This is a genomic window from Lagierella massiliensis (genome assembly GCF_001407835.1).
Classification (GTDB): Bacteria; Bacillota; Clostridia; order Tissierellales; family Peptoniphilaceae; genus Mediannikoviicoccus; species Mediannikoviicoccus massiliensis.
In genome coordinates, this window is the sequence record NZ_CYUO01000005.1 from 807,401 (window position 1) to 865,071 (window position 57,671).

A 57,671-nucleotide genomic window follows, 5' to 3' on the forward strand; every position below is an offset into this window, starting at 1 on the left:
TATTATAGGTATAGATAAACTAAAAGTAATTCATTTTAATGATACTTTAAAGGATTTAGGTTCAAAAAAGGATAGGCATGAAAAAATAGGTCAAGGGGTTTTAGGGATTGAGACTTTTAGAAAATTTGTTAATGATGAAAGGTTAAAGGATATTCCAGTTATCCTTGAAACACCAAATGACTTAGATGGATATAAGAAAGAGATAGAAATGATTAAGGAATTAAGAAATGAGTAAACATTTAACTATGGAAGTAATCAGTGATGTGTTAGATATATTAGAAAAGACATATCCAGATGCTAAGGCAGAATTAAATTATACAACTCCATATGAACTTTTAATTGCAACTATTTTATCTGCTCAATGTACAGATGTTAGAGTAAATAAGACGACTGAGGTGCTATTTCAAAATTATAATACTCCAGAAAAGATGGTTACCCTTTCAATAGATGAACTTGGAGATATTATAAAGAGTTGTGGTTTTTACAATTCAAAAAGTAAAAATATACTTTCAACAAGTCAAATATTAATTAACCAGTACAATTCAGAAGTTCCTAAATCAATGTTGGAATTGACAAAACTTCCAGGAGTTGGAAGGAAGACTGCAAATGTTGTGCTTTCAAATGCATTTGACATACCTTCTATTGCTGTAGATACCCATGTATTTAGAGTATCAAATAGAATTGGAATTGCAAATGCGATAAATGTAGAAGAAACTGAAAAACAATTAAGAAGAAGGATAGATAGAAATAGGTGGAGTAAAAGCCATCACATTTTAATATTTCATGGAAGAAGAATTTGTAAATCCAGAAGTCCAAGGTGTGATATTTGTCCTGTAAATTCCTATTGTTTACATTATAAGAAAGAGGCGAAAAATGTTTAATATAGTATTATTGGAGCCTGAAAAGCCAACAAATGTTGGTAATATTGGGAGGACATGCTTTCTTACTGAATCAAGGCTTCACCTTATAAGACCATTTAAGTTCAATATGGATGATAAAACTCTTAGGCGAACTGGTCTTGATTATTGGAAAGATGTTGATGTTACAATATATGATGATTATGATGATTTTCTCTTAAAAAACCCTGGCATTAATATTTTTTATGCCACAACTAAGGCGAATAACTGTTATTCTGAAGCAAAATTTAAAGATGGAGATTTTATTATGTTTGGAAAGGAATCAGCAGGAATCTCTGAAAGTATTTTAAATCAGAATAAAGATAAATGTATAAGAATACCTATGACAAAGAAATTAAAACGATCTTTAAATTTATCAAATTCTGTTGCTATAATACTCTATGAAGCGTTAAGACAGAATGATTTTAACTCTTTATTACAGTTTTGATAGTAAATTAAAAAAATATTATTTTGAGAGATTATTAGAAATTTGGGTATAAGATTTAGTGATGATTATAATGTTTAACATTATGATATATGTAAAAATTAAAAATGAAAATATGTAGGAGGTATTTATGAGAGTAGCTGTAAATGGTTTTGGTAGAATAGGAAGAGATGTTGTTAGACAAATTTTTGAAAGGAACGAAGCTGACTTAGAACTTGTAGCTATTAACTTTAGTTCAGATTTGCACACAATGGCACATCTTTTTAAATATGACTCACTTTATGGAAAGTTTGATGGAACTATAGAAGTTAAAGATGATTCTTTTGTAATCAATGATAAAGTTGTAAAAATAGTTAATGATAGAGACCCTGCAAACCTTCCATGGAAAGAATTAGGAGTAGAACTTGTAATTGACTCTACAGGAGCTTTTAAAGATGCAGAAAGTTTAGGAAAGCATATAGAAGCGGGAGCTAAAAAAGTTATTTTAACAGCTCCAGGAAAAGGAATTAAAACAATTGTAATGGGCGTAAACTGTGATACTTATAATCCTGATGAAGATCATATAATATCAAATGCTTCTTGTACTACAAACTGTTTAGCACCAGTAACAAAAGTCATTGATGAGAACTTTGGAATTAAACGTGGACTTATGACAACTATTCACGCTTACACAGGAGATCAAAATATTCATGATAATAAACATAGAGATTTAAGAAGAGCAAGAGCAGCTGCACTAAGCATGGTTCCTACAACAACAGGTGCTGCAAAAGCTGTAGCACTAGTACTTCCTCAAATGGAAGGTAAATTAAGTGGATATGCTGTAAGAGTTCCAGTTCCTACAGTATCTTTAGTAGATGTAACTTTTGAACTTGAAAAAAATGTTACTAAAGAAGAAGTTAATGAAGCAGTTAAAAAAGCTTCAGAAAATGAGCTAAAGGGAATTTTAGGATATTCAGATGAACCACTTGTTTCAATTGACTATCAAAAGGATCCAAGAGCATCAATATTTGATTCTGCATTAACAACTGTTATTGATGACAATTTTGTTAAAGTAGTTTCTTGGTATGATAATGAATGGGGATATTCACAAAGAGTAATTGACTTAGCTGAACTTGTAGCTAAAAACTATAAATAATATTTTTAGCCCGGTCATACCGGGCTAATTTAAGTAAAGGTGATAAAATGTTAAATAAAAAAACTTTAAAAGATCTTAATGTTGAAGGCAAAAAAGTACTTGTAAGGGTGGATTTTAATGTACCTATATCATCTGAAACTGGCGAAATTTCAGATGACACAAGAATAGTTGCTTCCCTTGATACAATAAAATATTTATTAGATAATCATGCAAAGGTTATACTAATGTCTCACTTGGGAAGACCAAAAAATGGACCAGAAAAGAAATTTTCATTAGAGCCTGTAGCTAAAAGGCTTTCTGAATTAATAGGAAAAGAAGTTAAATTTTTACAATCAGATAAAGTGGTTGATGATAAAGTTAAAGAAGCTTGTAATAATTTAGAAAAAGGCGACATTGCTCTTTTAGAAAACACGAGATTTAGAGCTGAAGAAACCAAAAATGGAGATGAATTTGCAAAGGAATTAGCTTCACTTGCAGATTTATATGTTAATGATGCATTTGGTACTTCTCACAGAGCTCATGCTTCAAATGTAGGTGTGTCTAAGCATCTTGAGTCAGCTCTTGGTTTTTTAGTTGAGAAAGAAGTAAATGTAATGGGAAAGGCTTTAGAAAATCCAGAAAGACCTTTTATAGCAATTCTTGGAGGAGCTAAAGTAAGTGACAAAATAGGAGTTATTGATAATTTACTTGAAAAAGTAGATGCTATTCTTATTGGTGGAGGAATGGCTTGGACATTTTTAAAAGCTGAGGGATATGAAGTTGGCGGATCTCTTGTTGAAAATGACAAGTTGGATTTAGCAAAAGAACTTCTTAAAAAAGCAACTGAAAAGGGAGTTAAAATCTTTTTACCAATGGATGCAATTGTAGCTGAAGAAATGACAGAAGACTCTCCATCAAAAACTATTTCTATAAATGGTTTTACACCAGATGATAAAGCTTTTGATATTGGACCAAGAACTGTTTCTGTATTTGTAGAAGAGATAAAAAAATCAAAAACAATTGTATGGAATGGTCCTATGGGTGTTTTTGAAATTAAACAATTTGCAAATGGAACTTTTGATATAGCAAAGGCTCTATCAGAAGTAGATGCTATTACAATAATAGGCGGAGGTGATTCTGCTTCAGCCATTGAAAAATCAGGATATAAAGATAAGGTAACTCATGTTTCTACTGGTGGAGGAGCTTCATTAGAATTTTTAGAAGGAAAGACTTTACCAGGAATTGAAGCCATATCAGATAAATAGGAGGTAAAATGCGTAAACCTATAATAGCGGGAAACTGGAAGATGAATAATACTCCATCTGATACAAAGGTATTTATAAGCTCCTTAAAACAAAAGGAGCTATCAGAAGATGTTGAAAAAATAATAGCAACTCCTTTTACTTCTCTTTATCTCGCTAATGAACTTTTAAATGATACAGATATAAAAATTGGTGCTCAAAATATGTATTTTGAAGACAGAGGAGCTTTTACAGGAGAAGTCTCAGGACAAATGCTAAAAGATTTAAATGTATCTTATGTAATTATTGGTCATTCAGAAAGAAGAGAGATTTTCAACGAATCTGATGAACTTCTAAACAAAAAAGTTAAGGCTGCTATTTCTAAAGAACTATCGCCAATCCTTTGTTGTGGTGAGACAATAGAAGAAAGAGAAGCTCAAAAGCACCAAGAAAAAATAAAAAATCAAATTACTAAGGATTTAGAAGGAATATCTGAAAAAGATTTAGACAAACTTGTTATAGCCTATGAACCAATTTGGGCAATCGGCACTGGTAAAACCGCTTCTCCTGAAGATGCTGAAGAAATGTGTAAATATATTAGAGAAATCTTGGAAGAGCTATATTCTAAAGATTTAGCAGACAATATAAGGATTTTATATGGTGGATCAGTAAAGCCTGAAAATGTTAAAGAAATTATGGCGAAAGAAAATGTTGACGGAGCTCTTGTCGGAGGAGCAAGTTTAAAGGTTGATAGTTTTACAAGTTTAATCAATTATTAATTGGAGGATGTTATGAGTAGAATAATAGATATATATGCAAGAGAGGTTCTTGATTCAAGGGGAAATCCAACTGTAGAAGTTGAAGTATTAACTGAAGAAGGAGGAGTTGGTAGAGCAATAGTTCCTTCAGGGGCGTCAACAGGAGCTCATGAAGCTGTTGAACTTAGAGATGGTGACAAGTCAAGATACCTTGGAAAAGGTGTTCAAAAAGCAGTAGACAATGTAAATGAAATCATTGCAGACGAAATAATTGGAGAAGAAGTTCTTGAGCAAGTTAGAATAGATAATCTTATGATAGAACTTGACGGAACTGAAAATAAGGGCAAATTAGGTGCCAATGCTATCCTTGGAGTTTCAATCGCAGTAGCTAAAGCGGCTGCAGATGAATTAGGACTTCATCTATATGAATACCTTGGCGGTGTTAACTCTAAAGTTATTCCTCTTCCTATGATGAATATATTAAATGGTGGAGAACATGCTGATAACAATGTTGATATTCAAGAATTTATGATAATGCCTGTTGGTGCAGAAACATTTAAAGAAGCTATTAGGATGGGTGCTGAAATTTTCCATTCACTTAAAAATGTATTAAAGGGCAGAGGCTTAAACACAGCAGTTGGTGATGAGGGAGGATTTGCTCCAAATCTTAACTCAAATGAAGAAGCACTTGAAACCATAGTAGAAGCTATTAAAGAAGCAGGATATAAACCAAAAGAAGATGTTGTTTTAGCTCTTGACGTTGCATCTACAGAAATGTACGAAGACGGAAAGTATAACTTTAAAGGTGAAGGAGTAGTTAGAACTACTGATGAGCTCATTTCATATTACGAAATGTTAGTTGAAAAATATCCAATTATATCAATCGAAGATGGACTTTCAGAAGATGACTGGGATGGTTGGGTTAAACTTACAGAAAGACTTGGAAAGAAAATTCAATTAGTTGGAGACGATTTATTCGTAACCAATGTTGAAAGACTTAAAAAGGGAATTGAAATGAATGTTTCAAATTCAATCCTTATTAAATTAAATCAAATAGGTACAATTACTGAAACATTAGATGCAATTGAACTTGCTAAAAGACATGGATTTACATGTATTATTTCTCACAGATCTGGAGAAACAGAAGATACTACAATTGCTGACCTTGCAGTAGCAGTTAATAGTGGACAAATAAAAACAGGTTCTGCATCAAGAACAGATAGAATAGCAAAGTACAATCAATTATTAAGAATTGAAGACTATCTTGAAGACGAAGCTATATTTGAAGGAATAAATGCTTTTTACAATTTAAAAAAATAACATTAATTGGCTCTATTATATAGGGCCAATTTTTTAATATTCTCCAAAATATTATATAATTGAATTGATATAATGATTTGGAGTAAAAAATGAAAAAATATAATTCTGTAATTATTCTTGCAATTGTTATTGCAACTATGTTTTTTGGATGTTTTTTTGAAATTAATAAATATTTTTACATATCAGCCTTTACAGTAAGTATAGGTCTATTTTTGTTTTCAAATAAAAACTTAATATATATTGCACTTGGTATAATGCTTGGAATTGTGTGTCTATACAGATATGATAACTTAAAAAGTAATTTTAATTATTCATTGGATAATAGATTCTTTTATATTGATGGCGTAGTTACAAAGGCAATTAAAAAAGAAGATTCTACAACCCTGTATATAAAGGATGTTTTATTAGATGGAAATAAAAATGGTCCTAATGTTTATGCGTATTATAATGGTGAAGAAATTTTTAAAATAGGGGACAAGGTAAAATTTAGTACAAAGTTATACATACCTAAAAACAAAAAGATACCGGGAAGATTTAATTTTTATAATTACATGATTTCCAAAGATTTATATTCCTATTGCTATGCTAATAAAATTTCAACAGAAGGAGTTTCTGAGAAACTATTATTGAAGTGGCAGAGAGGTTTTGATGATATTATAAAATCAAAAACTTCAAATTTCGAAGAAAATCTTTCTAACTTTTTATATTCCGCATCAACGGGAAGAAATATAATCAATATGGAGATAAAGGATGAATATAGAGATTTAGGGATCTCTCATATTCTTGCTATTAGCGGATTTCACATTATGATAGTCTATTCAAGTTTAATGTTTTGTTTAGGGCTTTTAAGTGTTGATATGAGGATAAGAAAAATAATATCTGTTGCATTTGTTGGTTTTTACTGCCTACTTATAGATTTTCCATTTTCATCATTTAGAGCATTTCTATTTTTGCTTATTAGTGTAATATCATATTTAACCATGATTCCAGAAGATAGAAAGAAAACAATAGCTATTTCAGCTTTAATAATATTGTTAATTTATCCTGCTTCAATTTTTGATATAGGATTTCAATTTTCATTTTTAGCAGTTACTGCAATGGAGATTATATATCCAATGTTAAAAAACAAAAGTGAAAAAGATAATTCACTTATTAATTTAATGTATTTAACTATTTCTGTGAATATATTGATATTTCCACTTCAGATGTATTATTTTAAAAGTTTTTCATACTTTGTTTTTTTAGGAAATTTATTTATAGTGCCTATCCTTACAATTGTTTTGTATTTGTTTATTCCATATATAGTTCTCGCAAAGATTCCTATATTAGGAAGTGGACTAAATAAATTGATTTCAATTACATTTAAAATTTCAGAATATGTTACAGAAGCAATTACCCCTAAAAATGGATTTAGTAAAATAGAATTAAATTTTAATCTAACTGATGTGGTACTATACTTTTCTATTGTAGCCATAGTTATTTTGATCTATTACAATAGATTTCAATATGAAAAGCTATTGAGACAGAATTCTAAAATTATTTTATTCCTATTTTCTACTACATTTGTCTTTAATATAATATTAAATGATGTAAGACCTATTGCAACACTTACAATGATTGATATAGGACAAGGTGATTGTTTTCTATTAAAATACAAAAGAGAGAGTTATTTAATCGATACTGGAGGAAAAATTAAAGAAGGAGACAACTCTAAAATAGTTTTTGATAATCTATCATACTTAAAAGTTAAAAAGTTGAATGGAATATTTTTATCTCATTTAGATAAAGATCATATTGGAAATATTGGCTTTATAATGAAAAACTATCCTAAAACTCCAGTCTACTCTCATATAGGTAGCACTGATTACTTGTATAGTGATTTTATTAATAATAAATTTAATTCCGTAGAATTAAAAAAGGGTGATATACTTAAATCTGATGATTTAAAAATAACTGTATTAAATTCGTCTAATGAAAATGAAGAAAATGATAACTCGTTAGTTCTTTTGGTAGAAATAAAAAATGCTAAAATTCTTTTTACAGGAGATATTACAAATGAACTTGAAGAAAGTTTACTTAATGAAAATATTGGTGTGGATATTTTAAAAATTGCACATCATGGATCTAAGTATTCATATTCAAAATCTTTTTTCAAAAAGACAAATCCAAAGATAGCACTTATTTCAGTTGGGGAATACAATTCCTACAATCATCCTGATATAGAAATAATAAAATATTTAAATGATAATAAAATTAAGACATTTAGAACAGATTTTTCAGGAAATTGCTATATGGAAATCTACGATAATTTTATAAAGAGTTATGACTCGAAAGAATATGTAAGAGAAATGATTTTAGCAGATGATAAAAAACTTAGTTTTATTTATTATATGATTATGTTTTGTTTTTGTAAGCGAATTTTATCAGTGAAGAGAGGTGTTTTAAATTAAAAATATAATACTAATACATGGTAGCGAAAGTTATTTAATAGAAAAAAATTCAAATGACATTATAGATAAATTGGTTGATAAAAATTTTTATGATTTTAATGTTTCAAAATTTGAATTTGAAGATTTAAATATTCAAAAACTTTATAATAGTATACAGACTTTGCCTCTTATGAGTGATAATAAAGCGGTAATAATTGAAAATATGCCCTTAGATAAAGGAGCAATTTCTAAATATAAAACAGTTTTTGAAGAATTAGGAAATATAATTACTAACATACCACCTTCAACATTCTTAATAATAAATTCATCTACTGAAAAATTATTTAACGGTAAGTTTTTGAAAAAATTTAAAGAAGTTGGAGATATAAAGGTAGTTAACAAACTAAATAGACCAGACTTAATGAAATATATATCGAACTATTTGGGCATTAAACAATCAGACAATATTAAACTGATTAATTATATTGTGGATAATAGTGGATACTTGATTGCTGAATTGAAGATGACATTGCTCGATTTAAACAACGAGTTAGATAAAATAAAAAATTTAGATTTAAATGCTTCCGATAAAGATATTATAGATAGTTTAACTAAGATTTCAGGTTATAACATTTTTAATTTAACCGATAGCATTTTAGAAAAATCACTAAAAAAGTCATTAACAATCTACAATACATTAATAGATGACAATGATGATGCTTTTAAAATATTTTATATGGTTGTAAGAATGATTAGAAATATTTTGATAATAAAAGAGTGTAGGCGTAGGGGAATGAATAATATGCAAATTACTAAAAGATACTCTATATCAAATTTCGAGCTTAAAAAATTAGAAAGATTTATAAATATATGGACATATAAGGATTTAAAAGATGCGATTAATAGTTCCTATGAATTGGAAGTAGGACTTAAATCAAAGCCAATTAAACCTGAAATACAGGTAGAAAATTATATTACTAATTTATGCTCCTAAAAAATCGCATTAAATAAGAGATAATGAATTCATTATCTCTTTCCTAAATGTATTATTTTGCAACATTTAATTTTTTTGCTAATTTACTTACATGTCTTGAAGCTGTATTTTTGTGTATGATATTTTTTGTAGTTGCTTTCTTCAATTTTTTATCAATCAATTTTAATAACTTTTCTGCTTCATCAAATTTTTCGTCAGTAATAGCTTGTTCAAACTTCTTAGTATAAGTTTTGATTTCTGACTTTCTAGCCTTGTTTTCAAGAGTTTGTCTCTTTGTAACGTCTATTCTTTTAATAGCTGATTTAATATTTGCCATTGTTTCACCTCCTGCACATAACATTGTTATTATAATATAGCAATGGGTAAAAATCAAGATAATTATTATGGAAAATTCATGATGTGATTAATATTTTTATTTTATTTACTACTTTTATCAAAATTTCATGTTTAATTCATATTGTTAAAACAAACTGAAGTTATTTTGAAATTGGTTATCCAACTTTAAATTATGTTATAATGTTCTTGATTTCAAAGATTAAGAAATAATATATAACAATTTGATAAAATTATCTCTAATAAAAATTTATTAAACAGATAATTCATATAGAGACGAGGTATTAACATGAATATAAAAAAATCTAATATCAGAAATTTTTGTATTATTGCACATATTGATCACGGAAAGTCAACTTTAGCAGATAGACTAATTGAAAATACAGGAACTCTTACAAAGAGAGAAATGGAAGAGCAAGTTTTAGATAGTATGGACCTTGAAAGAGAAAGAGGAATAACTATTAAACTAAAAGCTATCAAATTAAAATACAAAGCAAAAGATGGCGAAGAATATATTTTAAATTTGATAGATACTCCAGGACATGTAGACTTTTCATATGAAGTTTCAAGAAGCCTTGCAGCTTGTGAAGGAGCGGTTCTAATAGTTGATGCAAGTCAAGGAGTTGAAGCACAAACTCTTGCGAATGTATATCTTGCTTTAGACCAGGACTTAGAAATTCTTCCTGTAATCAATAAAATAGATTTACCTTCAGCAGATATTGACTTTGCCAAAAAGGAAATAGAAGATATTATTGGATTAGATACAGAAGATATTCCTCTAATATCTGCAAAAGAAGGTACAAATATTGATCAAGTTTTAGAAGATATAGTAAAAAATGTTCCTGCCCCAACTGGTAATGATGTAGATCCCTTAAAAGCACTTATATTTGATTCATATTATGACTCTTATAAAGGAGTAGTTTCTTATGTAAGAGTTTTTGACGGAGTGATTAAACCAGGTATGGACATCAAGATGATGTCTACTGGAAAAGTATTCGAAGTTACTGAAGTAGGATATACTGCAGGAGGACCAGTTTCTGTTAAGGAACTTAGAGCTGGTGACGTTGGTTTTGTAGTAGCTTCTATAAAAAATGTAAGAGATTCTAAAGTTGGGGACACAATTACATCTGCACAGTCGCCTACGAAAAATCCTTTACCTGGATATAAAGTAGTAACTCCAATGGTATACTGTGGAATTTATCCAGCGGAAGGCGAAGAGTATAATGATATAAGAGATGCTTTGGAAAAGTTACAGGTTAATGATGCTTCTTTAGTATTTGAACCAGAAACATCTCAAGCTCTTGGATTTGGTTTTAGATGTGGATTTTTAGGGCTTCTTCACATGGAGATAATTCAAGAAAGACTCGACAGAGAATTTGACCTAAATATAATCGCAACAGCACCTTCAGTTATATATAATATAATGATCAAATCAGGTGAGATGTTAACAATACAAAACCCTTCAAATCTACCAGATCCCTCAGAGATTGAATATATGGAAGAACCTATAGTTGATGCGAATATAATGGCACCAACTGACTATGTAGGAGCAATTATGGAAATATGCCAAAACAAAAGAGGAACTTTTGTAAATATGGAATATCTTGATGAAAAGAGGGTGAACATTAATTATATTTTGCCATTAAACGAGGTAATATATGACTTTTTCGACGCATTAAAGTCAAAAACAAGAGGATATGCTTCACTTGATTATGAATTTAAAGGATATCAACAATCAAATCTCGAAAAACTTGATATCTTAATAAATGGAGAACTCGTAGATGCATTCTCATTAATTGTTCACAAGGAAAAAGCTTATGAAAGAGCAAGAGTTATAGTTGAAAAACTTAAAGATGAAATCCCAAGACATCAATTTGCAGTACCTATTCAAGCTTCAATTGGATCTAAAATAATTGCAAGAGAAACAGTTAAAGCTCTTAGGAAAGATGTTCTTGCAAAATGCTACGGAGGAGATATTTCAAGAAAGAGAAAACTTCTTGAAAAACAAAAAGAAGGAAAGAAGAGAATGAGACAAATAGGTGCAGTAGAAGTTCCACAAAATGCTTTTCTTGCAGTATTAAAATACGATGAAGATAAATAACTCAGGTTTAAAGGCAGGACTTTATATTCATATTCCATTTTGTGCTTCTAAATGTTACTATTGTGACTTTTCTACAATGCCATATCAAGATAAAAGAATTGATGAGTATTTTGAGTATCTTTTTAAAGAGATAGAACTTTCGTATGAATACTGGAAAGATTTTGAAATAGATACTATCTATTTAGGTGGAGGCACACCTAACTATGTTTCCAGTGATAATATAATAAAACTGGATAAGCTAATAAAATCAAGGTTTAATATTTCAAAAAAAATAGAATACTCAATAGAATGCAATCCAGAATATCTTTATATAGAAAAAATAGAGGATTATCTAAGTTGTGGAATAAATAGATTTTCTGTTGGAGTTCAGACTTTCGATGATACTATTTTAAGAAAAATAGGCAGGATGCACACCAGTGAAGTTGCATATAAAAATATATTAAAACTTAAATCTTTAGGAGTTAATAACATAAATTTAGATTTTATTACCGGTCTTCCAGGTCAAACGGAACTAAGCCTTCTAAATGATTTATATATAATTAAAGAACTTGATGTAAATCATATATCATATTACGATCTTATAATTGAAGAAAATACAAGATTTCATTTTGAAAGTAAAATTGGTAATTTAAAATTGCCAGATGAAAATACAAATAGAATGTACTATCATAAAATTGTTGAGTTTTTAAAAAACATAGGTATTTATCAATATGAAATATCTAACTTTTCAAAACCTGGATACAATTCTAAACATAATCTAAAATACTGGCATACAATGCCGTATGTAGCTTTCGGTCTGGGAGCAAGTGGATATGATGGAAACATTAGGTACACCAACTACCATAGGTATAAAGATTATATAAATTCCATCGTAAATAATGAATTACCTAAGGGAGTTATAGAAAATTTAAGTTTGAATGATAAATTGTTTGAAAAAATAATAATGAACATGAGACTTGTAGAAGGTATTTCTACAAAAGAATTGGAAGAACAATTTGGATATGATATATGGAAAGAGAATACCAAACTAATAAAAAGTTATGAAAGTTGTGATTTATTAAGAGTCTATAATGATAGAATTGCTTTTACAGAATATGGTTTTGATATATCTAATAAATTTTTTAAAGATCTTTTGATTTAATGTTGACAAAAGATCTTTTTTGTTTTATTATTATATTAGCACTTGAGGTTAATGAGTGCTAATCAAGAAAGGATTTGATTTTATGAACTATTCCGATATTGACACAAGGAAAAAAAACATTATGGAATTTATCATAAATGAATATTTGGATAGTTGTAATCCAGTAGGGTCCAGAACCATTTCTAAAAATTCTGATTTAGGAGTTTCAGCTGCTACTATAAGAAATGAAATGAGTGATCTGGAAGAAATGGGTTTACTTGAAAAATCTCATTCTTCTTCTGGCAGAATCCCTTCTGCATTGGCATATAAGTATTATGCAAAAGAAGTTTTGAATTCTTTTAATATACAGAGATCTAATGAAAAAACGAGTTCATTAACTGTTAGAAATGAAAGGTCGGGTATTAAAGGAGAAAGTGCTTTAAGTTTAGCGTGTGATATACTTTCTGAATCTACAAGTTCAGTTATAGTTTCTTCTATGGAAAGATTTACTCAACCGAAAATTAGAAAAGTGGAAATAATTAATATAAGTACAAAAACTTATGTAATTGTATTTGTATTAGATAATTTAGAAGTTTCAAGTAAGGTTTTTAGTGTTGACTTTGATATAAGTTCTTCAGATTTGAAAAAAATAAACTTTTTACTTAATAAGCTTTTAAGTATTAATAATCAAGATGAATTAACAGTAGAAGAATTAGATGAACTTGTCAGTTCAGCTTTAAATAGAGACTTAATTCAATATTTCCTTTATTTAATTAACAAAGAATATAGAGGAATAAATGACATCAAGACTAAAGTAACTGGATTGACAAATATTTTGGATATGCCAGAATATAATGACCTATTTCAATTAAAATCTTTTTTGAATTTGCTTAGCAATGAACAAAATATAAAAAAAATAATGGATAAAAAATTAAAAAATCATATAGAAATTTTCATCGGAAAAGAGGTGGGGCTTAAGGAGCTGTCCGAAAACAGTTTAGTACTTACTGAATTAATACTAGATAATGCATATAAAATCAAAATAGGAGTTTTATCTCCTTTAAGATCTGATTATAAGAAGATTATTTCAAGTTTGTACAATATTTCATGGAAACTGATTAGTTTATAAAAGGAGGTATTCTATGGAGTCTAAAGGGAATGATTTTAAAGATGAAAATATTGAGTTAGAAAACGAAATTGATATTGAAGATGAAAATGATGAAAAAGTTGAGGAGTCAACGGAAGAAAATGTTGTTGATGATGAACTTTTGTCTGAGATTGAATCTTTAAAAGAAGCGAATGAAAGCTTAAATTTATCATTAGCAAGATTACAAGCTGATTTTTCAAACTATAAAAAGAGAACAGAAAAAGAAAAATCAACGTCGGTAAAATTAGCTAATGAAGGTCTAATCATGAAGCTTCTACCAGTTATAGATGATCTGGAAAGAGCCTATAACCATATGGAATCTTCAGAATATTCTGAAGGTGTGGAGATAATTATAAAAAATTTCAAAGAAATTTTAAAAAAAGAAGGTCTTGAAGAAATAGAGTCGGATAATAAACCATTCGACCACAATTTTCATCAAGCAATTCTGATGGAACAAAGTGAAGACGTAGAGTCAGGTAATATTATTGAAACTTTCCAAAAAGGATATATTTTAAATGGGAAAGTAATAAGACCAAGCATGGTCAAAGTTTCTGAATAATTAGGAGGTATATTATGTCAAAAATAATTGGAATCGACTTAGGTACAACAAATTCAGCTGTAGCCGTTATGGAAGGTGGCTCAGCAAGTATAATTACAAATGTTGAAGGTAACAGAACAACTCCATCTGTAGTTGCTTTTACAAAGGATGGAGAAAGATTAGTTGGAGAAACTGCTAAAAGACAAGCCATAACTAACCCAAAAAGAACTATTTCATCAATAAAAACTCATATGGGTTCAGATTACAAAATAGATATAGATGGAAAAGATTTAACTCCTGAAGATATTTCTGCAATGATACTTCAAAAGTTAAAAGCTGATGCTGAACATTTTTTAGGAGAAAAAATAACAGAAGCTGTTATCACTGTACCTGCATATTTTACAGATAGTCAAAGACAAGCTACAAAAGATGCTGGACAAATTGCGGGTTTAAATGTGAAGAGAATTATAAATGAACCTACTGCAGCTGCTTTAGCCTATGGTCTTGACAAAGATCACGACCAACACAAGATAATGGTTTATGACCTTGGTGGTGGAACATTTGACGTTTCAATTCTTGAAGTAGGTGACGGAGTATTTGAAGTTCTATCTACAAGAGGTAATAACAAACTTGGTGGAGATGACTTTGATAACGCAGTCATCGACTATTTAGCAGAAGAGTTCAAAAAAGAAAATGGTATTGATTTAAGACAAGATCCAACTTCTCTTCAAAGACTTAAAGATGCAGCAGAAAAGGCAAAGAAAGAGTTATCTACGACTCTATCTACAAATATAAACTTACCTTTTATAACTGCTGTTAATGGTGTTCCTGCTCATTTAAATATGGATTTAAGTAGATCAAAATTTGAAGATTTAACAGCTCATTTAGTTGAAAAGACTGTAGACCCTGTAAAACAAGCCTTAAAAGATGCTGGTTTACAAGCTTCAGATATTGAATCAGTATTACTTGTAGGAGGTTCTACAAGAATTCCTGCTGTGCAAGAATCTGTAAAGAAATTAATAGGAAAAGAACCTCAAAAAGATATTAACCCAGATGAATGTGTAGCTATGGGAGCTGCAATTCAAGGTGGTGTTCTAAGTGGAGAAGTAAAAGATTTATTATTACTTGACGTTACACCATTATCATTAGGTATTGAAACACTTGGTGGAGTTACTACAAGATTAATTGAAAGAAATACAACAATTCCTACAAAGAAGAGTCAAGTATTTACAACTGCTGCAGATGGACAAACTAATGTTGAAGTAGTAGTTCTTCAAGGCGAAAGAGAAATGGCTGTTGATAATACACTTTTAGGTAAGTTTACACTTGCAGATATACCTGCTGCTCCAAGAGGAGTACCTCAAATTGAAGTTACTTTTGATATTGATGCAAATGGTATAGTAAATGTTACTGCTAAGGACTTAGGTTCAGGTAAAGAACAAAAGATGACAATTTCTTCTTCAACTAAATTATCTGATGAAGAAATAAAACAAAAAGTTGATGATGCAGCTAAATTTGCCGAAGAAGACAAGAAGAAAAAAGAATTAATCGAAAATAGAAATAATGCAGAATCTGTAATTTATCAAACTGAAAAGACAATGAAAGATTTAGGTGATAAGATAAGTTCAGATGAAAAATCATCAATAGAAGAAAAAATAAAAGATCTTAGAAATTCACTAACATCTGAAGATGCAAATGAAATTAAAACTAAAACTGAAAATCTTACTCAAGAGCTTTACAAGATGTCTGAGAAACTATATGCACAAAATGCTAATGCAAACTCAAGTGAGTCATCAGAAAACAAGGATGATGTAGTTGATGCAGATTATGAAGTTGTAGATGAGGACGAAGAAGACAAGTAATAATATTAGATAGGGACAGAGTTTTCCTCTGTCCTTGTTTTCTTTTTAACCTATATTGTGATAAGATTATTAGAGAATTTTGAAAGTATTAAATCTCATTGTTAATGAGATTTATATTTTATTGTGGAGGTAATTGTAAATGAGAAACCCCTATGAGGTTTTAGGAGTTGGAAAGGACTTTACAAAGGATGAGTTAAAGAAGAAATATAGACAACTTGCAAAAAAATATCATCCTGATTTGAACCCTGACAACGAAGAAGCAAAGGAAAAATTACAAGAGATAAATGAAGCTTATGCAATTTTATCTAATGATGAAAATAGAAGAAAATATGATATGTATGGCGAATCAGCTTTTAATGGATCAGGTGGAGGATTTGGAGATATAAACTTTGATCTTTCAGATATATTTGGTGATATATTTGGTGACATTTTTTCTGGGGGATTTTCTTCTGGAAAAAGAAGTAATTACCCTCAAAAAGGTGAAGATTTACAAACTGTAGTAACTTTAGATTTTAATGAAGCAGCTTTTGGAACAAAAAAAGAAATTACATTTAGAAGGACTGAAACTTGTTCAAAGTGCGACGGAACTGGTGCTAAAAAGGGTAGCAAAGTAAAAGTTTGCTCTAAATGTCATGGAACTGGTGAAGTTAGATATCAACAACAATCTCCTTTTGGGACATTCGTAAGAACTAGTGTTTGTGACGAATGTCACGGAACTGGAGAAGTAATAGAGGAAAAATGTCAAACTTGCAAGGGAAAGAAAAAAGTAAGTAAAACAAAGACAATAAATATAGATATACCTGCTGGAGTTGATAACGACTCGGTAATTAATTTAAGAGGAGAAGGAAATGTAGGACATAATGGTGGTCCTTCAGGAGACTTGTATGTAATTATAAAAGTCAAGGAACACGAACTTTTTGAAAGAAGAGGTTATGATCTATATTTCAAAATGCCAATAAGTTTTTCCCAAGCGGCACTTGGAGCAGACATAGAAATTCCTTTAATAGATGGAATTGAAAAATATTCTATTCCTGAAGGAACACAAACTGGGACAGTTTTTAAATTAAAAAATGAAGGTATTCAAAAGTTAAATAATAACGAGGGTAAAAGAGGTGACTTATACTTTGAAGTTGTTGTAATTACTCCGAAGAAGTTAAATAGTAAACAAAAAGAACTTTTAAAAGAGCTTGGAGATGAATCTGGTATAGATTTAAATCAACATAAAGATAAAAAATCATTATTTGAAAAAATCAAGGAGAAATTTGAAATATGAAATGGATAAATTTTAGTCTTAAATCACCTTATGAATATGAAGATTTAATTTATAATTATCTATACGAAAATGAAGTATACTCCTTCGAAGTTGTTGACGATAGAACCGTTGATGAAGTTGAAGAAACTAAGCCATATTGGGTTGAGATAGATAATGATTTAAGAATTGGAGAAGAATATTTATATATAAAATTTAATTTAGAAGACAATGAGGAGAATTTTGATAAGATTACAAATCTTATAGACAACTTAAATAGACTATCATCTGATATTAAAACAGAATACAAAAGAGATTGTGAAGAATACGACTGGACTGTGGAATGGAAAAAGTTTTTCAAGCCTCTTGAAGTTGGAGAAAAATTTGTAATTGTTCCAAGCTGGGAAGAGTATAAAGCTGATAAAGATAAAATAATTCTTGAAATTGACCCTGGAATGGCATTTGGAACAGGAAGTCATGAAACTACAGCAATTTGTTTAAAACTCCTTGAAGAAGTCGATATAAAAGATAAGATCGTTGCCGATGTTGGTACAGGCTCAGGTATACTTGCTATCGCCTGCTCCAAAATTGGTGCAAAGCATGTATTGGCGCTTGACATAGACCCATTATCTATAAAGACAGCAAAGGAAAATGTAGTGGTTAATGATTGTGTTGATAAGATAGAAGTTATGGAAAGTGATTTATTAAGCACTTCAAAAGATAGTTTTGATTTAATAATCGCAAATATATTACCTGATGTAATCATTAATTTGATTCCTGATGCATATGAAAAATTAAATGAAAAAGGATTGATATTAGTTTCTGGAATTATTTTGGAGAAAAAAGATTTAATAATTAAGGAACTTAAACAACATGGATTTAGTATAGTCAAGGACTTAGATATGGGAGAATGGACAGGAATTATAGGTAGGAAAGATGTTTAGGTTTTTCATAGACGAATCTAATATTATTGATGATAATTATATCGAGATAAATGACAAAGAGGATTTTCATCATGGCAAAAATGTATTAAGACTTAAGATAGGAGAAAACTTAGAGCTTATATCAAAGAGAAATAAATATATAGCAGAGATAATAGAAATAAAAAGCGAATCTATTCGTACTAAGGTTTTAGAAAAAATTGAATTAAAAAACAATTCTACAATCATTAAATTATATCAAGGAATGCCTAAGTCTGATAAATTTGAATTTATCATACAAAAATCGGTGGAACTTGGAGTAGATGAGATAGTTCCCTTTGAATCAGAAAGAACAATAGTTAAGTTTAAAGCAAAAAGCTATAATAAAAAACAAGAAAGATATGAAAAAATTATAAAAGCTGCTGCAATGCAGTCAAAGAGAAATAATATACCAAAGATAAATTATCCAATAAGAATAGATGATATAGAACTTGATGATGGAGAATTTGGTATTTTAGCATATGAAGAATCTGACTTGCCTATTAGAGAAGTTTTGAAAAATTTAAAAGAATACAATAAAATATCCATAGTAATTGGACCTGAAGGCGGTTTTTCAAAAAATGAAGTTGATTGTTTAATTTCAAAAGGATTTAATTCGGTTTTACTGGGAGATAGAATTTTAAGAACGGAAACCGCATCACTAAATTTACTATCTATAATAGGTTATGAATTAGAAAGGTAAAGAATGAAAAAAGTAAGCTTTTTAACGTTGGGATGTAAAGTAAATCAATATGAAACTGAAGCCATGATGGAACTTTTTACTAATAATGGATATAAAGTTGTTCCTCACGGAGAGTATAGTGATATCTTTGTTATAAACACATGTACAGTTACAAACCAGAGTGACAGAAAGTCAAGACAAGCTATAGGAAAAGTAAAAAAACTTAACAAAGATGCAATTATCGCCATGGTTGGTTGTTATGTTCAGATTAAACCTGAAGAAGTTTCTAAAATTGAAGGTGTTGATGTTGTACTTGGAACGAATAATAAGCTTCAAATAGTTGATGCATGTGAGAGGGCAATAAAGGAAAAAAAACTAATTAATATAGTTGATGAAATAAAAAATGATAAAAACTTTGAAGAACTTGAGATTTATAATCAATCAGAAATGACAAGAGCCTACATTAAAATTCAAGAAGGTTGTAATCAGTATTGCTCATATTGCATTATTCCATATGCAAGAGGACCTGTAAGGTCAAGAAATCCTGAGTCAATTAACAAAGAAGCTAAACGATTAGCAGAGCGTGGATATAAAGAAATTATACTTACTGGAATCCAGGTTGCTTCCTATGGCATTGATTTTGAGGAAGATATTTCTTTAATAGATGTTATAGAGAACATTAGTAAAATTTCAGGTATTGAGAGAATAAGATTGAGTTCTGTAGAGCCAAGATTAATTACCGAAGACTTTTTAACAAGAACAAAGAAAACTGAAAAGTTTTGCGATCACTTTCATCTTTCACTACAAAATGGATCAGATAAGATATTAAAGTTGATGAATAGAAAATATACTACCAAAGAATATACCGAAAAGGTCAGATTGATAAGAGAATATTATCCACATGCAGGAATAACTACAGATATAATTGTTGGGTTTCCAGGCGAAACGGACGAAGATTTTGAATTAACTTGTGAATTTGTAAAAAAAATAGGATTTTCAAGAGTTCATATTTTTAAATACTCCCCAAGAGAAGGAACTAAAGCTGCTAAAATGAAAAATCAAATAAATGGAGATATTAAAAAATATAGAAGTTCAAAACTATCTGAAGTTTGTAAAGTGGTTTCTAATGAGTATTTAAATAGTTTAATCGGAAAATCTTTTAAGGTTTTATTTGAAACTAAATCAGACTTTGAAGGATATATGTCTGGTTATGCTACAAACTACACAAGAGTAAATATTGTAGAAAACGATAAAATAATCAATAAAATACTTAATATTAAGTATGATAATGTACAAAATGGTGAGATTTTTGGTATAATTAATTAATAGGAGGTGAAACAATGGATTGTATTTTTTGTAAAATAGCAAATAAAGAGATTGAATCAAATATTATTTATGAAGACGATTCAGTTGTTGCTTTTAATGATCTTAATCCTCAATCTCCTATACATTTTTTGGTTATACCAAAAGAACATATATCCTCAACTAATGACATTAACGAAAATAACAAGGAAATAATTGGTCATATCTTTTGTGTAATAAGTAAAATCGCTAAAGACAAAGGATTTGATAAAGATGGATATAGAATTATTAATAATATAGGAAAAGATGGAGGACAATCTGTAAATCATATACATTTTCATGTATTGGCTGGAAGAAGTTTACAATGGCCTCCAGGCTAAACCTTGCAATATAATCATTCATAAGTTATAATATTAAAGTGTTCTGCTCGTTATGAGCACTCTTTATACAAGAGGGGAGGGGAAACCTATGCCAGAAATCAAAGTTGGTGAAAATGAATCTTTAGAAAGTGCTTTAAAAAGATTTAAAAGACAATGTGCTAGATCAGGCGTGTTATCTGAATATAGAAAAAGAGAACACTATGAAAAACCTAGCGTTAAAAGAAAAAAGAAATCAGAAGCAGCTAAAAGAAAAAAAGTAAGAAGAGGTTTTTAACACCATGTACCCGGGATTAACCTGGGTATTTTTTTGTTTATTTTAATTTATTATGGGTAAAAATAATTAGGAGGTTTATATGAAAAAACGTTTGAACATTTCAAGTTTTATTTTTACTCTAATATTATTATCATCTACTTTAACAGAAGCTTCGGAGATTAGAAAAAGTATTTTTTTTGATACTCCATTGAAAGTAAACTCACTTAATAGTTTTTTTGCTTTCCTATCTAATCCTTTTGTTTCTACAATACTTTTAACTGTTGCTACTTTACTCATAATCTTTGAATTGTTTTTTAACTTGAAAGGTTTAGGAGTTGGATTTTCAATAATTTCTTTGGTATTGTTCTTTATTGGCAACATAGGAATGGGATATACAAATTCTTACGAACTTATACTTTTCCTTATAGGATCAATACTATTAGTATTTGAAGTTTTTATACCAGGATTTGGAATTCCAGGAATCTTAGGTATAGGCTTTATTATTTATGCTCTCTATAATGCAATGGAAAATCCTACAATAAGTCTTATTTCAATAACAGTTTCTGGAGTAATTGGACTTTTAGTATTTGTAATAATACTTAAAATGGGATTTAGAAGTAGCGCATTTAATAAAATTATATTAGAAGATGATATTTCTTCCCACACAAGTAAAGATAAAAACAATCTATTAGGAAAGACTGGAATAACACTTAGTATGCTTAGACCTTCAGGCAAAATCTCTATTGACGGAGATACATATGATGCGATTACTGAAGGGAATTTTATTCAACCTAATAAGCCTATCAAGGTTTATAAAATAGAGGGTTTTAAAATAATAGTTAAGGAGGAAAATATTTAATGCCAGCAAATGTATCACTAATTTTAACAATTGTAATAGTTATAGTATTGTTATCACTATTTTTTACCTTTGTACCTGTTGGATTATGGGTTACTGCATTCTTTTCAGGAGTTAGAATCAAAATATCCACACTTATAGGAATGAGACTTAGAAGAGTTTCTCCAAGCAGGATAATCAACCCACTTATAAAAGCAACTAAAGCAGGGCTTAATTTAAATGCAAATCAATTGGAAGCTCACTATCTTGCAGGAGGTAATGTAAACACCTTGGTTGATGCTTTAATAGCTGCCCAAAGAGCTGAAATACCTCTTGATTTCGATAGAGGTGCCGCAATAGATTTAGCAGGTAGAAATGTTTTGGAGGCTGTTCAAGTCTCAGTAAATCCAAAAGTAATTGAAACTCCACTAATCTCTGCAGTTGCAATGGACGGTATTGAGGTTATTGCAAAGGCAAAGGTTACTGTAAGAGCAAATATAGACAGACTTGTCGGAGGTGCTGGTGAAGAAACCATTATTGCAAGAGTTGGAGAAGGTATTGTAACAACTGTAGGATCTGCTAAAAGCCACAGCCAAGTTTTAGAAAATCCTGATTCCATTTCGCAAATGGTTTTAACAAAAGGACTTGATTCAGGAACAGCCTATGAAATATTGTCAATAGATATTGCTGATGTTGATGTTGGTAGAAATATTGGAGCAAAACTACAAACTGATCAAGCAGAAGCAGATAAGAGAATTGCACAAGCTAAAGCTGAAGAAAGAAGAGCGATGGCTGTTGCATCTGAACAAGAAATGCTTGCAGAAATTAAGAAGATGAGATCTAAAGTTGTTGAAGCTGAATCCAAGATACCACTTGCTATTGCAAATGCTTTAGAAAATGGAAATATTGGAATTATGGATTATTACAAAATGGAAAATATTAATGCTGATACAAAGATGAGAAATTCTATTTCAGGATATGATTCAGGAACAAATGAGAAGGATAAAAAATAATGCTTTTTATAATTTTTATTATTATCTTGATAATTTATTTAGAAAATCAAAAGAAAGTATATAATAGGTCATCTTCTAAAAAAGTTTATACTTATCCAAAGAAGAATAAGAATAAAATTGATAATAAAATTAGAGATTTAAGTTCAAAACAAACAGTTAAAAAAGAAACTTTAGAAGAAAAAAAATCCTTTATTAAAGAACAATTAAAAGATTCAGATATCAATAAAGAATTGATAATTGAAGAAGTATCAGATAAGTTAGATGAAAACTCTGAAGATATAAAATTTAACAAAAACGAAAAAAAATTTAATCCAAAAGAAGCTTTCATCTATTCAGAGATTTTTAATAGAAAATACTAAAGTTGAAATATTGAGCAAATCTTGATATAATTAACTTAAGATAGTGAATTGATAGGAGTGGGGTTGTCCCGCTCTTATTTATTTAGTTAAGGGAGGGAATATGAAAAAAAAAGATTTACTCAATCTTTGCCAAAAAGAATTTGAGCCCTTGATATTGAATGCAGGTTTAGAATTATATGATATTGAATATGTTAAAGAATCTGTTGGAAACATATTAAGAGTTTATATAAGCAAAGAAAATGGAAATGTAGGTATAGAAGATTGTGAAGCAGTAAGTAAATTAATTAGTGACAAACTCGATGAATTAGATCCTATAGAGGATTCTTACTTTCTTGAAGTCTCTTCTCCAGGAATTGATAGACCTTTTAAGAAAGAAAAAGACTACGAGAAAAATTTAGGAGAAACTATAGAGGTTAAATTCTATGGCTCATATAAAGGTAAAAAGACTTTGACTGGAAAACTTTTAAGTTATGATGAAAATAAAATAAAAGTTCAAACTGAAAGAGAAGTAGAGGATTTGGATAGAGAATCTATTTCCACCGTAAGATTATCATTATTTTAATAGGAGCAAAAATGAATAAGGAATTTATAGATGCCCTCAAAGAAATTGAAAGAACTAAGGGGGTTTCAAAAGACATTATAATTGAAGCTTTAGAAAAAGCTTTAATTAAGAGTTATGAAAAAAACTTTGATGAAAACGCAAATGTTACAGTAAATATTAATAGAGAGACAGGAGAGATAAAAACATATTCAATTAAAGAAGTTGTTGAAGAAGTATCAGATCCGATTACTCAAATATCAGAACTTGAAGCAAAAAAAATTAAGTCAAACATAGAAATCGGAGATGAACTTTCTATAGAGGTAACTCCTAAAAATTTCGGAAGAATTGCAGCTCAAACTGCCAGAAATATTGTTATACAAAAAATAAAAGATGCAGAAAGAGATATAATCTATAACGAATTTATTGACAGGGAAAAAGAGATAGTTACTGGACTTATTCAAAGAATTGATAGAGGAATATTATATGTTGATCTTGGAAGAGTTGAGGGAATTGTCCCTTATGAAGAACAGATACCAGGAGAATCTTATAATTTAAATTCCAGATACAAATTCTTTATAAAAGAAGTGAAGAACACAACAAAAGGTGCACAGGTAATTTTATCTCGAGCAGATGTTGGTTTAGTTAAAAGACTTCTTGAACTTGAAATACCTGAGATAAATGAAGGCGTTGTAGAAGTTCATGCAATTGCCAGAGAAGCTGGTTCAAGAACAAAACTTGCAGTTTTTGCAAAGGATGAAAATGTAGATCCAGTTGGAGCATGTGTTGGATTTAAAGGAAGTAGAGTAAAAAATATAGTTGATGAGCTCAACGGTGAGAAATTAGATATTGTAGTATGGGACAAAGATGTAAAGAAATTTTTAGCTAATAGCTTAAGTCCTACTGAAGTAAAAAAAGTTTTTGTTGATGAAAAAGAAAAAATTGCAAGAGTTATAGTTGGGAACGATCAATTATCCTTAGCAATTGGTAAAGAAGGTCAAAACGCAAGACTTGCTGCTAAACTTACTGGTTGGAAAGTTGATATAAAAGGTTTTGAACAGTATATCGAAGAAATAAAATCTGGAGAATTAAAAATCGAATTTCCAGAAGAACAAGAATATGTAGATAGTATTTTAAAAATAGATGAAGAGCAAGAAGACTGTTGTGTAGAAAGTATAGATGAAGACAATTTTACTTACGATGAAATTGAACATGACGAGGAATTTTTGAATAATGAAGACTAAAAAAATTCCTATGAGAAAATGTGTTGCCTGTGGGCAAAATAAACCCAAGGGTGAAATGTTGAGAATAGTAAAAAATAAGGAAGAAGGTATAGTCATTGATACCACTGGTAAAAAGAATGGTAGAGGAGCCTATATCTGTAAAGATTTAGAATGTTTAGAAAAAGCTAAGAAAAACAAAAAGATTTCACATGCATTAAACACTGAATTAAGCGAAGAAATTTACAAGGAGATTTCGAGTTATGTAATGGAATAATAAATTCGAGAGGAGTGCTGTATATGAAAAAAATAAGAATTTATGAAATTGCAAAAAATTTAGATGTTCCAGCTAAAACCGTAATTCAAGAGCTGGATAAAATAGGAATTAAAGTTAAAAGCCATATGTCATCTGTTGATGTAGATCTTGAAGATAAATTAAGAGATATATTTACACCAGATAAAAATAAAAATAAGTTAAAAAAAGGTCTAAATATAGAAAATAAGAAACAAAATCAAAATAATAAGAAGAAAAATATAAAAAAATCATCCCACAAAAGAGAAGAAGATAATGATACAGAAGTAGATAGTAAGGCTTTTAAACATGAAAATAGACAAAAAAATAAAAACCATGCCACTCCTATTAATAAAAATCAAAACAAAAGAAAGAGAAAAAAATCTAAAAAGGTAGAAATTGATGAAGATCACTTCAAAAATTTACAAAAGACTACTCCAAGGTTGAAGAATAAATATAAGAAAAAAAATGAAGATGAAAATGAAAAATCTAATAATAGCGGTCCTATAGAAATTCCTGGAAGTATCACTGTATCAGATTTGGCTGAAGCGATTGATGTTGGGCTTACTGATCTTATGGGCAAACTTATTTCTTATGGAATAATGGCTTCTCAAAACGAAGAATTAAGTTTTGAAAATGCACAAATAATTAGCTTAGAGTTTGGTAAAGAAGTAGTACAAATGACTGAGGAAGATCTTGAAGAAGATATGATGGAAGAACTCGATTTTGAAGATAAAGAATCTTCTTTAAAACCACGCCCCCCAGTTGTTACTGTTATGGGACACGTAGACCATGGTAAAACATCTTTACTTGATAGTATAAGAAACACTTCTGTAACAAGAGGTGAAGCAGGTGGTATTACTCAACATATCGGAGCTTCTGTAGTTAATGTTAACAATGAAAAAATAATATTCTTAGATACTCCAGGACATGAAGCATTCACAGCAATGCGTTCAAGAGGAGCACAAGTAACAGATCTTGCGATATTAGTAGTAGCTGCAGATGATGGTGTAATGCCTCAAACAATTGAAGCCATCAATCATGCAAAAGCGGCAGAAGTTCCTATAATTGTTGCCATAAATAAAATGGATAAGCCTGAAGCAAATGTTGAAAGAATTAAACAAGAGCTTGCAGATAACGACTTGATGCCTGATGATTGGGGTGGAGATGCTATTTGTATGCCTGTTTCAGCAAGAACAGGAGAAGGAATAGACGAGCTTTTAGAGATGATTATTACAGTAGCTGAAATGGAAGAGCTTAAAGCAAATCCTAATAGGAAAGCTATTGGAACCGTTATTGAAGCACAGCTTGACAAAGGAAGAGGACCTACAGCCACTGTTCTAATTCAAAAAGGTACTTTGAAAACTGGGGATATTGTAGTATCAGGTACTACAAGTGGACGTATTAGAGCAATGTTTGACGATAAAGGAAAGAATATAAAGAAAGTTGGTCCATCATATCCTGCACAAATTTTAGGACTATCTGATGTTCCTGAAGCAGGAGATACCCTATATGCAGTTAAAGATGAAAGAACTGCAAGGGGATATGCTGATAAAGCTAAAGAAGTTCAAAAAGAAGATATGATTAAATCTTCATCCAATATAAATTTAGATGATTTATTCAATCAAATTTCAAGTGGTGATATCAAAGATCTCAATATTATTATTAAAACTGACGTTAGAGGTACAATAGATGCAGTTAAACAATCATTTGAGAAATTGAGTAATGATGAAGTTAAGGTAAATATAATTCACGGAGCCGTTGGTGGAGTAACAGATTCTGATGTAAACTTAGCAGCTGCATCAAATGCACTTATTATTGGATTTAACGTAAGACCTTCTCAATCTGCAATTGAGCTTGCAAATTATGAGAATGTAGAAATTAGAACCTATAGAGTTATATATGAAGCTATAGAAGACTTAAAGAACGCAATAAAAGGTATGCTTGCACCAAAACTTGTTGAGGAAATAACTGGTAGAGCAGAAATTAGAGCGGTATTTAAAGTTCCAAATGTAGGTTCAGTTGCTGGTATCTATGTTACAAGCGGTAAAATATTAAGAAATGCTTCAGTGAGACTAATAAGAGATGATATTGTTATACATGAAGGTAATATTTCTTCATTAAAGAGATTCAAAGATGATACTAAAGAACTTGCTACAGGTTATGAAGGTGGTCTTGGAATTGAAAATTACAATGATATCAAGGAAGGCGACGTAATAGAATCATTCATTATGAAAGAAGTTACTCCAAAGTAGGTGATAATATGAATGAAAAAAGAGTTAAAAGAATTTCTTCAGAGATTAATAAAATAGTTTCTAATTTATTATATAAAGACTTGAAAAATCCGAACATTGACCCTTTATATACAGCTATAACCGCAGTAGAAGTTACAAATGATTTGAGTTTTGCATATATCTATATATCGGTTATAGGAGATGAATTAAAAAAAGAAGAGACTCTTAAGGGCTTTGAAGAGTCAAAGGGATTTATTAGAAAAGAAATTAGCAAAAATGTAGACCTTAGACATACTCCTTCACTTATCTTTAAATTAGATGAATCTACCGAAAGAGGTATGCATATTGAGAAAATTATAGATGATTTGAACTCTGAAGGAAAATATAATGAATAAGATACAAGACTTAAAAGAGATAATTGCAAATAATGAGAGTTTTGCAATTATCTCTCATTTAAATCCAGATGGAGATAATATTGGGTCAATCATAGCAATGACTAATTATCTTGAAAATTTAGGTAAGAAAGTTTATCCTATTGAACTTGATATAATCCCTAATAAATTCAAATTTATTACTGATAATATAAAGTTTTATAAAGATTGCAATTTCAATGTTGATGTTTTAATTGCACTTGATTGTGCCGATAGAAAAAGACTTGGAAATATTGACAATTTAATTAATTCTTGTAAGAAAATTGTAAAAATAGATCATCATAGTTCTGGAGATGATTATGGTCATTTGAATATTGTAGATAGTAAAATTTCATCTACATGTGAACTATTAACGGAAATATTTTTGGAACTTAATTGCGATTTTACCAAAAGCATATCAACTGCGCTATTTATGGGTATTTTAACAGATACTGGTAGATTTTTATTTGACTCAGTAACTTCAAGAACTTTTGAGTTAGCATCATTCTTATGTTTACATGGGGCAAAAAAAGAAATTCTAATGAATATGATGTTTCAATCGGAAAGTTTAAGTGCAAAAAGAGCACAGCTTGATATTTTAAAAGACGCTTCATTTTATTATGATTCTAAATTGGTTATTCTAAGACAAGATTTAGAACTTTTAGATAAATATAATGTTTCAGAAACAGATATCGAAAATGTAATAAATTATTTTAGAGAAAGTTCTGAGGTTTGTGCTGTTGCTTTAATTAAAGAGGTTTCTAAAGATAATTATAAGATAAGTTTAAGAAGTAAAGGCAATATAAATGTATGTGAAATAGCAAAAAAATATGGCGGTGGAGGTCATATTAATGCTTCTGGTTTTAAAATTGAAGCTCCTTTTAAAATTGTAGAAAGCAAAATTGTAGAAGGATTTGATATTATTGATAAATAAATATCCTATAGATGGAGTTATAAATGTTTATAAGGAAATTGGATATACATCTCATGATGTTGTCGCAATACTTCGAAAAATTTTTGGAATTAAAAAAATTGGACATGCAGGAACATTAGATCCTAACGTTTCTGGAGTACTTCCTATTTGTGTTGGAACATCAACTAAAATTTCGTCTTATTTAATGAATAACCCTAAGGTGTATATTGGAGAACTTATTTTTGGATACGAAACTGATACAGAAGATATTTGGGGTAATATTACAGAAATGTGTAACAATATACCATCAGTTGAAAAGTTGCAAAGTGTAATATCAAGTATTAACGGTAAAGATTTACTTCAAACACCTCCTATGTATTCTGCAATAAAAGTAGATGGAAAAAAACTATATGAACTTGCAAGACAAGGAAAAGATATTGAAAGAAAGAGAAGGAATGCTCATATTTATTCTATAGAACTTATTAGATATTATCAAGGAAAAGCGCATATTAAGGTTAAGTGTTCAAAAGGAACGTATATAAGAACTTTATTTAAAGATATTGCGAGAAAGTGTAACTCTTTAGGGACCATGTCATCTCTTATAAGAGTTTCTTCTGGAGGATGTGATATTAAGAGTTCTTTGACATTAGATACAATAAATAAGCTTTATAATCAAGGAATTGATAATTTTATAATATCATCAGATAAAGCTCTTATAGATATTGAAAAAATAATTGTTCCAGATTTTCTTTTTGAAAAAGTTATTAACGGAATTGTAATTAATACTAAACTAATAAATTTAAACTTAATTGAAGACAAAAATTATTTAGTTTACTGTAAAGGTGAATTTATTGGTATATATCATCATGTTGGAAATTTTTTAAAAGTAAAAAGTTATTTGTATAAGAGGTAATCTATGATTATAGATATAGACGATGAAATTAGAATAAATAATGATAAAGATAATTGCATTGTTCTTGGAAACTTTGATGGATTTCATATTGGACATCAAGAATTAATTAAAAATTTGATAAATGTGTCAAAAACTAACAACATGAAACCATCAATATTGTTATTTAAAGAGCATACCAGAAACGTATTAGATAAAAATGAATTTAAATATTTAACTAAGCTAAGTGATAAAATAGAAATTTGTGAAGAACTTGGAATAGAAAATATCTTCATAATAAAATTTGAAAATATAAAAGATTTAACTCCAACAGAGTTTTTGGATTTTTTAAAAAACAAGCTCAATGTAAAGGGTATAGTGGTTGGAGATGACTATAAGTTTGGTGAATTTGCAAAGGGTGATAGTTCATTAATGAAAGAATATTGCAATAATAATAAAATATTCTTAAAAGTTATTAGTCAGATTAAAACAAAAAATGAGATAGTAAAAAGCACAACTATCCGAAAAATGATTGAAGATGGAAAAGTTAAAGATGCTAATTTGTTGTTAGGAAGACCTTATAGGATTAACGGAATTGTAAATCATGGTTTTAAAAGAGGACGTAAACTTGGATTTCCAACTGCAAACACATCAATAGAAAAAGGATATATCTTACCAAAAGAAGGAGTATATCTTACTAAGACAATTGTAGATGAGGAAGAATATAATAGCCTCTCTTTTGTTGGTAAAAATATAACTTTTGATGAAGAAGAGCTTAAAATTGAAACTTATATTTTAGATTACTCAGGTGATCTATATGGTAAAGAAATATATATTGAATTTATTGATTTCATTAGGAACAATAAGAAATTTAATCATCCAAAAGATTTAGTGAATCAAATTAAAAAAGATATTGAAAATTCAAGAAAACTATTAAAAAATTAATTTACAATAAAAGCTTATTATGTTACACTTATATAGTAATACCTTTACGTTGATATTCGATTCCTCAACGATTTCAACAGTAATGGTGAAATAAATATTAGGAGGACAATATGTTTAGCAAAGAAGAAAAAAAATCAATAATCGAAGAGTACAAATTAAGTGAATCTGATACAGGTTCACCAGAAGTTCAAATTGCACTATTATCAAAGAGAATAATCGATTTAACAGAGCATTTAAAACTTCACCCTAAAGATCATCATTCAAGAAGAGGTCTTTTTAAAATGATAGGTAAGAGAAGAGGTTTACTAAATTATCTTAAGAATAAAGACATAGAAAGATACCGTGAACTTGTTCAAAAATTAAACATTAGAGGATAATAAAATAAGAGCGGTGAAACACGCTCTTATTTTTGAATTGAAGAATTCTAAGGAGAATGTATGATAAAGGAATTTAAATACACAATTGCCGACAAAGAAATAACAGTTACTATTGGAAAAGTCGCAAAGCAAGCTAATGGTGCTTGCCTTGTACAATGTGGAGAGACTGTAATTCTCGTTACGGCTGTTGCTTCAAAAGAACCAAGGGAAGGAATTGACTTTTTCCCTCTAAGTTGTGATTTTGAAGAAAAACTATATGCAGTAGGTAAAATACCTGGTGGATTTATAAAAAGAGAAGGAAAAGCTACTGAAAAAGCTACATTAATTTCAAGACTAATAGACAGACCTTTAAGACCACTATTTCCTGAAGGTTATAAAAATGACGTTCAAATAATTGCGACTTCATTATCTGTAGAACCTGATTGTAGTCCAGACATACTTGCTATGATTGGTTCTTCTATTGCACTTTCAATATCTGATATACCTTTTAATGGACCTACTGGTTCTGTTGGAGTTGGTATGATCGATGGGGAAGTTATAATAAATCCTACTATTGAGCAAAAAGAAAAATCAGATCTTGAATTAACCGTTTCTGGTACTGAAGAAGCTATTATGATGGTAGAAGCAGGATGCAATAGATTACAAGAAAAAGATGTTTTAAGAGCAATACTTAGAGCTCATGAAGAAATAAAAGGAATATGCAAATTTATAAAAGAAATTCAAAGTGAAGTGGGCAAGGAAAAATCTGAATTTAAAGTTGATTTACCTGATGAAAATTTAGTAAATGATGTTAAAGAATTTGCAGAATCGAAAATAGTAGATGCTTTAAAAGATGAAGATAAACTTTCAAGAGAAAATAATATTGATGAAATAATTAATGAAACTAAAGAACATTTTGAAGAGAAATACCCAGAATCTGATAAAATGATTTCTAAAATTCTTGAAGATATTCAAGTTAAAGAAGTTAGAAGACTTATTATTGAAGATAAAATAAGACCAGATAATAGAAAGATAGATGAAATAAGACAATTATCATGTGAAAGAGGTCTTTTACCAAGAGCTCATGGTTCTGGACTTTTTACAAGAGGTCAAACTCAAGTTCTTTCTGTTGTTACCCTTGGTTCGCCAAGTGACGTTCAGGTATTAGACGGCCTTATTGAAGAAGAAGACAAGAGATATATGCACCAATATAATTTCCCGCCTTACTCTGTAGGAGATACTCGACCTCTTAGAGCACCTGGAAGAAGAGAAATTGGTCATGGAGCACTTGCTGAAAGAGCGTTAGTTCCTGTGCTTCCAACAGTTGAAGAATTCCCATACACCATAAGGGTTGTTTCTGAAGTTTTAGAATCAAATGGTTCAAGTTCACAAGCTTCAATCTGCGGCTCAACATTAGCACTACTTGATGCTGGGGTTCCTATAACAGACTCTGTTGCAGGTATAGCTATGGGACTTATGAGTGATGGTAATAACACTACAATTTTAACAGATATTCAAGGTCTTGAAGATCACTTTGGTGATATGGACTTCAAAGTTGCAGGAACAAGAGATGGTATTACTGCATTACAAATGGACATAAAAATTGATGGTATATCTGAGGAAATATTAACTAAAGCACTTGAACAAGCAAAGACTGCAAGGCTTCAAATACTTGACAACATGGATAATCTAATTTCCAAACCTGAGTCTGATATATCAAAATATGCACCAAGATTGATGTCCATTAAGATTGATCCTGAAAAAGTTCGAGAGGTTATTGGACCTGGTGGAAAGACCATTAATAAGATAATTGATGAAACTGGAGTAACTATAGATACTCAAGATGATGGAACTATTACAATAACTTCAGATACAACTGAAAATGGACAAAAGGCTATTAAAATGATTGAAGATATAGTAGCTGAAGTTGAAGTTGGAAAATCTTATCTTGGAAAAGTTATGAGAATTACAAACTTCGGTGCATTTATTGACATTTTAAACGGAAAAGAAGGTCTACTTCATATATCTAAAATTGCTCATGAGAGAGTTAATAAGGTTGAAGATGTTTTAAATGTAGGAGACGAAGTTCTTGTAAAGGTTACAGAAATTGATAATATGGGACGTATTAATCTTTCAAGAAAAGCACTATTACCAAAACCAGAAGAAAAAAAGTAAATAATAAATATTAAATTCTAACTAAATAAAACATAGATTTCTATGTTTTATTTTTTAGGAGGTAAAAATGATAGTAAAAGTTATAAATAAAAGTAATAATCCTCTTCCTAAATATGCAACAGAAGGATCAGCAGGTCTTGATGTACATGCGTTTTTAGAAGAACCAATAGTTTTAAAACCTTTAGAAAGAAGAATAATTTCAACAGGGCTATACTTAGAAATACCTAAAGGTTATGAAATCCAAGTTAGAGCACGAAGTGGCATGTCCATAAAACACGGAATAACCTTGATAAACGCAGTAGGAACTATCGATTCTGATTATCGTGGAGAACTTGGTATACCATTAATAAATTTATCAAATGAGGATTATGAGATAAAAAGTGGAGATAAAGTTGCGCAAATTATTTTGGCTAAATATGAACATTTAAAATTTTCTTTAGAAGAAAGTTTAGAAGAGACAGATAGAAATGATGGTGGATTTGGCCATACAGGCTATTAATTCCTTATAATGTGGGAGGGTATTTTGAGAAAAAAAGCAAATACTAAAAAAAATTCATCCAAGAATATAAAACTAAAACAATTTACAGTTTTGATATCTATATTACTTGTAGTCTCATTGATTTGTATTTTAGGAAAAAATACTGGCATTTTTGGGAAAAAAGTAAAGGAATTTTATTTTAATATATTTGGATTGGGATCTTTTATTATAGTCCCTCTCATACTAACACATCTCCTTTTTGTAGTTTCCAATAAAGCAAATAAAAAGACTCATATATCATACGTTCTCCTATATATTCTATTTATTTTAGGACTTGTTATACTTGATTTAAATACAAATATAGGTGATACAATGGCCATTAGGAAAGAAAATGTTTTAATTTTATCTAAGCATTTTCAAGGTGCCGGAATTTTAGGTGCTTCAATTTGTCATTTTTTACTAACTACCATAGGAAAAGTTGGAATTTATATCTTGACTATAATTGATTTATTTTTCTCTGGCATTTACATTTTGGATGTAGATGTTAACTATTTAAAGGAGGATGTTTTATTATTTTTCAAAAAGTTAGGAAAAGTATTAAATGAATTTTTTATAAAGACAAAAAATTACATTGATAAAACATCACAAAAAGAAAAAAATAATTTAAAACAGAAAAATAGAAAAAGTAATTTGGTAGAAAAAGTTAATAAAAAATCTTTAGACGAAAATTTATCCAATAAAGAAATCGAAAGAGAAGTTATTACTTTTAATAATTATGACAGTAATAGCACAAATTCAAAAGACTTAGAAGATGAAGGAATTGATGATTTTTCTGAGCAATTAGAAATAGAGGAAAATATTTTAAGTAAGACTAAAGTTAATAGTATTTATAAATTTCCACCTATTGAACTTTTAAAAGACCCTATAAAAACATTAGGGGATTCAAAACAAATTTTACTTGATAAAGCAAATAAAATTGAAGAGACATTATCAAGTTTTGGTATTGATTGTAGAGTGGTTTCTATTAATAAAGGGCCAACTGTAACAAGTTTTGAATTAGATCCTCCTTTGGGAGTAAAGGTAAGTAAGATAGTAAATCTTTCAGATGACTTAGCACTTGCACTGGCTTCTCCAGATATAAGAATAGAAGCTCCAATACCTGGAAAATCTCTTGTGGGTATTGAAGTGCCTAACTCTAACAAAGAAATGGTATTCTTCAAAGAGATTATAGATTCTGAAGAATTTACAGATCTTTCCAGTCCACTACCACTTGGTCTTGGTAAAGATATACAAGGAAACACAATAGTTTCATCTATAGAAAAAATGCCACACTTACTTATAGCAGGGGCTACTGGTTCTGGTAAATCAGTATGTATAAATTCAATTATTTTAAGCATTCTATTTAAATCTAATCCAGATGATGTTAAGATGATATTAATAGATCCTAAAGTTGTAGAACTTAGTGTGTATAATGATATACCACATCTCGCAATACCTGTTGTAACAAATCCTAAAAAAGCAAGTTTTGCATTAAATTGGGCAATTACTGAAATGGAAAGAAGATATAAAATTTTCTCGAATAATTATGTAAAAGATATAAAAGCCTATAATGAAAAGAGTTTGGAAGAAGATTTGGAAAAACTTCCATATATTGTAATTATAATAGATGAGTTATCAGATCTTATGATGGTAGCAGCAGGTGAAGTTGAAGATGCAATCACAAGGCTTGCTCAAATGGCAAGGGCGTGTGGAATACATTTAATTATTGCAACTCAAAGACCTTCTGTTGATGTTATTACTGGAACAATTAAGGCAAATATTCCTTCAAGAATTTCTTTTGCAGTATCATCTCAAATTGATTCAAGAACAATTTTAGATATGTCTGGAGCAGAAAAACTTTTAGGAAGAGGAGATATGTTGTTCTTACCTTCAGGTAAATCTAAACCTATAAGAATACAGGGAGCTTTTATTTCTGATAAAGAAGTTGAAAATATTGTATCATATTTAAAGAATAAAAATGACTCCGAATATGATAAAGATATTATTGAGAATATTGAAAAAACAACTGAGAAATCCAATAAATTTGCAGGAACAGATGAACTTTTTAATGAAGCAGTAAAAATTGTTATTGAAGAAGATTCTGCATCTATTTCAATGTTGCAACGTAGAATGAAAATAGGATATGCCAGAGCAGGTAGAATTATAGATGAAATGGCAGAAATGGGTATAATATCTGGATATGAAGGCAGTAAGCCCAGAAGAGTATTAGTAGATAAAAATTATTTAGAGGAAATTGATGTATAATGAATATAGCAAATAAATTAACAACGTTAAGACTTTTTTTGATACCTGTGTTTGTAATAACGGTTATGAAATTTTCAATACAGAGTCCTATTCCTGGCATTATATTTTTAATTGCCGCGATTACAGATTTTTTTGATGGTCATTTAGCAAGAAGTAGGAACTTAGTTACCACTTTTGGTAAATTTATAGATCCTCTTGCAGATAAAATGTTAGTAGCAGCAGCTTTAATAATGTTTATAGAACAGGAAATTTTTCCTGCATGGACAGTTGTAGTAGTTATTGCGAGAGAGTTTTTAATAACTGGATTTAGAATAATTGCAGCTTCTGAAGGAGTGACAATTGCAGCAAGTAAATGGGGAAAATCTAAAACTGTAACTCAGTTTGTTGCAATTGTAATGGTACTTTTTATGTCTAAATTGACATTTATTCCATTTAAAGTAACAAGTATAATTTACTATGTTTCAGTAGTGTTAACAGTTATTTCAGGAATGGATTATATAATTAAAAACAAAGAAGTACTTGATTTAGAAAATATTTAAGGAGAGTTGTAGACATGAATATTTCAAGTGATAAGAATAAGAATGAATCGATACAAAACGCTTTTAAACATATTGAAAAACAATATGGCAAAGGTGCTGTTATGATTTTAGGAGAAGCGCCAAAACAACAAATAGATTCTATTTCAACAGGTGCAATTAACTTAGATGTAGCACTTGGTATTGGTGGAATTCCCAGAGGCAGGATTATTGAAATATATGGACCGGAATCTTCTGGTAAGACAACTCTTGCCCTTCATATTATTGCTGAAGCACAAAAAAAAGGTGGTATAGCTGCATTTATCGATGCGGAACATGCACTTGATCCAATTTATGCAAGCAATTTAGGTGTAAATATAGATGGGCTTATTGTATCTCAACCAGATACTGGTGAACAAGGATTAGAGATTGCCGAATCATTAGTTAGAAGTAGTGCAATAGATGTTGTAGTTGTAGACTCTGTGGCTGCGCTTGTTCCACGAGCTGAAATAGATGGGGATATGGGTGCTACCCATGTTGGACTTCAAGCAAGACTTATGTCCCAAGCCTTAAGAAAATTAGCTGGTGCTATTTCTAAAAGCAACACTTCTGTAATATTCATTAACCAACTTAGAGAAAAAGTTGGAGTTATGTTTGGAAACCCTGAAACTACAACAGGTGGCAGAGCTCTTAAATTCTATTCCTCAGTTAGAATGGAAGTTAGAAGAGGAGAGCCTATTAAAAAAGGTGAAGATATAATCGGTAATAGAACAAAGGTAAAAGTCGTTAAAAATAAAGTAGCTCCACCTTTTAAACAAGTTGAATTTGATATAATGTATGGTGAAGGAATTTCTAAATTAGGAGCAATCCTTGATATGGCTTCTGATGTAGATATAATTAAAAAAGCTGGGGCATGGTACTCTTATGAAGATGAAAGACTTGGACAAGGTAGAGAGAACGCAAAAGATTATTTAGAAAAGAATCCAGACTTACTTAATGAAATAACTGAAAAAGTATATCAACATTTCAATATAGCTGGTTATGAAGTTGAAGAAACAACATTAGATTTTAGTACTGATAAAGAAAATGATTAAAACCTCCTGAAAGGGAGGTTTTCCTATAGGTGAAATATGAAATTCTTATTTTTTACAGATACTCATATCAGGGCTTCAAATCCATCTTCAAGAAAAGACGATTATTTAGAATCATTGAAACTTAAATTTGAAGAAGTTGGAGAAATTGCTAATAATAACAATGTAGATTATATACTACATGGTGGTGATCTTTTTGATAGACCTGATGTTCCTGTACGAATTGTAGGTTTATTTGCAAATATATTAAACTCGTATAATAAACCCATATACATTATTTCGGGAAATCATGATATATATGGACACAATCCAAAAACAGTTGAGAGGTCTATGCTTGGATTATTAAATCAGATTAATTTTGTAAATTTAATTAATTTTCAAGAACCCATTTTGCTTGAAGAGAATGATTTAAAAGTACAGATTTCAGGTGTTCCATACATTTATGATATAGATTCCAACTACAAAGATTATTATTTTCCAAAAAAACTTGACCATGTTGATTGTCATATAGTTATGATTCATAGTTTTCTAATCGATAAGCCATTTATAGATTCTATAAGTCATACTCTAATTGATGAAATAAAAGATGTGGACGCTGATATAGTTTTAGCTGGACATTATCATTCTGGATTTGGTGTAAAACGATTTAATGATAGATATTTTATCAATCCAGGATCTTTAGCAAGAACATATAACTCTACTCCAGAAATAAAAAGAATTCCAAAAGTCGTTATTATAGAAATTTTAAAAAATAAAATTGAAATAAAAGAAATTGAATTAAAATCAGCAAAAGATGGGATTGATATTTTTAATAAAATTGAAGATAGATATAAGATAAGAAATGAACAGTTAGAAAATTTTAAACAACTTATAAGATCAAGTGGCAATTTAGAAAATTATAATACACTTGAAATTTTAAAGGAAATTTCTGAAGAAAAGAATTTTCCTAAACATATTTTAGATGAAGCTATTCGAAGGTTGGGAGAAGTAAATGAATAAAGATATAAAAATAGAATATATTGAAATATTAAACTTTCAATCCCATGCCAATACTAATCTTGATTTTGATGAAGGTGTAAATGTTATAATAGGACCTTCAGATAGCGGGAAAACAGCTGTAATAAGAGCTTTGAAATGGATTTTTTTTAATGAGCCATCAGGTACAGATATAATAAAAAAGGGAGAAGATTCAGCAAAAGTAACTTTAAAATTAAATACAGGTTTTAAAATAATCAGAGGAAGAAGCAAGAGTAAAAATTATTACGAAATAATATCTCCTGAAAATGAAACTCAAAGGTTTGAAGGCTTCGGAGTAAATGTTCCTCAAGAAATAATAAATTTAACAGGAATTAATAAAATTGATCTTGGTAATATGAAGAAGTCTTTAAATATTGCTGAACAACTGGAAAGTCCATTTTTAATTACAGATAGTCCTTCAATTAAAGCTAATGCTCTTGGAAAATTAGCAGGAGTTGATATTATAGATAAAGCCTTAGGAAATTTATCTAAGGATATTTACGAAATTAATAGTGCCAGAAAATCTATTGAAAAGGAAATAAGAGATCAAAAGGATATTTTAAAAAATTTTGAGTACCTTAAAAATGATAAAATTAAAATTGAAAGACTTGAATATCTATTTAATCAAGTAGATGAATACAAGACTAAACTAAATACTTTAAATGATTTAGAAAAAAAGTATTCTAATAATTTAGAAAAAACAAATCAGACAATAGAATATTTAGAAAAATTTAAAAATTTAGATGAACTTTTTCTAATATATGAAAAAATGGCATATAAAGTAAATAATCTTAAACTATATTCTAATTTAAACAACAAATTATTATATACTGATTCTAAAATTAAAGAATTAGAAATTTTATTAAATAAAATAGATACAGATAAAATTTCTAATATTTATTCTAATATTTTAGAAATTAATAAAAATTTAGAAAAATATAAATCGGCTTATAAAAATCTTGTTAATATCAATAAACAGATAAATCAATTAGAAAAAAGTTTAAAAAAATATCCAGATATTCTTTATGTAGATAAATTGTTAGTAGAATTATCGACTTTAAATATAAATAAAGAGAAATTATCTAAACTTAAAAATAGCCTTGATAATGTAAATCAAAAATTAGAGGAAGGTAATAACTATGTAGAGAAATTGATTTCAAATTATAAAACTGCAGTTAATACCTATATAGAATTATTAAAAGAAAGTGGCACATGTCCAATTTGTTATAATAAAATAGATGATGAACATATAGAAAGAATTCTTGAAGAATTAGAGGTTTAATATGGATAAAAAAACAGATTACAACACTGAATTAAATAATTTAAAGAAAAAATTAGATGTAGCTAAAGCTAATAAAACTAAGGCTGAAGGTATGCTTGAAAGTTTAAACAACAATAAGGAAGAAATTATATTATCTATTAGGGAGCTTGGTATTGAACCAGAAAATCTTGAAAATGAAATACTTAATTTACAAACGCAAATAGACAGTTTACTTTTTGAAGCTGAAAAATTATTATCAGAGGAATAAATGATAGAGTTTGATTACAAAAAACTTAAAAATAGTTTTATAGATAAAAAAAATAAATACTATGAAGATCTTGGTGAAAAAAAATCTATTGAAAATAACATAAAAAGATTGGAAGAAAACTTAAAGAAAATAAATAACGAATCTGAAGATTTGATTCTTGTAGATACTCTTTTGAAAGAAACCGCTGACTTCTCACGCTTACAATCTTCCAAAGAGATAGAGTCTATTGTAACAAGTTGTTTAGATCTTGTATTTAATTCTAAAATGGAATTTAAAATAGAATTAAGTCAATTGAGAGGTAAAAACTCAGCAGAGTTTTTTATAATTGAAATGGATGAGGATAAAAAATATACTTATAAAATAGAGGATACAAGAGGTGGGGGAGTAATAGATATATTATCTCTCGCTCTTAGAATTGCATTTATATTGAAGATTTATCCACCTGTTAAAGGGCCAATTGTTCTGGATGAACCTGCAAAACATGTAAGTGATGACTATATCTTCAATATAGCTGATTTTATAAAAAAAATTTCTGAAGAATTTGATAAACAGATAATTATAATTTCTCATAATGAACATCTTTCATCTATAGGGGATAATAGTTATAAAATCTACAAGGAAAACTTACACTCTGTAGTAAATAGGCTATAATGTTGACAAATTTGACATTTTACTGTAAAAACATTATAATTTATTTATATGTATGATTATTAAATGTAATTACTCATATAAGAATCTTGAAAATTTAATAAAGGGGGCTTGTCAATGGACAGTAATATTATTGCTATAATTGCAAGTTTGATAACCCTTGTAATCGGCTTGGCAGTCGGTTTTTTAATTAGAAAAAATATTGCTGAAAAACAAATTGGGTCAGCGGAAGCTCATGCAGCTCAAATAATCAATGATGCTGGAAGAGAAGCTGAAACTACTAAAAAAGCAATGCTTCTTGAAGCTAAAGATGAAATCTTTAAATTAAGAACCGATCAAGAAAACGAAAATCGAGAAAGAAGATTGGAAATCCAAAAATCTGAAAAAAGAATTCTTCAAAAAGAAGAAAACTTAGAAAAGAAGAGTGAAAAATTAGATTCTAAGATTCAAAAACTTGACTCAGATCTAAAAGATGTTGAAGAAAAAAATAAAGAAATTCAACAAATTTTAGAAAAGCAAAGTTCTGAATTGGAGAGAATAGCAGGTCTTACTGAAGACGAAGCTAAAGAAATTTTACTTTCAGATTTAAGAGAAAAGGTTACACATGAACAAGCAATGATTATTAAGGAATTAGAAGCAGAAACTAAAGAAAAAGCTGATGATATTGCAAGAGATTTAGTTACCACTTCTATACAAAGATATGCAGCAGATTTTGTAGCAGAATCCACAGTTTCAGTTGTTTCACTACCAAATGATGAAATGAAAGGTAGGATTATAGGTAGGGAAGGTAGAAATATAAAAGCCTTTGAGACTCTTACAGGTGTTGATTTAATCATAGATGATACTCCTGAAGCAGTTGTATTATCTGCATTTAATCCAGTTAGACGTGAAATAGCAAGAATTACATTGGAAAGACTTATTATGGATGGTAGAATTCATCCTACAAGGATTGAAGATTTATTTGAGAAATCAACTCAAGAAGTTGAGCAAGCTATTAAAAAACATGGTGAAGAAGCGTGTTATGAAGTAGGATTACATGGAATTCATCCAGAGTTAATAAAACTTTTAGGAAAGTTGAATTACAGAACAAGTTATGGTCAAAATGTTCTTAAACACTCTGTAGAAGTTGCTCAAATAGCAGGAATGTTAGCTCAAGAAGTTGGAGCTGATGTAAGACTTGCTAAAAGAGGCGGCTTAATGCATGATTTAGGAAAAGCTATTGACCATGAAATAGAAGGACCTCATGTTCAACTTGGAGTTCAAGCAGCTAAAAGATATAAAGAAAAACCTGAAGTTATAAATTGTATTGAATCTCACCATGGAGATGTTGAGCCAACTTGTATTGAAGCTATATTGGTTCAAGCTGCAGATGCTATTTCAGCCGCTAGACCTGGAGCCAGAAGAGAAGCTATAGAGTCATATATCCAAAGACTCGAAAATCTTGAAGCAATAGCTAATTCATTTGATAGTGTTGACAATTCTTTTGCTATTCAAGCTGGTAGAGAACTTAGAATTATGGTAAAACCAGATAAGATTTCAGAAGACGAGATGACTTTACTTGCAAGAGATATAGCATCAAGAATAGAAAATGAATTGGAATATCCAGGACAAATAAAAGTTAATGTTGTTCGAGAAATTAGATCAATAGATTATGCTAAATAGTAAATTAAACAAATTCTACTTTCGTAGGATTTGTTTTTTTATTATAATAAAATTATGGAGGCTTTATGTTTGACCTACACATTCATAGTATATATTCTGATGGTAATTTAAAACCTGAAAATATAATAGATATATTAAAAAAACAAGAAATTCAAGGCTTTTCTATAACTGATCACGACTGTTTAGATGGTTTAGAGGAAGCAGAGACCATTTCAAAGAAGCATAATATTAAATTTATACCTGGTATTGAATTTGGAGTATCTTATAATGGTAGAGAAATTCATGTTTTAGGGTATTTTTTAGACTATAAAAATAAATTTTTAATTGATTTTGTAACTAAATTACAAGAGAATAGAAAAATAAGAATTAATAAAACTTTAATTAGACTAAATGAAATTGGTATTAAAATTAGTCAAAACGATCTATATTTGTATAAAAGAAGTGACTTTACTTCAAGATCACATTTAGCAATGTACTTAGTGGATAATAATTATGTTAATTGCATTAATGAAGCTTTTAGAAAATATCTTGGAGAAAGTGGATCTGCATACATTGAAAAAAATGACGTTGAACTTAAAGATGTTTTAAATATTATTAAAATTTCATCAGGCGTATCTGTACTCGCACATCCATTCAAATTGACTGAAGATGAGATTATAGAAATTATAAATTGTGGAATTGATGGAATTGAAGTTATTAACTCTAAACATGACAAAGATACTATAACTAACTTAATGAAAATAGCAGATAAATATAATTTAATTCCAACAGCAGGTAGTGACTGCCATGGAAGATTATATGGTGAAGAGTATTTACTGGGAAAATTTCTATGCCCAAACTCATCAATACAAAGGCTTGAAAGTCTACATGAATTAAGAAAGTAGGTATAAAAATGTATAATATCAAAGCAATAGAAGTAAAACCATCTATAACTTTAGAGTTGTCATCAAAGGCTAAAAAGTTAAAATCTGAAGGTAAAGAAATAATCGATTTAACAGTTGGAGAGCCAAACTTCAAAACACCCGATTATATTATAAAAGGAGCTTTTGAAGGTATTGAAAAAGGATTTACAAAATATACTCCAACATCAGGTATTTTAGAATTAAAAGCAGAAATTGTTAAAAAATTGAAAAGTTTTAATAAGTTAGATTATGATATTTCTAATATTTTAATATCAACAGGAGCTAAACAATGCCTTTTTAATGCTATTTATTCCATTGTAAATGAAGATGATGAAGTTATTATACCAAGTCCTTATTGGGTTAGCTATACAGAGATGGTAAGACTTGCAGGTGGAAAATCCATTATAGTAGAAACTTCAAAAAAAAATGATTTTAAAATACGTACTAAAGATCTTGATGAAAACTTAACAAATAAATCAAAAGTTTTAATTTTGAATAACCCAAACAATCCTACAGGATCTGTTTATACTAAGTCTGAACTTGTTGAAATTGGTAATTGGGCAGTGAGAAATAATATTATTATAATCGCGGATGAAATATATGAAAGACTGACATATGATAATGAGCATGTTAGTATTGCATCATTAAGTGAAGAGATTAAAAATAAGACAATAACCATTAGTGGCTTTTCAAAAACTTATGCAATGACTGGATGGCGCCTTGGATACTGTGTAGCAAATAAAGATATTATAAAAATAATGAATGCTATCCAAAGTCATACAACGGCATGTGCAAACTCTATTGCACAATACGCAGGCTATGTGGCACTTAGAGATGAATCAAAATATTACGATACAAAAAATATGATCGACGAATTTAATAAACGACGTAAAAAATCTGTTGATTATATTTCAAAAAATTCAAATCTTAATATTAACTTCCCAAAGGGAGCTTTTTATATCTTTATAAATATTTCACCTCTAAAGGGAAAATCTATTAGCGGGAAAATTTTAAACAGTTCAATAGATATATCTGAAACCTTGCTTGAAGAATTTAATCTTGCAGTTGTTCCAGGAATAGGATTTGGTAATGATGATTATATAAGAATATCTTATGCAGCAGATGAAAAACTTATTATTGATGGTATTAAAAGGATAATTCAATTAGAAAAATCAGTACAGTAGTTTTAATGACTGTAATGGCCATTTAAATCAATTTTATTCTTTTAGACATGTAATTAGCCATTAATTTAATTTAAAGGCCTTAAAACGCAATATAAGGCCTTGTTTTTTATATTCATACGAGACTTTATTCTAAAAGCTCTTTACATATTTGAGTTTATGTTCTATAATAAATTTAATGAGCTTTGTCACAAAACTATTATTTTGCGACAAAATAAAAAATAAAAAGGTGACTTATGAAAGACTACCCTCTTATACTAATAGACTTTTTAGACTATATAGAAACAATTAAAGGACATTCCTCCTCTACGACTAAAGAGTATGGATATAGTATTTCTTGTTTCTTAAAGTACATTATCTATCGATTCAATATGGACAAATATAAAAAAGAAGAAATTGATGAAATTTCTATAAAAGATTTTCCTGAAGACTATTTAAATAAAATTGAACTTGCAGATTTACATTCATATCTTGCTTACACAGATAGATATAAAAATCACTCTACAACTACAAGAGCAAGAACTGCTTCAAGTCTAAGAACATTCTTTGATTACTTGTATAAAATAAGAAATATTATCTCTACAGATCCTGCTCATAATTTAGAAACTCCAAAAATAGAAAAGAAAAACCCAGTGTATTTAACTTTAGAAGAAGCTAAGAGATTAATAAAAGTAGTTACCACTGTTGAAGATGAATTTGTAAGAAAAAGAGATCTTGCAATAATACTCCTCTTTTTAAATTGTGGACTTAGACTAAATGAGCTTACTAATATAAAAATTTCGGATTTTAAAGAAGACACTATAAATGTAACTGGTAAAGGTAATAAAGAAAGAACCATCTATTTAAATAACGTGTGTAATAAAGCAATAGATGACTATTTAAAAATAAGACCTGATATAGAAGATCCTTATCTATTTATTAGTAATAGAAACTCAAAAATAAGTAATCGTACAGTACAAAGAAGAGTAGACTTCTATCTAAATGAAGCAGGTCTGGATACAAATGTATTTTCTGTCCATAAATTAAGGCATACAGCAGCAACTTTAATGTATAAATATGGAGATGTTGATATATTGCTTTTAAAAGAAATTTTAGGTCATGAGAATGTATCAACTACCCAAATTTATACCCATGTTGATGATGAAGGTCTGAGAGATGCCATTTCTAAAAATCCATTAAATGAATTATAGCGTTCCCTATTTAGGAATCGCTATAATTTGTCCAGGATATATTTTAGAATCCTCTAAGTCATTAATTGAAATTATTTCATCTATAAAATCTCTAATATCTCCTTTATGTTCTACTTCTCTTGCAATATCCCAAACTGTTTCGTACTTTCTTACAGTGTGAGAAATATATTCTACCTTAGCTTCATTTCCCTTTGACAATGTATAATTAAATGCAAGTGCAACAATTGTTATTAAAGTCAATACAATAATACTCATGCTAATATAAAATCTAAATTTATTAACTATTCTATACTTTTTCATAACATCCTCCGTTCATATGTTCGTTAAATATATATTATCGAACATTTGAACGATTGTCAATACTTTTCGAACAAATTTTCGATATTTAGAACTTATGTTTGTTTACTATTCCTCTATATGCTATAATTTACTTAAATGAGGTGTATATAATGTATGAAGATTTAACAAAAAAAGAAATGATACTTCTCGATTTTTTAAGGAATTTTATTAATGAAAATGGATATCCTCCTTCTTATCGAGAAATAATTGAAGATATAAAAATTATAAAATCTACTTCGACGATCAATTCATATCTGATACAACTTGAAAAAAAAGGTTACATCAGGAGAGATCCTACTAAGAATAGAGCTCTTGAAATAATTGATATGGATGACTATATGAGTGTTGGTAAAAAAGAAACATATGATATTCCTATAGTAGGTATGGTTACTGCTGGTCAACCAATTCTTGCAATAGAAAATATCGAAGATACCTTTCCCCTACCTATTGAATTTTCTCAAAAAGGAGAACTTTTTATATTAAATGTCTCTGGAGAATCTATGATTGAAGCAGGAATATTAGATGGTGATAAAATAATTGTAAGAAAACAAAATGTTGCAGAAAATGGAGATATTGTTGTAGCCTTAATTGAAGATTCTGCAACTGTAAAAACGTATTATAAGCATAGTGATCATATTGAACTTAGACCTGAAAACTCCAGTATGTTTCCAATTATAGTTAGAGAAGTGGAGATTTTAGGGAAAGTAATAGGATTATTTAGAGAAATATAGATGGAGTACTCCATCTATATTTTTATTTTGTCTATTTCAATGAATTTTTGCAAAACTTTCATCAAGGCTAATTTACATTGATAAAAGTTAAGTCCTCCCTGATAATAAGCTACATAAGGATCTCTAAGTGGTCCATCAGCAGATATTTCTATTGAAGATCCATCTATAAAAGAACCAGATGCCATTATAACTTTATCAGTATATCCTGGCATATCCCAAGGATAAGGTGTTACAAAAGAATCAACCGCAGAAGCTTCTTGAATACTCCTACAAAATTCTACTACTAAATCCTCATCTTCAAATTGAATTGCTTCAATTATATCGTATCTTTTTGAATTTGAACTTGGAAAAGTCTTAAATCCTAAATTTTCAAAAGTGGATGCAAATAACAAAGCCCCCTTTAAAGCTTCCATAGTAACTTTAGGTGCAAAATACAGACCTTGTAATGTTGTTCTTGTAGTACCAAATGTAAGTCCTGTATCTTTTCCAAGTCCAGGAGCGGTTAATTTCACAGCTATTCTATCAATTAAATCATGTGTACCTACAATATAACCACCGCTTAAAGCTATTCCTCCTCCTGGGTTTTTTATAAGAGATCCAACTGTTAAGTCAGCTCCTAATTCTGATGGCTCTTGTACTCTGGTAAACTCGCCATAACAGTTATCTACCATCACTATTAAATTATTGTCCAATGATTTAACAAAGCTGATAGCTTTTTCTATCTCATCTAAACTAAGAGCATCTCTTAAACTATACCCTGTTGACCTTTGTATCATTAATAGTTTAGGTTTATTTTTAATTATTTTATCTTTTACAGTATATAAATCTATCTTTCCATCTTCAAGTAAATCTACTTTGTCATACTTAACACCAAGTTCAATAAGTGTACCTGTGGTTTCTCCTTCAATGCCAATAACCTGTCGTAGTGTATCATAGGGATCTCCATTAATAGATAGTATGGAATCTCCTGGTAATAAACTTCCTTGTAAAGCTAGTGATAATGCGTGGGTTCCAGAAGCAATATTTGGTCTAACTAATGCATCCTCCGTCTTAAATACTCTTTTATAAATTTCTTCAACCTTATCTCTTCCAGGATCTCCATATCCATAACCTGTAGTCCAATTAAAGTCTGAAGATGAAAGTTTACTTTCCTGCATAGCATTTAATATTTTTAAAAGATTGTATTCTTCTATTTCTTGTAGTTTTAAAAATCTTTCTTTTAAACCTTTTTCAATATCACAAACATAGTCATATATTTTTTCGTCTATTCCATATACATCTTTATAAAATTCTTTATTCATCTATATCCCTCAAAATTAAATCAGCTATCTTTTCAAAATCATAGCCATATTCCTCTATATCTATCCAATTTATTCTATTATCTCGTCTAAACCAAGTGTACTGTCTCTTTGCAAGTCTTCTGGAATTTCTTTTAAGTAGTCTTAACATTTCGTCATAATCGACTTTATTATCTAAGTAATCTATAACTTCTTTATAACCAATACCTTTAAAAGCAATTGAATTTTTATCATACTTTGTAATTAAAGAACGAACTTCATCCATAAGACCTTCTTCTATCATTTCGTCAACTCTATGGTTTATCCTATCATAAAGCTTTGACCGCTCTTCGTGTAAACAATAGATATGAAAGTTGTAATCTTTGTTCTCTTCCCTAAAACTATCATTTTTTTTAGAGTATTTTTGTCCCGTCGTATGATAGTATTCAACAGCTCTAATGAGTCTTTTTATATTATTTTCATCTATTGTTTTAAGTGAATCAGGGTCAATTGATTTAAGTAAGTCTAAAATTAGTTTTGATCCTTCACTTTCATATAAATCCCAAAGCATATTTCTGTATTCATCATCAGGCTTGTCTTCTCCAAATTTAAGTTTATATACTAAAGAGTTTATATATAGTCCTGTACCTCCTACTATAATTGGACTCTTATTTTCATATAATAATTTATCAATTATTTTAAAGGCGTCAATTTGAAAGTTAGATACGTTGTATTCATCATCAGGATTTACAATATCAATTAGGTAATGAGTTATATCTTTTTGAATTTCTCGACTTACTTTTGCAGTTCCTATATCCATTCCCTTATATATTTGCATAGAATCCGCCGAAATTATCTCGCTTTTAAGTTTATTTGCCAAAATTAAAGATAACTTAGTTTTCCCTACTCCAGTTGGGCCAACTATCAAAATTACATCTTTCATTATTTAACCCTCAAAAATAATTTTTCAAGTTCATTTTTACTGACTTCTATTATAGTGGGTCTTCCATGAGGACAAGTTAAAGGATTTTCACATTCTAAAAGCTGTTGTAGAAGATTTTCAAGTTCTAAACTTGACATAAAGTCTCCTGATTTAACAGATGCTTTACAAGACATAGAAATTATTTTATTGATTATTTCAGAGTTATCAAAGCTATTACTGTCATTACTTAATCTGTCCAATATATTTGTAAAAAGATCACTTGTTTTTGGAATTTCTAAAATTTCAGGCAATCCTCTAATAATAAGTGTATCATTACTAAAAATATCAACTTCAAATCCCAAATCGAAAAACATTTTTGAAAATTTTTTATATAAATCAATTTCTTCATTTGTTACTGTTATAAGAATTGGAGTTAATAACTGTTGACTATAAACTTCCTTTTTATTATACAACTTCAAAAATTTCTCAAAATTAATTCTTTCATGTGCAGCATGCTGGTCCATAAGAATAAGTTTATCATCTATAAGAGACTGAAAAATATTATAAGTTTTAAAAATAGTTCCAATGTATTTATATCTTTTAATTTCTTTACTTGACTCACTAAAATAACTTATATTATCTATTTCAATTTCATCATCATATTTTTCTACTGTATCTTTCTTCAACTCATCATCGGTGGTAACTTTATCTGTAATATTTACACTATACTCAGAGTTTGAGTCAGAAACAATAGAACTTTTTTCATTTTCTAAACTATCTTTTGTTTTATAATCACTACTAAAATCATTTAACTTATTGTTTATTACTTTATCGGAGTTTGAAAATCTATTTAGTAGATCATTAAGATCATTATTATAAAGCTTTGGAACTTCTTCGTTTTTATCTTGAACAGATAGATTTAGAAGATTTTTGCTTTCGTTCAAAATTTTTGGAAACTCTTTATTAATCGTATTTTTGATATAGTCTAAAATAACAATAGATACTTTTTCTTTATTGGGATGAATATTTACATCAATAAGATTTGGTTTTATTTCAAAAAATAATTGAAAAGCAGGAAATCTTCCATTTGGTATTAAGGAACCATAAGATTTTTCTATTGCATTTGAAATATCCGAATTTTTAACATATCTCCCATTTATATAAATGTACTCAATAGATCTGTTTGAGCGGTAGTACCTGTTATTAGATATATATCCTTTAATACTAAATTCTCGTTCATCTATATCAACTTCTACAAGTTCTTTTGTAAAATCAAATCCAAATAATTCTGATAGGTTTGACTTTAATCCAGATCCAGCTATTGTTTTAAAAACCTCTTTATCATCTTTAATATAGGTAAATCCAATATTATTATTTCCTATTGCAAGTCTATACATAATTAAAGTAATGGCGTTAGCTTCAGAAATAGCTGAATTTAAAAATCTCTTTCTAACAGGTATGTTATAAAATAAGTCTTCAACAATTATAGAAGTACCATCATTCTTTGCAATATCACTAATTGAAACCAGTTGTGAAGATTCAAATTTGAAAGAAGATCCTATATCATCATCAATAGTTTTAGTCTCTATTGTAGTTTTTGAAATAGAAGTTATGCTTGCCAGTGCCTCTCCTCTAAATCCAAGTGATGAAATGTTATATAAATCATTAAAACTATCAAGTTTTGAGGTCGCATGTCTTTTTACTGCAACTTCAACTTCTGATTTTAAAATTCCAGATCCATTATCGGTAACTTTTATATAGTTTAATCCACCCTCAGAAATTTCAACCTTTATCTCAGTAGCTTTTGCATCTATTGAGTTTTCAACAAGTTCTTTAACCACCGAAAAAGGTCTTTCAATAACTTCTCCTGCAGCTATTTTTTGAATTGTATCTTTTGAAAGTAATTTAATCATATATAACACCTACAAATCATTAGCATCTCTTATAATTTCATCTAACTTAGTTAATGCTTGCATTGGAGTAAGCATATTTACATCAATGTCTCTAATATTATCAATAAAACCCTCATATATTGATTCTTTTTCATCTTCGTAATTCATTTCAAATAGAGTTTCTTCTAAAACATCTGGATTGTTTTTTCGTTCTCTTTCAATATTTGAAAGTATCCTCTTAGCTCTATTTATGAGTTCTATTGGCAAACCAGCTATTTTAGCTACTTCAATCCCATAGGATCTATCAGATTTACCTTCTACAATTTTTCGTAAAAATACAATTCCATCTTTACTTTCTTGAATCTTAACTTTCAAATTAATAATATTATCCATTTTTTCTTCAAGTTCAGTCAGCTCATGATAGTGAGTTGCAAAAAGAGTTTTAGCTTTAATTTTTTTACTTATATACTCAAGTACAGCCCATGCTATACTTAGTCCATCAAAAGTGCTTGTCCCTCTTCCAACTTCATCTAAAATAAGAAGACTATCTTTTGTCGCATTCTTTATAATATTACTTACTTCGTTCATTTCTACCATAAAGGTACTTTCGCCTTTATATAAGTTATCGGATGCACCAATACGTGTAAATATTTTATCAACTATTCCAATATTAGCTGAGTCAGCAGGTACAAATGAACCTATTTGTGCCATGATAACAATAATTGCGATTTGTCTTAAATACGTTGACTTCCCGCTCATATTTGGACCAGTGAGAATTTGGATATCATTATACCCTAAGCCTATAGTTGTATCATTGTTTATAAATTTCTCTAAACCAATTGAGTTTTCAACTATAGGATGTCTTCCTCCACTTATTTGTATCAGTCCTATATTGTTTAATGTTGGTCTAACATATTTATTTTCATAGGCAACCATTGCAAGAGAATTAAATACATCTATTTCAGATATTATCTTTGAAGTTTTCTTTATACGATTGATACAATCAAGTATTTTAATCCTAATCCTATTGAATATTTCATATTCTAAGTTTACAATTTCAGAATCTGAACTTAAAATCATATTCTCAATCTCTTTAAGTTCAGAGGTTGTAAATCTTTCAGAATTAGTTAAAGTTTGTTTTCTTTCAAAGTATTCGGGCACAAATTTTAAATTACTTTTTGTTACATCTAAAAAATATCCCAATTTTTTATTATATACTATCTTTATATTCTTAATTCCAGTTTCATCTTTTAGCTCTTTTTCATATTCAACTAATCTTTGTTTACCTTTAACTCTATTATCTCTAATTTCATCTAAGTATTTATCAAAACCAACTTTTATAATATTACCTTCAGTAATTAGTACTGGAGGATCTTCTACAATTGATTGGTCTATTAATTTATATATATCTTCTAAGGTATCTAAATTTTCTACCAGCAATTTTAGTACTTCACTGTCACTATCTAAAATTACCCTTTTGATTTCTGGTAATTTTTCAATTGAAATCTTTAGAGACTCTAAATCCCTGGCATTCGCTCTTCCAAATGATAATTTTCCAATAAGCCGTTCTAAATCATATATTTCTTTTAATAAATTTGATATATTATTTTGTAAAACTCTATTATTATAAAAGGAATTAATTATTTCTTGCCTCTTAATAATTTCTTTTTTATCCATTAATGGCCTTTCAAGAAAACTATGAAGAAGCCTTCCTCCCATAGATGTAGAAGTTTTATTTAATATTGAGTAAAGAGAACCTTTTTTTGATCCTGTAGAAAGATTTTTGTGAATTTCCAAATTTACAATAGTGTGAGAGTCAATATTAAGATATTTTTCTATTTCAAAATAATAAGCATTCTTAATATGAGTTAAATTTTCATGTCTATAAGTATAAATATAATCTAATAAGAAACCTATTGCCATATATTCTGTTAAATCTTTTATATCAGAATTTATTTCTTTTTCTTTCAAAATCTTAATATGGTTTTCTTTACTAATATTTGCTAATTCAGTTAGTGTTATATTATTTAACTCTGCTAAGTTATTTAAAAAGTTTTGTGCAAAAAACGTATTTTTATTATAAATTATTTCTGATGGAGAAATTTTTATTATTTCATTTTCTATCTTCTTTTCTAATTCTTTAAGATTTGAATATCTTACTGTTGTAAAGAGGATATCTCCATCCAAAATATCTGAATATGCTAATGTTACTTTATTTTCATCAAAATAAATAGCCATCAAATAGTTAAAATCTGAAGAATCCGGTACATCTTTATTTATTATGGTTCCTGGTGTAACCTTGTCAATTATTCCTCTTTTAACTATTCCCTTTGCTTCTTTTGGATCTTCTAATTGCTCACATATTGCAACTTTATAGCCTTTTTCAACAAGTTTTGATATATAGGTATCTGCAACATGATATGGAATTCCACACATAGGACATTTTTCGTTATTACCACAATCTCTCTTAGTTAGTGCTATTTCAAGCTCTCTTGAAGCTGTAATAGCATCCTCAAAAAACATTTCGTAAAAATCTCCCAGTCTAAAAAATAGAATACAATCTTTATTCTGTTCTTTTACTTTCATATACTGTTGCATCATTGGAGTTAAATTTTCCATTATATCACCCTATATCAATTCTCCGCTAAGTGAAAAAGAATTATGAGTATCTATTTTCACTTTTACTAATTTCCCAATTAACTCTTTTGGACCTTGAAAATGAACTAATTTATATCCTCTTGTTCTTCCTGTCAGAACTTCTTCGTTATTTTTACTTGGTCCTTCAACTAAAACTTCTACAACCTCTCCAAGTAATTTTTCATTATTTTCATAAAATATCTTATACATTTCATCAATCAATCTATCAAATCTTTTTTGACTAACTTCTCTTGGAACTTGTTCATTCATCTTTGCAGCTTTTGTTCCTTCTCTTTTGCTATAAATAAAAGTAAATCCTTGATCGTATCTAACTTCTCTAACCACTTTAAGAGTCTCTTCGAAGTCTTCCTCTGTTTCTCCTGGAAAGCCTACTATAATATCTGTAGATAGAGTTATATCAGGAATTCTATCTTTTAATTTTTTTACAAGTTTTAAATAATCTTCTTGAGTATATTTTCTATTCATTGCCTTCAATACGCTATTTGAACCAGCTTGAAAGGGTAGATGTAAGTTTTCACAAACCTTATCGCATTCCGCCATTGCTTCAATTAAGTCGTCAGAAAGATCTTTTGGATGACTTGTTAAAAATCTAATTCTTTCTATACCATCAACTTTATTTATCATTCTAAGCAAATCTGGAAATGAACAAGGTGCTTCTAAATTCTTTCCATATGAATTTACATTTTGACCAAGTAGGGTCACTTCTTTATAACCCTTATCTGCAAGTCCTTTTATTTCTTCCAAAATGCTCTCAGGACTTCTACTAACTTCCCTTCCTCTTGCATATGGTACTATGCAGTAGGTACAAAAATTATTACAGCCTGTCATAATATTTACATAACCTATGAAGTCATGATCTCTATTTAAATTTGGTATTTCATCTATTAAATCAGATTCTGATATATCAACTACCATTTTGCCAGTATTCAAATGTCTATCTATTAAATTAGGTAGCATAGAAATGTTTTTTGTCCCAAATATTATATCAACATGGCTGTATTTTTCTCTAATTACATCTTTTGCATCACCAGTTTGCATCATACATCCACAAACTGCAATAATCATATCGGGTTTTTCTCTTTTAAGCCTTTTTAAAGCACCTAATTGTCCATATACTTTAAGCTCTGCATTCTCTCTGACAAGACAAGTATTATAAATAATAAAATCAGACTCTTCTATGTCTTCTGTTCTCTCGTATCCAAGATTTTCTAAAATATATCTGATTCTTTCTGAATCATGTTCATTCATTTGACATCCATAAGTTATTATAGTATATTTCTTTTTCATAAAATTACTCTTTAATTGCCTTTCTAATCAAATCGTATTTTTTTACAGGAAAATCTATTTTAGTCTTAAATATTTCTTGAGCTTTTGGCACTACATTTACAGTTTCTCCTTCAGAGTTTATCATCTCACCCATTGTGAAGATATTATATTTATATTCTGGACCAAAAACTTCTAGTTCATCTCCTGAAAATATTCTATTTCTTTGTTCAATTGTAGCCATTTTTGTATCTATATCATAGTCAAGAACTATACCAACAAAATCATAGTTTCTAATATATGAGCTGGTTGTATAAAGTTGGTCATGTTCATCTGGCTTTTTAAAAAAGAATCCTGTTGTAAAATCTCTGTGTGAAACTTTTTTAATTTCGTCTAATAGTTCTGTAGCTAACTCTTTTGTATAAGTTCCATTATAATATGCATCAATGGCAATTCTATAGCTTCTAATAACTGTAGCAACATAATATAGAGTCTTGACTCTCCCTTCAATTTTTAAACTGTCTACATTCGCTTCAAAAAGCTCAGGTAAATGTTTTATCATACATAAATCTTTTGAATTAAATATAAAAGTTCCTTTATCATTTTCTTCAACTGGAAAATACTCACCAGGTCTTTTTTCCTCCATCAAATTGTATTTCCATCTACACGCCTGTGCACAATCTCCCCTATTTGCATCTCTACCTGTCATATAATTACTTAACAAACATCTTCCCGAATAAGAAATGCACATAGCACCGTGTACAAAAACTTCAAGATCAACATCTGGAACTTCATTCTTTATTTGTTTTATTTCCTCTAAAGAAAGTTCCCTTGCAAGCACAATCCTCTTTACACCCATATTTTCCCAAAACTTTACCGTTTCATAATTTGTTACGGAAGCTTGAGTAGAAAGATGTATTTCGATATCTTTACTTATAGATCTAACAACTGAATATATTCCTGGATCAGAAACTATCAGTGCGTCTACTTGGCTTCTTACAAGAAATTCTACATATTCTTTCAATCCAATTAAATCTTCATTATGTGGAATTATATTTAAAGTAATATAAATCTTTTTATTATTTTCATGAACAAATTCAATTGCTTCTAATAACTGTTCATTTGTAAAGTTCTTAGAAGCTTTCCTCATTCCAAAATCTGGACCAGCTAAATAAACAGCATCCGCACCATAATGAATTGCATATTTTAATTTTTCTAAATCCCCTGCTGGGGCAAGTAATTCTATTTTTTTCAATTTTAACTCCTAATCAAAACAATATCCTATAAGAGATTAAATCTTATAGGATATTGACATTCCGTCATCTATAGGTATAATTGACGTCTTATATTCCTCTAAATTGGAAATATATTTAAGAAATTCATTTAACCTTTTAACAATTGTTATTTTTCTATGACGTTTTGTAAGTGCTTTTTCATCACAGACCATTCCTCTGAATAATACATTATCACATACAATAATACCCATATCATTTATCAATTTCATTGATTCTTTAAAATATTTTAAATATTGTCCTTTTGCGGCGTCAATAAATATCATATCAAATTTACTACTACAGTTTAAAAGATACTCGTATGCATCACATTCCACTACATTAATTCTATCTTCTAAACCAAATTTTAGTATGTTATTTTGAGCTATTTCAACCATTTTAGAATTTTTTTCCAGTGTAACTATATTCGAATCTGAGAAAGATAAACCCATTACAATAGAAGAATACCCAATAGCTGTACCCAGTTCCAATATATTTTTAGGTTTTTTTAAAGTGACCAAAATATTAATAAAATTAGCTACTTCAGATTCGACAATTGGAACATGATTCTCTTTAGCATATTTTTCTAATTTGAATAACCTTGAATCTTTTGTATTTGATAAAGACCTAATATAGTTTTCAACATTTGAATCTACTATCATTAATCTAATTTTATTTCCTTTTCAATAGCTTGAAAAACTTCTTGAAGTTTCATAGAAAAACCAGCTTCAGAAAATAAAAACTTACCCACTTCTGGATTTAAGGAAATTACATTTTGTAGATTTTGAAGATTTTTAAAATCTTCATCTGTAGCTTTATTTTCTTGTTTTTTTATCTCATAATCTAAAACTTTTTTTCTGAAGTCATCGATCATATCTTTATTTTTTTCGTCTTTATAAACTGAGTTGTAAAGTTTTTTATATTCTATAAATTCAGAACTTTGAGCAAGTTCTTTTCCTATTTCAGTTGCTTTTGAAACTAAATCCATTATAAACTCCTTAAACTTCTATAATTACTGGAAGTATCATTGGTCTTCTTTTAATTTCACTAAAAACAAATTTTTTCAAGTCTTCTCTAACTTGATGTTTAATACTTCCCCAGTCTTTTAAATTATTATCTTCACATTCTAATAAAGATTTTTCAACTACATGCTTTGCATCATCCATTAAAGACATACTCTCTTTCACATATACAAATCCTCTGGATATAATATCAGGATCTGACAAGATTTCATTAGTATCTTTGTTAACGGTAATTACAACAACAATAAGTCCATCTTCTGAAAGATGTTTTCTGTCTCGAAGTACAACATTACCAACATCTCCTACACCTAACCCATCTACTAATATATTTCCAGCATAATCTGTATCTATTAACCTTGCGCCTTTTTTTGTGAATTCATAGGTATTTCCATTTCGGCCTATAAATATATTGTCACTATTCATTCCTAATGACTCTGCAAGCTCTCCATGAACCTTTAAATGTCTATACTCTCCATG

At 29.1% G+C, this 57,671-nt stretch carries 57 protein-coding genes (2 of these 57 running past the window's edge); 46 read left to right on the forward strand and 11 right to left on the reverse strand.

The genetic code is table 11. From position 1 onward, the window contains the following. The 9 genes from BN2746_RS07465 to holA all read left to right on the forward strand — a co-directional run. On the forward strand, positions 1-235 hold the 3' end of the coding sequence (locus BN2746_RS07465; RefSeq protein WP_055079158.1) for a deoxyribonuclease IV. Its footprint begins 593 nt before the window's first position; 235 of the gene's 828 nt are visible here — the last part of the coding sequence; its start codon lies off the left edge, out of view; it ends in the stop codon at positions 233-235. Next, the gene (gene nth, locus BN2746_RS07470; RefSeq protein WP_055079159.1) at positions 228-881 is read left to right on the forward strand and encodes an endonuclease III; all 654 of its coding nucleotides are present in this window, start codon (positions 228-230) and stop codon (positions 879-881) included. The genes BN2746_RS07465 and nth overlap by 8 nt, the downstream gene beginning before the upstream one ends. After that, on the forward strand, positions 874-1,344 hold the full coding sequence (locus BN2746_RS07475) for a tRNA (cytidine(34)-2'-O)-methyltransferase (RefSeq protein WP_055079160.1): 471 nt from the start codon (positions 874-876) through the stop codon (positions 1,342-1,344). Before nth ends, BN2746_RS07475 begins: the two co-directional genes overlap by 8 nt. 127 nt (positions 1,345-1,471) lie before the next feature. Then, on the forward strand, positions 1,472-2,476 hold the full coding sequence (gene gap, locus BN2746_RS07480; protein ID WP_055079161.1) for a type I glyceraldehyde-3-phosphate dehydrogenase: 1,005 nt from the start codon (positions 1,472-1,474) through the stop codon (positions 2,474-2,476). A gap of 47 nt (positions 2,477-2,523) precedes the next feature. Then, complete coding sequence (locus tag BN2746_RS07485) at positions 2,524-3,720, forward strand: phosphoglycerate kinase (protein ID WP_055079162.1); 1,197 nt, start codon at positions 2,524-2,526, stop codon at positions 3,718-3,720. 8 nt (positions 3,721-3,728) lie between these two features. After that, a complete protein-coding gene (tpiA, locus tag BN2746_RS07490) occupies positions 3,729-4,475 on the forward strand; it encodes a triose-phosphate isomerase (protein WP_055079163.1) in 747 nt (248 codons plus the stop codon). Between the two features lie 12 nt (positions 4,476-4,487). After that, the gene (gene eno / locus BN2746_RS07495) at positions 4,488-5,774 is read left to right on the forward strand and encodes a phosphopyruvate hydratase (protein WP_055079164.1); all 1,287 of its coding nucleotides are present in this window, start codon (positions 4,488-4,490) and stop codon (positions 5,772-5,774) included. A gap of 89 nt (positions 5,775-5,863) precedes the next feature. After that, positions 5,864-8,224, forward strand: coding sequence for a DNA internalization-related competence protein ComEC/Rec2 (locus BN2746_RS07500; protein ID WP_055079165.1), 2,361 nt, complete (start codon positions 5,864-5,866; stop codon positions 8,222-8,224). Positions 8,225-8,237: 13 nt separating this feature from the next. After that, complete coding sequence (gene holA / locus BN2746_RS07505) at positions 8,238-9,197, forward strand: DNA polymerase III subunit delta (RefSeq protein WP_268909577.1); 960 nt, start codon at positions 8,238-8,240, stop codon at positions 9,195-9,197. 52 nt (positions 9,198-9,249) lie between these two features. Here holA and rpsT read toward each other — a convergent pair whose 3' ends face one another. Continuing rightward, positions 9,250-9,513: a 30S ribosomal protein S20 gene (gene rpsT, locus BN2746_RS07510; protein WP_055079167.1), complete on the reverse strand. Its 264-nt coding sequence runs from the start codon at positions 9,511-9,513 to the stop codon at positions 9,250-9,252. A gap of 306 nt (positions 9,514-9,819) precedes the next feature. On the opposite strand from rpsT, the gene lepA reads away from it, so the two are divergent. From lepA to BN2746_RS07690, 36 genes are all read left to right on the forward strand, one after another. Then, positions 9,820-11,631, forward strand: a complete 1,812-nt coding sequence (lepA, locus tag BN2746_RS07515) for a translation elongation factor 4 (protein WP_055079168.1) — start codon at positions 9,820-9,822, stop codon at positions 11,629-11,631. Then, positions 11,618-12,772: a radical SAM family heme chaperone HemW gene (gene hemW / locus BN2746_RS07520; protein ID WP_055079169.1), complete on the forward strand. Its 1,155-nt coding sequence runs from the start codon at positions 11,618-11,620 to the stop codon at positions 12,770-12,772. The genes lepA and hemW overlap by 14 nt, the downstream gene beginning before the upstream one ends. Before the next feature lie 82 nt (positions 12,773-12,854). After that, positions 12,855-13,880: a heat-inducible transcriptional repressor HrcA gene (hrcA, locus tag BN2746_RS07525; RefSeq protein ID WP_148445403.1), complete on the forward strand. Its 1,026-nt coding sequence runs from the start codon at positions 12,855-12,857 to the stop codon at positions 13,878-13,880. 13 nt (positions 13,881-13,893) lie between these two features. Next, positions 13,894-14,457 carry a nucleotide exchange factor GrpE gene (grpE, locus tag BN2746_RS07530; RefSeq protein ID WP_055079171.1) on the forward strand — a complete coding sequence of 188 codons (564 nt, stop codon included), beginning with the start codon at positions 13,894-13,896 and terminating at the stop codon, positions 14,455-14,457. A gap of 14 nt (positions 14,458-14,471) precedes the next feature. Then, positions 14,472-16,298 (forward strand): molecular chaperone DnaK, encoded by a 1,827-nt coding sequence (dnaK, locus tag BN2746_RS07535; protein ID WP_055079172.1) that lies wholly within the window; start codon positions 14,472-14,474, stop codon positions 16,296-16,298. A gap of 139 nt (positions 16,299-16,437) precedes the next feature. Further along, on the forward strand, positions 16,438-17,571 hold the full coding sequence (dnaJ, locus tag BN2746_RS07540) for a molecular chaperone DnaJ (protein ID WP_055079173.1): 1,134 nt from the start codon (positions 16,438-16,440) through the stop codon (positions 17,569-17,571). Next, positions 17,568-18,491 carry a 50S ribosomal protein L11 methyltransferase gene (gene prmA, locus BN2746_RS07545; protein WP_055079174.1) on the forward strand — a complete coding sequence of 308 codons (924 nt, stop codon included), beginning with the start codon at positions 17,568-17,570 and terminating at the stop codon, positions 18,489-18,491. Before dnaJ ends, prmA begins: the two co-directional genes overlap by 4 nt. Beyond that, complete coding sequence (locus BN2746_RS07550) at positions 18,484-19,209, forward strand: RsmE family RNA methyltransferase (protein WP_055079175.1); 726 nt, start codon at positions 18,484-18,486, stop codon at positions 19,207-19,209. The genes prmA and BN2746_RS07550 overlap by 8 nt, the downstream gene beginning before the upstream one ends. 3 nt (positions 19,210-19,212) lie before the next feature. Beyond that, a complete protein-coding gene (mtaB, locus tag BN2746_RS07555; protein WP_055079176.1) occupies positions 19,213-20,514 on the forward strand; it encodes a tRNA (N(6)-L-threonylcarbamoyladenosine(37)-C(2))-methylthiotransferase MtaB in 1,302 nt (433 codons plus the stop codon). 14 nt (positions 20,515-20,528) lie between these two features. Then, entirely contained in the window at positions 20,529-20,870 is a 342-nt protein-coding gene (locus BN2746_RS07560) for a histidine triad nucleotide-binding protein (RefSeq protein WP_055079177.1), read from the forward strand. Positions 20,871-20,958: 88 nt separating this feature from the next. Continuing rightward, positions 20,959-21,144 carry a 30S ribosomal protein S21 gene (gene rpsU / locus BN2746_RS07565; protein WP_055079178.1) on the forward strand — a complete coding sequence of 62 codons (186 nt, stop codon included), beginning with the start codon at positions 20,959-20,961 and terminating at the stop codon, positions 21,142-21,144. 79 nt (positions 21,145-21,223) lie between these two features. After that, on the forward strand, positions 21,224-21,982 hold the full coding sequence (locus tag BN2746_RS07570; RefSeq protein WP_055079179.1) for an NfeD family protein: 759 nt from the start codon (positions 21,224-21,226) through the stop codon (positions 21,980-21,982). Continuing rightward, the gene (gene floA, locus BN2746_RS07575; protein WP_055079180.1) at positions 21,982-22,971 is read left to right on the forward strand and encodes a flotillin-like protein FloA; all 990 of its coding nucleotides are present in this window, start codon (positions 21,982-21,984) and stop codon (positions 22,969-22,971) included. Before BN2746_RS07570 ends, floA begins: the two co-directional genes overlap by 1 nt. Continuing rightward, positions 22,971-23,330, forward strand: coding sequence for a hypothetical protein (locus BN2746_RS07580; protein WP_055079181.1), 360 nt, complete (start codon positions 22,971-22,973; stop codon positions 23,328-23,330). The genes floA and BN2746_RS07580 overlap by 1 nt, the downstream gene beginning before the upstream one ends. Positions 23,331-23,430: 100 nt before the next feature. After that, positions 23,431-23,892 (forward strand): ribosome maturation factor RimP, encoded by a 462-nt coding sequence (locus BN2746_RS07585; protein WP_055079182.1) that lies wholly within the window; start codon positions 23,431-23,433, stop codon positions 23,890-23,892. A gap of 11 nt (positions 23,893-23,903) precedes the next feature. Further along, entirely contained in the window at positions 23,904-25,112 is a 1,209-nt protein-coding gene (gene nusA / locus BN2746_RS07590; protein WP_055079183.1) for a transcription termination factor NusA, read from the forward strand. After that, the gene (rnpM, locus tag BN2746_RS07595) at positions 25,102-25,365 is read left to right on the forward strand and encodes an RNase P modulator RnpM (protein WP_055079184.1); all 264 of its coding nucleotides are present in this window, start codon (positions 25,102-25,104) and stop codon (positions 25,363-25,365) included. Before nusA ends, rnpM begins: the two co-directional genes overlap by 11 nt. A gap of 23 nt (positions 25,366-25,388) precedes the next feature. Continuing rightward, the gene (gene infB, locus BN2746_RS07600; protein ID WP_055079185.1) at positions 25,389-27,635 is read left to right on the forward strand and encodes a translation initiation factor IF-2; all 2,247 of its coding nucleotides are present in this window, start codon (positions 25,389-25,391) and stop codon (positions 27,633-27,635) included. Positions 27,636-27,643: 8 nt separating this feature from the next. Then, entirely contained in the window at positions 27,644-28,009 is a 366-nt protein-coding gene (rbfA, locus tag BN2746_RS07605; protein ID WP_055079186.1) for a 30S ribosome-binding factor RbfA, read from the forward strand. Then, a complete protein-coding gene (locus tag BN2746_RS07610) occupies positions 28,002-28,958 on the forward strand; it encodes a DHH family phosphoesterase (protein ID WP_055079187.1) in 957 nt (318 codons plus the stop codon). The genes rbfA and BN2746_RS07610 overlap by 8 nt, the downstream gene beginning before the upstream one ends. Beyond that, positions 28,939-29,850, forward strand: a complete 912-nt coding sequence (truB, locus tag BN2746_RS07615; RefSeq protein ID WP_082420234.1) for a tRNA pseudouridine(55) synthase TruB — start codon at positions 28,939-28,941, stop codon at positions 29,848-29,850. Before BN2746_RS07610 ends, truB begins: the two co-directional genes overlap by 20 nt. 3 nt (positions 29,851-29,853) lie before the next feature. Further along, entirely contained in the window at positions 29,854-30,771 is a 918-nt protein-coding gene (locus BN2746_RS07620) for a bifunctional riboflavin kinase/FAD synthetase (protein ID WP_055079188.1), read from the forward strand. Between the two features lie 110 nt (positions 30,772-30,881). Next, entirely contained in the window at positions 30,882-31,148 is a 267-nt protein-coding gene (rpsO, locus tag BN2746_RS07625; RefSeq protein ID WP_055079189.1) for a 30S ribosomal protein S15, read from the forward strand. Positions 31,149-31,208: 60 nt separating this feature from the next. Next, entirely contained in the window at positions 31,209-33,302 is a 2,094-nt protein-coding gene (locus BN2746_RS07630) for a polyribonucleotide nucleotidyltransferase (protein ID WP_055079190.1), read from the forward strand. A 67-nt stretch (positions 33,303-33,369) separates the two neighbouring features. Beyond that, on the forward strand, positions 33,370-33,801 hold the full coding sequence (dut, locus tag BN2746_RS07635) for a dUTP diphosphatase (protein ID WP_055079191.1): 432 nt from the start codon (positions 33,370-33,372) through the stop codon (positions 33,799-33,801). A 24-nt stretch (positions 33,802-33,825) separates the two neighbouring features. Then, on the forward strand, positions 33,826-36,084 hold the full coding sequence (locus BN2746_RS07640; protein WP_231718339.1) for a DNA translocase FtsK: 2,259 nt from the start codon (positions 33,826-33,828) through the stop codon (positions 36,082-36,084). Continuing rightward, the gene (gene pgsA / locus BN2746_RS07645; RefSeq protein ID WP_055079193.1) at positions 36,084-36,623 is read left to right on the forward strand and encodes a CDP-diacylglycerol--glycerol-3-phosphate 3-phosphatidyltransferase; all 540 of its coding nucleotides are present in this window, start codon (positions 36,084-36,086) and stop codon (positions 36,621-36,623) included. The genes BN2746_RS07640 and pgsA overlap by 1 nt, the downstream gene beginning before the upstream one ends. 14 nt (positions 36,624-36,637) lie before the next feature. Next, positions 36,638-37,693, forward strand: a complete 1,056-nt coding sequence (recA, locus tag BN2746_RS07650) for a recombinase RecA (RefSeq protein WP_055079194.1) — start codon at positions 36,638-36,640, stop codon at positions 37,691-37,693. Between the two features lie 36 nt (positions 37,694-37,729). After that, complete coding sequence (locus BN2746_RS07655) at positions 37,730-38,689, forward strand: metallophosphoesterase family protein (RefSeq protein ID WP_055079195.1); 960 nt, start codon at positions 37,730-37,732, stop codon at positions 38,687-38,689. Then, positions 38,682-39,989 (forward strand): AAA family ATPase, encoded by a 1,308-nt coding sequence (locus BN2746_RS07660; RefSeq protein ID WP_055079196.1) that lies wholly within the window; start codon positions 38,682-38,684, stop codon positions 39,987-39,989. Before BN2746_RS07655 ends, BN2746_RS07660 begins: the two co-directional genes overlap by 8 nt. Position 39,990: 1 nt before the next feature. Beyond that, positions 39,991-40,236, forward strand: coding sequence for a hypothetical protein (locus tag BN2746_RS07665; RefSeq protein ID WP_055079197.1), 246 nt, complete (start codon positions 39,991-39,993; stop codon positions 40,234-40,236). After that, entirely contained in the window at positions 40,237-40,887 is a 651-nt protein-coding gene (locus BN2746_RS07670; protein ID WP_055079198.1) for a hypothetical protein, read from the forward strand. Positions 40,888-41,001: 114 nt separating this feature from the next. Continuing rightward, complete coding sequence (gene rny / locus BN2746_RS07675; RefSeq protein ID WP_055079199.1) at positions 41,002-42,546, forward strand: ribonuclease Y; 1,545 nt, start codon at positions 41,002-41,004, stop codon at positions 42,544-42,546. Between the two features lie 65 nt (positions 42,547-42,611). Continuing rightward, positions 42,612-43,430: a PHP domain-containing protein gene (locus BN2746_RS07680; protein WP_055079200.1), complete on the forward strand. Its 819-nt coding sequence runs from the start codon at positions 42,612-42,614 to the stop codon at positions 43,428-43,430. Between the two features lie 8 nt (positions 43,431-43,438). Continuing rightward, positions 43,439-44,632 carry a pyridoxal phosphate-dependent aminotransferase gene (locus BN2746_RS07685; RefSeq protein WP_055079201.1) on the forward strand — a complete coding sequence of 398 codons (1,194 nt, stop codon included), beginning with the start codon at positions 43,439-43,441 and terminating at the stop codon, positions 44,630-44,632. A 233-nt stretch (positions 44,633-44,865) separates the two neighbouring features. Then, positions 44,866-45,819, forward strand: a complete 954-nt coding sequence (locus tag BN2746_RS07690; protein WP_055079202.1) for a tyrosine recombinase XerC — start codon at positions 44,866-44,868, stop codon at positions 45,817-45,819. 6 nt (positions 45,820-45,825) lie between these two features. Here the strand turns inward: BN2746_RS07690 and BN2746_RS07695 are convergent, their stop codons facing one another. Further along, positions 45,826-46,119: a LysM peptidoglycan-binding domain-containing protein gene (locus BN2746_RS07695; RefSeq protein ID WP_055079203.1), complete on the reverse strand. Its 294-nt coding sequence runs from the start codon at positions 46,117-46,119 to the stop codon at positions 45,826-45,828. A gap of 149 nt (positions 46,120-46,268) precedes the next feature. Here BN2746_RS07695 and lexA point away from each other — a divergent pair, with 149 nt between their 5' ends. After that, a complete protein-coding gene (gene lexA, locus BN2746_RS07700) occupies positions 46,269-46,889 on the forward strand; it encodes a transcriptional repressor LexA (RefSeq protein ID WP_055079204.1) in 621 nt (206 codons plus the stop codon). Positions 46,890-46,903: 14 nt separating this feature from the next. On the opposite strand, the gene BN2746_RS07705 is transcribed toward lexA, so the two are convergent. The 9 genes in view from BN2746_RS07705 to BN2746_RS07745 are tightly spaced (at most 36 nt apart) and all read right to left on the reverse strand, a layout consistent with a single transcriptional unit that may run on beyond the window. Continuing rightward, positions 46,904-48,190, reverse strand: coding sequence for a methionine gamma-lyase family protein (locus BN2746_RS07705; protein ID WP_055079205.1), 1,287 nt, complete (start codon positions 48,188-48,190; stop codon positions 46,904-46,906). Further along, entirely contained in the window at positions 48,183-49,109 is a 927-nt protein-coding gene (gene miaA / locus BN2746_RS07710) for a tRNA (adenosine(37)-N6)-dimethylallyltransferase MiaA (RefSeq protein WP_082420235.1), read from the reverse strand. The genes BN2746_RS07705 and miaA overlap by 8 nt, the downstream gene beginning before the upstream one ends. Beyond that, a complete protein-coding gene (gene mutL, locus BN2746_RS07715; RefSeq protein WP_055079207.1) occupies positions 49,109-51,001 on the reverse strand; it encodes a DNA mismatch repair endonuclease MutL in 1,893 nt (630 codons plus the stop codon). Before mutL ends, miaA begins: the two co-directional genes overlap by 1 nt. A 9-nt stretch (positions 51,002-51,010) precedes the next feature. Beyond that, a complete protein-coding gene (gene mutS / locus BN2746_RS07720) occupies positions 51,011-53,599 on the reverse strand; it encodes a DNA mismatch repair protein MutS (protein ID WP_055079208.1) in 2,589 nt (862 codons plus the stop codon). Positions 53,600-53,608: 9 nt separating this feature from the next. Continuing rightward, the gene (gene miaB, locus BN2746_RS07725; RefSeq protein ID WP_055079209.1) at positions 53,609-54,925 is read right to left on the reverse strand and encodes a tRNA (N6-isopentenyl adenosine(37)-C2)-methylthiotransferase MiaB; all 1,317 of its coding nucleotides are present in this window, start codon (positions 54,923-54,925) and stop codon (positions 53,609-53,611) included. A 4-nt stretch (positions 54,926-54,929) separates the two neighbouring features. Beyond that, a complete protein-coding gene (locus BN2746_RS07730) occupies positions 54,930-56,156 on the reverse strand; it encodes a peptidase U32 family protein (protein WP_055079210.1) in 1,227 nt (408 codons plus the stop codon). A gap of 36 nt (positions 56,157-56,192) precedes the next feature. After that, positions 56,193-56,834 carry an O-methyltransferase gene (locus BN2746_RS07735; protein ID WP_055079211.1) on the reverse strand — a complete coding sequence of 214 codons (642 nt, stop codon included), beginning with the start codon at positions 56,832-56,834 and terminating at the stop codon, positions 56,193-56,195. After that, positions 56,834-57,160, reverse strand: coding sequence for a YlbF family regulator (locus BN2746_RS07740; RefSeq protein WP_055079212.1), 327 nt, complete (start codon positions 57,158-57,160; stop codon positions 56,834-56,836). Before BN2746_RS07740 ends, BN2746_RS07735 begins: the two co-directional genes overlap by 1 nt. 10 nt (positions 57,161-57,170) lie before the next feature. After that, on the reverse strand, positions 57,171-57,671 hold the final stretch of the coding sequence (locus tag BN2746_RS07745) for a ribonuclease J (protein WP_082420236.1). It continues 1,215 nt past the right edge of the window; the window shows 501 of its 1,716 coding nt (coding positions 1,216-1,716); its start codon lies off the right edge, out of view; the stop codon is at positions 57,171-57,173.

What these genes read in the sequence shown, in the direction of transcription:
- BN2746_RS07620 (WP_055079188.1), top strand. Translation starts at nt 29,854, where the DNA reads ATGATTATAGATATAGACGATGAAATTAGAATAAATAATGATAAAGAT.
- miaB (WP_055079209.1), bottom strand. Translation starts at nt 54,925, where the DNA reads ATGAAAAAGAAATATACTATAATAACTTATGGATGTCAAATGAATGAA.
- BN2746_RS07670 (WP_055079198.1), top strand. Translation starts at nt 40,237, where the DNA reads ATGATAGAGTTTGATTACAAAAAACTTAAAAATAGTTTTATAGATAAA.
- mutS (WP_055079208.1), bottom strand. Translation starts at nt 53,599, where the DNA reads ATGGAAAATTTAACTCCAATGATGCAACAGTATATGAAAGTAAAAGAA.
- BN2746_RS07485 (WP_055079162.1), top strand. Translation starts at nt 2,524, where the DNA reads ATGTTAAATAAAAAAACTTTAAAAGATCTTAATGTTGAAGGCAAAAAA.
- BN2746_RS07570 (WP_055079179.1), top strand. Translation starts at nt 21,224, where the DNA reads ATGAAAAAACGTTTGAACATTTCAAGTTTTATTTTTACTCTAATATTA.
- BN2746_RS07660 (WP_055079196.1), top strand. Translation starts at nt 38,682, where the DNA reads ATGAATAAAGATATAAAAATAGAATATATTGAAATATTAAACTTTCAA.
- BN2746_RS07705 (WP_055079205.1), bottom strand. Translation starts at nt 48,190, where the DNA reads ATGAATAAAGAATTTTATAAAGATGTATATGGAATAGACGAAAAAATA.
- rny (WP_055079199.1), top strand. Translation starts at nt 41,002, where the DNA reads ATGGACAGTAATATTATTGCTATAATTGCAAGTTTGATAACCCTTGTA.
- recA (WP_055079194.1), top strand. Translation starts at nt 36,638, where the DNA reads ATGAATATTTCAAGTGATAAGAATAAGAATGAATCGATACAAAACGCT.
- hemW (WP_055079169.1), top strand. Translation starts at nt 11,618, where the DNA reads ATGAAGATAAATAACTCAGGTTTAAAGGCAGGACTTTATATTCATATT.
- BN2746_RS07585 (WP_055079182.1), top strand. Translation starts at nt 23,431, where the DNA reads ATGAAAAAAAAAGATTTACTCAATCTTTGCCAAAAAGAATTTGAGCCC.
- prmA (WP_055079174.1), top strand. Translation starts at nt 17,568, where the DNA reads ATGAAATGGATAAATTTTAGTCTTAAATCACCTTATGAATATGAAGAT.
- tpiA (WP_055079163.1), top strand. Translation starts at nt 3,729, where the DNA reads ATGCGTAAACCTATAATAGCGGGAAACTGGAAGATGAATAATACTCCA.
- BN2746_RS07695 (WP_055079203.1), bottom strand. Translation starts at nt 46,119, where the DNA reads ATGAAAAAGTATAGAATAGTTAATAAATTTAGATTTTATATTAGCATG.
- BN2746_RS07560 (WP_055079177.1), top strand. Translation starts at nt 20,529, where the DNA reads ATGGATTGTATTTTTTGTAAAATAGCAAATAAAGAGATTGAATCAAAT.
- BN2746_RS07475 (WP_055079160.1), top strand. Translation starts at nt 874, where the DNA reads ATGTTTAATATAGTATTATTGGAGCCTGAAAAGCCAACAAATGTTGGT.
- miaA (WP_082420235.1), bottom strand. Translation starts at nt 49,109, where the DNA reads ATGAAAGATGTAATTTTGATAGTTGGCCCAACTGGAGTAGGGAAAACT.
- eno (WP_055079164.1), top strand. Translation starts at nt 4,488, where the DNA reads ATGAGTAGAATAATAGATATATATGCAAGAGAGGTTCTTGATTCAAGG.
- nth (WP_055079159.1), top strand. Translation starts at nt 228, where the DNA reads ATGAGTAAACATTTAACTATGGAAGTAATCAGTGATGTGTTAGATATA.
- BN2746_RS07610 (WP_055079187.1), top strand. Translation starts at nt 28,002, where the DNA reads ATGAATAAGATACAAGACTTAAAAGAGATAATTGCAAATAATGAGAGT.
- BN2746_RS07500 (WP_055079165.1), top strand. Translation starts at nt 5,864, where the DNA reads ATGAAAAAATATAATTCTGTAATTATTCTTGCAATTGTTATTGCAACT.
- hrcA (WP_148445403.1), top strand. Translation starts at nt 12,855, where the DNA reads ATGAACTATTCCGATATTGACACAAGGAAAAAAAACATTATGGAATTT.
- BN2746_RS07550 (WP_055079175.1), top strand. Translation starts at nt 18,484, where the DNA reads ATGTTTAGGTTTTTCATAGACGAATCTAATATTATTGATGATAATTAT.
- BN2746_RS07740 (WP_055079212.1), bottom strand. Translation starts at nt 57,160, where the DNA reads ATGGATTTAGTTTCAAAAGCAACTGAAATAGGAAAAGAACTTGCTCAA.
- BN2746_RS07680 (WP_055079200.1), top strand. Translation starts at nt 42,612, where the DNA reads ATGTTTGACCTACACATTCATAGTATATATTCTGATGGTAATTTAAAA.
- BN2746_RS07685 (WP_055079201.1), top strand. Translation starts at nt 43,439, where the DNA reads ATGTATAATATCAAAGCAATAGAAGTAAAACCATCTATAACTTTAGAG.
- rnpM (WP_055079184.1), top strand. Translation starts at nt 25,102, where the DNA reads ATGAAGACTAAAAAAATTCCTATGAGAAAATGTGTTGCCTGTGGGCAA.
- dnaK (WP_055079172.1), top strand. Translation starts at nt 14,472, where the DNA reads ATGTCAAAAATAATTGGAATCGACTTAGGTACAACAAATTCAGCTGTA.
- BN2746_RS07665 (WP_055079197.1), top strand. Translation starts at nt 39,991, where the DNA reads ATGGATAAAAAAACAGATTACAACACTGAATTAAATAATTTAAAGAAA.
- infB (WP_055079185.1), top strand. Translation starts at nt 25,389, where the DNA reads ATGAAAAAAATAAGAATTTATGAAATTGCAAAAAATTTAGATGTTCCA.
- nusA (WP_055079183.1), top strand. Translation starts at nt 23,904, where the DNA reads ATGAATAAGGAATTTATAGATGCCCTCAAAGAAATTGAAAGAACTAAG.
- dut (WP_055079191.1), top strand. Translation starts at nt 33,370, where the DNA reads ATGATAGTAAAAGTTATAAATAAAAGTAATAATCCTCTTCCTAAATAT.
- BN2746_RS07655 (WP_055079195.1), top strand. Translation starts at nt 37,730, where the DNA reads ATGAAATTCTTATTTTTTACAGATACTCATATCAGGGCTTCAAATCCA.
- BN2746_RS07690 (WP_055079202.1), top strand. Translation starts at nt 44,866, where the DNA reads ATGAAAGACTACCCTCTTATACTAATAGACTTTTTAGACTATATAGAA.
- rpsO (WP_055079189.1), top strand. Translation starts at nt 30,882, where the DNA reads ATGTTTAGCAAAGAAGAAAAAAAATCAATAATCGAAGAGTACAAATTA.
- grpE (WP_055079171.1), top strand. Translation starts at nt 13,894, where the DNA reads ATGGAGTCTAAAGGGAATGATTTTAAAGATGAAAATATTGAGTTAGAA.
- rpsU (WP_055079178.1), top strand. Translation starts at nt 20,959, where the DNA reads ATGCCAGAAATCAAAGTTGGTGAAAATGAATCTTTAGAAAGTGCTTTA.
- gap (WP_055079161.1), top strand. Translation starts at nt 1,472, where the DNA reads ATGAGAGTAGCTGTAAATGGTTTTGGTAGAATAGGAAGAGATGTTGTT.
- rpsT (WP_055079167.1), bottom strand. Translation starts at nt 9,513, where the DNA reads ATGGCAAATATTAAATCAGCTATTAAAAGAATAGACGTTACAAAGAGA.
- pgsA (WP_055079193.1), top strand. Translation starts at nt 36,084, where the DNA reads ATGAATATAGCAAATAAATTAACAACGTTAAGACTTTTTTTGATACCT.
- lepA (WP_055079168.1), top strand. Translation starts at nt 9,820, where the DNA reads ATGAATATAAAAAAATCTAATATCAGAAATTTTTGTATTATTGCACAT.
- BN2746_RS07580 (WP_055079181.1), top strand. Translation starts at nt 22,971, where the DNA reads ATGCTTTTTATAATTTTTATTATTATCTTGATAATTTATTTAGAAAAT.
- floA (WP_055079180.1), top strand. Translation starts at nt 21,982, where the DNA reads ATGCCAGCAAATGTATCACTAATTTTAACAATTGTAATAGTTATAGTA.
- BN2746_RS07735 (WP_055079211.1), bottom strand. Translation starts at nt 56,834, where the DNA reads ATGATAGTAGATTCAAATGTTGAAAACTATATTAGGTCTTTATCAAAT.
- dnaJ (WP_055079173.1), top strand. Translation starts at nt 16,438, where the DNA reads ATGAGAAACCCCTATGAGGTTTTAGGAGTTGGAAAGGACTTTACAAAG.
- rbfA (WP_055079186.1), top strand. Translation starts at nt 27,644, where the DNA reads ATGAATGAAAAAAGAGTTAAAAGAATTTCTTCAGAGATTAATAAAATA.
- BN2746_RS07630 (WP_055079190.1), top strand. Translation starts at nt 31,209, where the DNA reads ATGATAAAGGAATTTAAATACACAATTGCCGACAAAGAAATAACAGTT.
- mtaB (WP_055079176.1), top strand. Translation starts at nt 19,213, where the DNA reads ATGAAAAAAGTAAGCTTTTTAACGTTGGGATGTAAAGTAAATCAATAT.
- lexA (WP_055079204.1), top strand. Translation starts at nt 46,269, where the DNA reads ATGTATGAAGATTTAACAAAAAAAGAAATGATACTTCTCGATTTTTTA.
- mutL (WP_055079207.1), bottom strand. Translation starts at nt 51,001, where the DNA reads ATGATTAAATTACTTTCAAAAGATACAATTCAAAAAATAGCTGCAGGA.